Here is a 44,503-nt window from a genome sequence, read left to right as displayed (position 1 = left end):
TACGGTCAGTTATTAGGTGCTTACGGATTGGTAAATGAAAATAACCTAAGAGTGGGCACCTATCGGACTGATGGGTGCCTTATTTGTGCAGTGGCTGGACCACTAAATGGGTGGATACGATTGTGATTGAATTTCTGCAGAGCACTTGGTATGGTTAGACCACTAGAAGTTAACTGACAAAAGGGGACGGGGTAGCTCATGAAAGTTAGACGGATGGTCAATTGGTTGCGGGTACAGAGTGAGACGCAAATGGGGATGTATGGTGCCGAAGAGCTGACGCAGTGGAAGGCGATGGCACTGCTGTATTATATTCAAGGGACGTATTTGGCGCTCTATGGTGTGCCAGCGTTTAAAGATGACATTGTGATTGAGAAAAACGGCCCAGTCATTGCGGCTGTGCGTCATAAGTACGGGGACCGGATTCGGATTGTTGGCAAGCTGGGGAAGAAAACATGGGCAGATGATTATCACATTGAAGATCATCATCCTCAACTTTTAGATGTGTTGCATGCCGTCTGGATGGCTTATGGCGATATGTCGACTATTGAGCTCCGTCAGCAGATGCTACAGGAACGGCCCTGTCAGGAGACACAGGTTGGACAGGTGGTTGACTTAGACGCCCTGACAGCTTACTTTCAGACAGATATTGTGGCCCTTCCTGAGGAGATTCAGGATGATCCCGCGGTGGATGCGGTACATATGGAGACGGTGTAAAGATACTACCAGTAAATAACTTGATAGCGGGGCTTGATCGTAGGGTCAGGCTCTCTTTTTTTAGCTAGTCAATACGATTGCGTTTGAATGGACGGCTTGCTATAGTTAGAACACAGCAATTACAAGACGAAAAGAGGCGATAATTCATGGATGTTTTAAAGATTGTAAATTGGTTTCGAGTGGAGAGTCATGCGCAGATGCGTTTATACGATGCCGATGAACTGAGTTTGATGCGCGTGATGAAGCTACTCTATTACGTGCAGGGAACGAATTTAGCGGTGTATGGGGAATGCGCTTTTGATGACCAGATTTTAGCTTGGAAATCGGGACCGGCAGTTGCGTCAGTCGAAGACAAATATGCTGGGAAGATTAGTATTGTTGGTCAGATCTCTAAGCAAGCTGCAGCCGATTTTGAGGAAATTGAGATGAATCATCACAGCCTGGCTGATATTTTACACGCCGTCTGGGACGCATATGGGACGTTGTCTGCACTAGAGTTAGTTGCCCAAAGCAAGTCGGAAAATCCTTGGCGAGAAACTGCGATAGGTCAAACAATCTCAAATGAAAAGATGCGTGCCTTCTTTAAAGCAGAGGTTGTCAGCTAAGTGAGTAAGAAAATAACGATAAAAAATCCACCACGTAAAGAATCGCGAATAAGCGTAGTTAGAAGTCCGGATCGACGACTTGTTTTTAATTTTTCCTTTTTGACACATGATCGGAAATATGGGCTTGAGTCTCGACAATTTAGTAAAGATATCAAAAGCACTTTTTTGACGAATCTATCCCGGCTATCGCAAGCACCATTTGAACAAATCCTATTACTGGATAAGCGCCATGGGCTGGAACGATTACCGCAAGAGCAGGTTAACTTTTCAATGAATCAGGATTTTGTTAAGTCGGGAAGGTTTGAGGCCTGTTTGACGGGATTGTGGATTTTTCGACTAAATACAAAGGGACGGGTTATCGGTATGGTTCTGAATGAGACATTCTATATTTTGGCGTTTGATTTGAGTTTTAGTACGTATCGACATTGAACATAAATAGTTGCCCAGTCGTTTGTCCAGCCGTGAGATAGCTCATAGGGTGCGTACGATTTGGGTTGTGTCTGGCACCCGACCTTGTTATCATGAGGCTAAGGCAGAATTGAGTAGACGGAGTTGACAGGAAGGCTTTCCAAGGAGGGTCCGAAGTGAACAACGATATCGATCAAATGGTCAATTGGTTTCGGGTCAAGAGCAGCCAACAGATGCAGGAGCTGGATGCCGATGAGCTGAGTCGCGCGAAGGTTTCGCAGCTGTTGTATTACGTACAGGGCATCTGCGTGGTTGTCTATGGCATCAATGCGTTTACCGATGATCTGGTTGCGGGCGAACGTGGGGTCATGATCCCCGCGGTGGAACGTCAATATGCTGGTGAGACTGGCATTGTTGGCTACATTTCGGCTGAAGATCAGGCTGACTATGACTACTTAGCGTCCATTCAACAGTTTCAAGCCATCTTAGAGTGTGTCTGGCAGACCTTTGGACACCTGTCAGCTATCGACCTGATGGAAATGGTGCAATACGAACAACCGTGGGCTGAGACGCTTCCCGGAGAGCCCATTTCCACGGAGCTGATGGAAGATTACTTCAAAGATAAGGTTATTGCTAAAATTAAAACAGACAATTAAAGAGTCAGTCACAAAAAGCGCCATTCGTCAGCACCGAGGATTTCCCCAGGCTAACGAATGACGCTTTCCTACTATATTAATTTAGTCTTATAACAAGTGAATGTTGGCAGCTTCACACTGGTCGATCATGGCTTGTGGCCAGATGGACGTTTGAACTTCACCAACGTGCGCCTTACCCAGCAACAACATGCATAGCCGGGATTGACCGATCCCACCACCAATAGTGTAAGGGAGTTCTCCGTTCATAATCATTTTGTGATAAGGCAGGCTCAAACGGTCTTCTGCGTGGGCAATCTTTAATTGCTTTTGCATGGAGGCAGCGTCGACCCGGACACCCATACTGGAGATTTCAATAGCTTGTTGTAAGGGTTCATACCAGAACATGATGTCACCGTTTAGTTCCCAGTCGTCGTAGTCAGGGGCTCGGCCGTCGTGACGTTTGCCACTCTTTAAGGCGCCACCGATCTTCATTAAGAAGACACAGCCCAACTTCTTGCTGATGGCGTTCTCACGTTCCCGTGGCGTCATTTCAGGGTACATATCTTCCAATTCTTGTGTCGTAATGAAGTGGATTTCGTCTGGTAAGTGGTGAACGGCTTGGGGGAACTTGTACCAGACTTCGTGTTCCATGTGCTTGATTACTTTGAAGATGGTCCGAACTGTGGACTTCAAAGTGTCGATCGTCCGTTCATCCTTGGCGATAATCTTTTCCCAGTCCCATTGGTCAACGTAGGCGGAGTGGAAGTTGTCCAAGTCTTCGTCTTTCCGAATGGCGTTCATGTTGGTGTAGAGCCCTTCATGCATTTGGAAGCCGTTCTTCTTTAAAGCGACCCGCTTCCACTTGGCGAGAGAGTGGACGATTTCAATCTGAGAATCGCCCATGTCAGCCATCGTGAATGAAACGGGCTTTTCCACACCGTTTAAGTTATCGTTCAACCCAGTGGACTTCTCGACAAACATCGGTGCCGTCAATCGTGATAAGTTGAGTTGCTTCCCGAATTCATCTTGGAAGGTTTCACGGATGTAGCGAATAGCTTCTTGGGTTTCTTTGATAGACAATTTTGGATCGTATGATTTTGGAATGATTAAATGCATAAGCGATTCTCCTTTGGGTTTGTGGTGAGATAAAATAAAAAAAGTTTTTCCATCCCTTGTGTAATCAAGGGACGAAAAAACTTTTCGCGGTACCACCCAAGTTGCCCACTCTAGAAATGGGCCAGCTCAATTAGAGTACAAACATACTCTACCGATGGTAACGTACCGGTTTACGGCTAACCCTACTGTGACAGTGTCGTTCAGGCAGCAACTAAGAAAGTGTTATTCCGAGTAATCAGGTACTGATTGGGTTTTCACTAAGTCCCAACTCACTGACAGGCTGACTAAACGTACTCGTCTTTCCTCCGTCTTTTTATCTTATGGGATTAATCCTAGCACCTTTTTTTGATTTGTAAACAAGAAAATTAAAATCTGACGAGAACTTTTGCCAGAAAGAGGTCGATAAAACCGCGGTAGAATCGGTATTTCGAGCTATTGAAAAATTTTAAAAATTTGTGAGCTGGCTATATTTTACGCAAGGATAGGCTGCAAGGACGCTGGAAGTTGGTGACGTGGTCTTAAAATATAGCTGTAGAGGTAGTCATTCTACTCAAGTGGACATCGTTTCCTACATGAGTTGGTGGTATAAAGCATTGTACACTGACATCCAGCAATCAATCATTGCCAATCTGTGAGAAGGGGCGATTTTCTCTCTAGTGTCGCGCTCGACTTCTAATTAATAATCTCTGTTCAGCGAGAGCACGATAGTCTCAGATTCTTTGCCAATCTTAACTTCGTAAATAAACAGTTTCGGGCTAACCAGTCCCGAACGATGCTGTTCCAAGCAGGATGTTCTAAATCTCATGGTTACCCACAGTAGTTCACCATTATTCAGATGACCCATCTCGGAAGCAAACAAATCCCGTCAGTATGCGTTTTCACGGCAGTTTTATCTTGACATTTCACCCAATGAAAATTAAAATATAATAATTAGTCTTATCAAATTCTCATTATATGGGTGAAAGGAGGAGTCGCAATGGCAAAGCAGCCACTACAACTTTTTATCAAGAAACAGGTGCAGACTGATTTATACAAGAAAACGGGGTTGGAGAAGACCTTAACGGCATTCAGCCTAACGACGATGGGAATCGGTGCGATTGTAGGTTCCGGGATCTTCATCACGCCCGGCCTGATTGCGGCCAACTACACGGGACCGAGTGTCATGTTGTCGTACGTGATCGCCGTGGTCGTCTGTGCGATGGCTGCGCTGTGCTATTCCGAATTCTCTTCGACGATTCCCTTAGCAGGAAGTGCCTATACCTACGTTTACGCTGTGTTTGGTGAATTCGTGGCGTGGATTCTGGGCTGGGCGTTGATTTCTGAGTATCTCTTCGCCGTGTCGTCGGTGGCCGTTAGTTGGTCATCGTATTTCCAGAACTTGATGGGGGGATTCGGGATTAAACTCCCGGCGTTCCTCCAAGCCGCAGCGGGTACCGCTGGTGTCAAGGGTGGTGGCATCGATATTGTTGCCTTACTGATCACCATGTTAGTAGCAGCGTTACTCTCGAAGGGGATTCGGGAATCAGCGCGAATCAATAACATTATGGTGATCGTCAAGATTTTAGTCATTCTCTTATTTATTGCAATTGCTATTTTTTACGTCGAGCCTTCAAATTATCGCCCATTTTTACCATTCGGAACACACGGAGTCTTCAAAGGTGCCGCGGTGGCCTTCTATGCATACATCGGGTTCGATGCTGTATCAACCGCCAGTGAGGAAGTTAAGAATCCTAAACGCAACATGCCCATCGGGATCATCTCATCGTTGTTAGTAGCGGCGGTGCTCTACATTGGCCTGTCGGCTGTCTTAGTCGGGGTTGTGCACTATACGAAGCTTGGTGTGGCCGATCCGGTGGCCTTTGCCCTCAACCTGATTCATCAGGACTGGGCGGCTGGTGTGATTTCCTTTGGGGCTATCGTGGGGATGACGACCGTGTTAATCGTCATGTCTTACGGGGGCACGCGACTGTTGTTTGCCATCAGCCGTGACGGCCTATTGCCAGCATCGCTGAAGAAATTGCACCCTAGGACGCACGTTCCCGTGGCCAACACTTGGATTTTTGGGATCGTCGCTAGTATTTTTGCGGCGTTTATTCCCATTGATAAGATTGCTGAATTGGTTAACATTGGAACGCTGTCGGCGTTTGCGATGGTTTCACTTGGCATTGTCTTCTTGCGCCATGACGAACGATTTAAGGACATGGATACATCGTTTAAGGTGCCATGGTATCCTGTCCTGCCAATCGCGTCCTTCCTGGCCTGCGTCTATCTGATGACGCAGTTACAACCATTTACCTGGGAAGCCTTTGGTGTCTGGGTCGTTCTTGGACTCATTGTGTACGTGAGCTATGGTTACCACCACAGCCGCGTTCGACGTGAGACGGCTACGGACTGACGGTGAACGGGCAGTCAAACAGAACTGAGATAAACATCGAAGCTTTGCTGCAGAGACGGCAAGGCTTTGTTTTTTATTAAGAATGTTATGGACTTAGAAAGTGTTAAGGAAAGGCCCCTATAATGGACAAGTCAGTTAAGACGAGAGTAATTTAAACCATTCGGTAAGTTAACGGATGGGTGGAAGGGTGGTTAACACAACCATGGAACCGCGACGGAGACCAAGAAGAAAGCGTCATCCTATTCGAAATATCATTATTATCCTGATTCTAGCCTTATTTGCAGGTGGAACGGCTTACGGGATGCATAAGTACCAAAGTTTAAAGAACACTGTGAAGAGCTCCTACAAGGCGTCAGGGGTGAAGAAGCTACGGAATGTCGATGAGCAACTGTCCGCGAAGAAGCCAATTTCGATTCTGCTAATGGGAACCGATACTGGGGCGTTGGGGCGGACGTTTGCCGGGCGAACCGATAGTATGATGGTTGTGACCATTAATCCGAAGACGGATAAGACGACGATCACCAGTCTGCCGCGGGATACGGCCGTGAACATTCCGGGTTACGAGAATTATGGTGTGTCGAAAATTAATGCCGCGTACGCGTACGGCAAGTCCAAGACAGCCATCACGACCGTGCAGCAGATGTTAAACGTGCCGATTGACTTCTATGCCATTATCAACATGGGCGGTATGGAGAAGATTATTGATGAGGTTGGCGGGGTGACATTGACGCCAACGTTGAGCTTTAGTTACGGCGGCTACACCTTCAAGAAGGGCGTCAAGACGCATATGAACGGGAAGAAAGCCCTGGCTTACTCGCGGATGCGTGATGACGATCCGAAGGGAGACTATGGCCGGCAAACACGGCAGCGGAAGGTCATCATGGCCTTGCTGAAGAAGTCGGGCTCCGTTAGCACCTTGCTTAACGAAGCGTTTATTAGTTCACTGACAAAGCAAACCCAGACAGATCTGACGTTTAACGATCTGACGGCGCTGGCAAGAACCTACCTGTCGGCAACCCAACACATTAAGACAACCCACTTGCAGGGAACGAGTGAGACCATCAATAGCCAGAGTATGGAGGTGGCCTCAAAATCCGAACTTCAACGGGTGACGAATTACATTTGTAATGGCCTGAGCCTTGAATACAAAGCAACTGGGACTATTGCCAATATGGACACGGCGGCCACTGCAACGACCAGTACGGATACGACTGAGAGTAATGGGGATGCTGGTGGTTCTAACGGCGGCGGGTATTAGGATAAAACTATAGAAAATGGACATCAAGAAAATTTTCTTGGTGTCCATTTTTGCTAGTTAAATTGTTTTAGTACCCCAAACTCACATCCGTCAAATTAACCGACAAACTGCCATCAGCCAACCAACTCGTCAGGTTCTTCCCGAAAATATCCAGAATTGGCTTCGTATTTTCCTTAGCAAACCCAGTTTGGTGTGGGGTAACCAATACGTTCGGGTAATCCCACAGCCGGGAATCCTTAGCCAGTGGTTCCTCTTCGAACACGTCCAGTGCCGCATGCAACACGTTTTGGTAGAGGAGGGCGTTCATCAGCGCCTGCTGGTCGACTGATTTGCCACGGCCCACGTTGATGAAAATGTTGAGCTCGTCCAATTGCTTGAAGAAGCTCTCGTCGAAGTAGTGGACGGTCGTGCTGGTCGCAGGCATGGCGTTGATGACCACGTCCGCATCCTTCAGCAGGGTGCTATCGTTAGCCAAGCTAGCCGTTTCCACAAAGCCCTCTACCGGATGACCCGAGCGATTGACCCCCGATGGGCGATTGCCAAAGCCATTCAGTAACTTCGCAATCGCCTGGCCAATACTCCCGGTACCATAAATAACGACCTTCTGGCTCGCCAGCATGCTCAAATCATCCCGTGCAGGCACCTGCCAGAAGTGACCCGCCTGATTCTTCACGGCTTCGTTAAAGCCGCGCACAAAGTACAGCAGGTAGCCTAACGTCGATTCCGCAATTGCCGGTGAGTAGACGCCACTAGCGTTGGTCACCTGGACATTATGGGCCTTGATCCAGTCCAGCGGCAGGTAGTCGATCCCGGCGCTGACCGTTTGAATCCATTTGACCTGGTTGTTTGGCGCCATCAGCGCTGCTGGGCCAACCTTTTTATCCCAACCAAAGATGATGGTGATGGGGGCTGCTGCTTCCCAGTTTTCAGCGTCGACGACTTCGACACCGGTCTTTTCCAATTGCACCCGTTGTTCAGCTGTTAAGGGTTGTAAGGTAAGTACGCGTTCTGCCATGATGAAAAACCTCCTCATACCTATTACTTATCTATTATTTTAGCACGACTTTGTGTATTTTATCCGTTAAATTTGAAAGCGCATGCATAATTTCCTAGCAAAGATAACACACATTTTCAGAAGTGTTACGAAAGTCACCGAACAATTAACACACGAATTTCGAATATATACCATCATCTTTGGGGATATTAAGGCCCAACCATTGAAAATTCACTTATCACTAGATATAATGAACACAAGACAGCAATTATTTATTTACACTAATAACGTTTGGGGAGGTTAGAAAAATGCTAAATCTTGGTCTGGATATCCTAGGCCTAGCACGGTTCCAATTTGGAATGACCACTGTCTTTCACTTCTTCTTCGTTCCATTTTCAATCGGGTTAGCCTTCGTGGTGGCAGTCATGGAAACCATGTACGCCATCAAGGGTGATGAGGACTACAAGAAGATGGCGCAGTTCTGGGGTAAAATGTTCCTCTACAGCTTCGCCGTTGGTGTGGTTACCGGTATCATCCAAGAGTTCCAATTCGGGATGAACTGGTCCGAATACTCTCGGTTCATGGGGGACATCTTCGGTGCACCATTGGCCATTGAAGCCCTGGCTGCATTCTTCTTGGAATCCACGTTCATCGGGATGTGGATGTTTACTTGGGGTCGCTTCAATAAGTGGGTCCACACGCTCTTTATTTGGTTAGTTATGTTCGGGTCTTCACTATCCGCATTATGGATTTTGGCGGCCAACAGTTTCATGCAAAATCCTTTAGGCTACATCATCAACCAACAGACTGGTCACGTTCAAATGGTCAGCTTTGGTAAAGTGATTGGGAATCCGCAGTTATGGAATGAGTTCCCGCATGTTATTTTCGGGGCTTTTGTAACCGCTGCCTTCGTTATCGCTGGGTGCTGTGCTTGGCGCTTACTTAAGAAAGACCACGTGGACTTCTACCGGAAGTCATTGAACGTTGCCTTAGTTATCGGTTTGATTTTCTCTCTGGGGTCCATCGCTACTGGTGACCTGCAGAGTCGTTACCTGATCAACAACCAGCCCATGAAGTTTGCCGCTATGGAAGGGCTCTACAAGAACTCGACCAACAAGGGTGAATGGGCCGCTGTCTCTGGCTTCAATACGAAGCAACACAAGACGACCTGGTCCGTCGACGTGCCTTACGTCCTGAACCTATTAAGTTATCACAAGACGACTGGGACCGTTAAAGGCATGAATCAAATCAATAAAGATATGCACGCGAAGTACGATAAGAAGTTTGGGAGCGACATGAACTACTACGTCCCAACGAAGACACTGTTCTGGAGTTTCCGAATCATGTCAGGTGCTGGGGCCCTGTTCGCCTTACTCGCCATCGTGGGCTTGATCTTTAACCGTAAGAGATCACAATTGATTATGAAGCAGCGCTGGTTCCTCTACATTATGGGACTGTGCCTGTGGTTACCATTCGTTGTAAACACCGCTGGTTGGTTTATCACTGAATTCGGTCGTTACCCTTGGATCGTCTATGGCCTGTTGACCATTGCCGACGCGGTTTCGCCGAATGTATCTGTGGCCTCATTGCTGACAACGAACATCGTTTACTTTGCCATGTTTGCCATCATGGGGCTCATCATGATTATCCTCTGCCACCGGACGTTAAAGGCTGGTCCGGATGCCGAGAACACCGACGGCTATTCAGCTGGTGATACGAAAGAGTTAGATCCTTACTCGAAGGGGGCGTTCAACCATGACTAGCCTGCAGCTTGTATGGTTCATTCTCATTGGCGTGTTGTTTAGTGGTTTCTTCTTCCTTGAAGGGTTCGACTTCGGTGTCGGGATGTTGGTGAAGAGTTTCGCCAAGAACAGTGACGAACGGGACGTGGTCATCAAGACCATTGGCCCACACTGGGACGGTAACGAAGTTTGGCTGATCACTGCCGGTGGGGCGATGTTCGCGTCCTTCCCAATGTGGTATGCCACCTTATTCTCTGGTTTCTATCTGATTTTATTCCTGATTCTAGCAGCGTTGATTTTCCGGGGCGTTTCCTTCGAGTTCCGAGCAAATATGAAAACGGATACTTGGCGGAGCTTCTGGGAATGGGCTTCTACCATCGGGAGCTTCTGTGCAGCCTTCCTCTTTGGGATGCTGTTCACCGCGATGATTGCCGGGATGCCAATCGATAAGAACGGTGACATGACCGCTCACTTTGGCGATTACGTCAACCTGTTCTCCCTCGTTGGTGGGGTTGCTGTGACCGTCTTGAGTCTGGTCCACGGCTTGAACTTCATTCGTTTGAAGACTTCCGGCGGTTTGCGAGACCGGGCCTTAGCCTGGAACAAGATTCTTTACCCGGTACTCTTTGCCGGGGAAGTGCTCTTCGCCGTTCTGTTATTCTTCTCCACCGACTTCTTCGCCAAGAAGCCAATGACCACCACGGCTATCGTGGTCGCACTAGTCATCTTCACCGCCTTGGCTTACTGGGGTGTTCTGGGGAACCACGAGTGGCTGTCCTTTGTTGGCAGTGGGTTATCACTGATTAGTGTGGTTGTCTTGATCTTCGATGGGTTATTCCCACGGGTCATGATCGCCAACAATCCGGCCAACTCGCTGTTAATCAAGAACTCTTCAAACTCACCTTACACGCTTCATCTGATGACGATTCTCACGTTCAGTATTCTGCCGATCGTGCTGATCTACTTCATCTGGAGTTACTGGGTCTTCTACAAGCGTCTGGCTTCACCAAAGCAGAGCGCTTAGCTTGAAATAAATGCAATCGGGGATGTCGTCTTCGGGCGGCGTCCTTTTTGATTGGTTGCACCCGTGAAATGAAGAGTTTAAATTGAGCGTATATCAGCGATGTAAGCGCTCGAAATGTGGCGATGAAAGCTGTATCATAGCAGTAAGACTTACTTGTTTAGAGGGGGCGTTATTTTGATTGATCAGCGTGTTTTTAAATTTCCAGGCGTCAAGCCGGCTGCAGCGGTAATGGCCGTCCTAACGTTCATTCAGGCGTTCATGATTATCTTTCAGGCCCGCTACCTGTCAATTGCCATCGTGAACCTGTGGCACATGAAATCCGTGCGGACCATCGTGGCGCCACTGGCCCTGTTTGCCGTGGCCTTTCTAGCCCGCCATCTCCTTACGTTGGCACAGAATTGGCTCCTGTATCCGTTCGTGGAGAAAACGACGAAGACTTTACGGAAGCAGTTCATGGCCAAGCTATTCGACCTGGGGCCCAGTGTTGTTGCGCAGAAGGGGACCGGGAACGTGGTCACCATGGGCCTTGAGGGGATCGATAAGATTCAGACGTATTTGATGTTGATTATCGGCAAGGTGTTGGATCTATCCCTGACACCGTGGATCGTTTTGATTTACATAGCCTTGATCCAGTGGAAAGAAGCGTTATTCCTGCTCGCTATCTACCCGTTAATTATCTTCTTTATGATTATTCTGGGACTCGCGGCGCAGGCCAAAGCCGACCGGCAGTATGCGGGCTACCAGCGGTTATCCAATCACTTTGTCGATACCTTGCGGGGGTTACCAACGTTGAAGCAGTTGGGGTTGAACAAGACCTATGCCAACAACGTCTACCAGGTCAGTGAGGATTATCGAAAGAAGACCATGTCGACCCTGACGATTGCGATGACCTCAACGTTTGCGTTGGATTTCTTCACGACCTTGTCCATCGCCATCATCGCCGTCTTCTTGGGCTTTGGCCTGATGAACGGGACGATTCATTTGTTGCCGGCCTTAATTATTTTGACCCTAGCACCGGACTACTTTGCACCAATTCGTAACTTTGCTAATGACTATCATGCGACGTTGAATGGGAAGAATGCGCTGACAGCCGTTCTAGACGTTTTGCAACGCAAGACGCCAGCTGACCGGGACTTATTGCCAGTACGTGATCCTGTCTGGCAGGCAAATGACGCCATCAAGTTCGACCACGTCAACGTCAGCTATGAGGCCACGGATAAGCCGACACTGAAGAACATAAACTTTGACGTTCGTGGCTTTCAGAAGGTGGGCATCATCGGCGCTTCTGGTTCCGGGAAATCCACCTTAATCAACACGTTAGGGGGCTTTTTGAGTCCGGATGACGGTCAAATCAACGTGCGAGGCACGGCCGTTCCCCATCTTGACCAGCAAGCTTGGCAGCACAGCTTCGTTTACATTCCACAGGCACCGTATCTTTTCCACGCCAGTTTGCGCGATAACTTGGCCTTCTACGCGCCCAATGCGTCTGATGATGCGATTGCTGCAGCGGCAGCGAAGGCTGGACTGACCGACTGGATTGCCACGTTGCCGGCTGGCTTGGATACGCCAATCGGTGAAGGTGCGCGGGGCGTCAGTGGGGGACAGGCCCAACGAATTGCGTTGGCGCGAGCCTTCCTGGACGATTCACGGCGAATCTTACTGTTTGACGAACCCACAGCGCATCTGGATATTGAAACGGAAGTCGAGTTGAAGCAGACCATGTTGCCAGTCTTTGACAACCACTTGGTCTTCTTCGCGACTCATCGGTTACATTGGATGAATGAGATGGATTATATTTTAGTTATGGACCATGGTGAGATCGTCCAACAAGGGACACCTGCTGAACTTCAGCAACAGGGCGGTGCCTATGTACGGTTGCGGTCCGAAATGGAAGGGGCGACGGTCAAATGAAGGGATTCTTTGCGACATTTAAAAATGATCACTGGGTCATGCCATATCTCCGTCGCTATAAGAAGCTTCTGGCATTGGTCCTGTTCCTAGGGTTTATGACCTTCTTCTGCGGAGGCGCGCTGATGTTTAACTCCGGCTATCTGATTAGTCGGGCAGCCACGCATCCCTACAACATCTTGATGATCTACGTGCCCATCGTCTTGGCACGGGCCTTCGGGATTGGTCGGCCAGCCTTTCGCTATGCGGAACGCTTGACCAGCCACAACTGGGTGCTACGGATTGTCTCGGACTTTCGGAAGCGACTCTATGAGGCCGTGGAGAAACAGGCTGTGGCGATTCGCCAGACGCACCAGACCGGGGACGTCTTGAGTATCTTGGCTGAGGACATTGATCACATTGAGAATTTATACCTCCGGACAGTCTTTCCATTAGTGATTGGCTGGTTACTCTATGCCTTCGTCGTCATTGGTATCGGCTACTTTAACTGGGCCTTTGGGCTGTTGATGCTCGTTTTATTGGGCGCCATTGTCCTTGTGATGCCGCTTCTTTCGGTGGCTGTCAACGGTCGGCGAGAATTTCAGGCGCGCCAGGTGCAACGGACCTTCTACACGCAATTGACCGATGCGGTGTTGGGGTTGGGCGATTGGCTGATTTCTGGTCGGCGTCACGACTTTCTCGCGCAGCAGGATGCACCAATCGATGAGATTGCTAAGCTGCGGCGCGCCGATCACCATTTTCAGTGGTGGCGCAACTTTGCCATTCAATTTATCTTCGGTGCTGCGGTCATTCTGTTGGTATGGTGGGCCGGTGTCATGTTCACTCACAATCAGGCGGAAGCCAACTGGGTTGCTGCCTTTGGACTAGCACTATTTCCGACCGTAGAACCCTTTGCCGACATGAGTCAGGGGGTCAGCGAGTGGCCGGTCTATCAGGACTCCATCAAGCGGGTTAACGCATTGGATGAAAATGAACCGGAACAGGTTGCGCAGACGACGATTGGCAATTTGACCGAGTTGAAGTTAGATCACGTGAAATTTACCTATCCAGGCGCGGCTCGTGAAGTCATTGACGACCTGTCGTTGACGTTACACCCCGGAGAAAAGTTGGCGTTGCTGGGACCAAGTGGCACCGGGAAGAGTACGCTGTTGAAGCTGGTGCTGGGCGATGAGACGCCGACAAGTGGTCAAATCACGCTGAATGGCGAACCTATTTCTCGGTTGCAGGACCAGCGAGCCCAACTATTTGGGGTGCTGGACCAACAACCTTATCTGTTCAATACGACGGTCATGAACAACGTGCGGTTAGGGAATCTTAATGCTTCCGATGAAGAGGTCATGGCAGCAGTTAAGGCCGTTGAACTCGATGATCTGATCACGCGGTTACCAGCGGGATATCAGACGCAGGTTCAGGAGGCCGGTAGTCGGTTCTCTGGTGGGGAGCGGCAACGGTTGTCACTGGCACGGATTCTGTTACAGGATGCGCCGATTATTATCCTGGACGAACCCACAGTTAGCCTGGATCCCATCACCGAACAGCATTTGCTGGATACGGTGTTTGACGTGCTTCACGACAAGACAATCATCTGGGTGACCCACCATCTGGCGGGTATCAACCACGTTGATCAGGTTCGTTTCATTGAGGACGGGCACTTTGACATGCAAGGAACTCCGGCGGAACTGTACCGGGACAATCCGCGGTTCCAGTCGCTGTATAACTTGGATCGTGGCCGGTGAGTTATTAACTGTGTTTGATGAGGAATCGTTGTGAAGACGATTCCTTTTATTTTTCAAAAAAAATCCTCTGGTGGGTTGTCCAGAGGATTTAATGTTGCCTGTGAAACGTGGAGCGAGTCCAGCGCTTTGTATGGCCCCATAGGGATCGTTGTCTATGGGATGTGTTTGGGTGTGTGTGCTTGTATCTGACGGAGCAAAGGAAACGTTTTTCTATGCTAGAAAGTGAATTGCGCCACTGCTTGTTGGTTGTGTGGAAATTTGCGATAACTTGGTTGGCGAGTCTTGATATTGAAATACTGAGAGCGAACATTGTGTGGTACTTGCTGGGCTCAACTGTCATGATACGGAATGGTCAGTTTATTCGCAAGCGAACGGCTCAGTAATCGTAGCCACCCTTTAAGTAGTTAAAACATCTGATAATCCGGCTTGCGAACCGCGTAATCTCGGTAATGATCGTTCGACAGTATCATTGGGCGGACAAACTAAAAGATCACCAGCATAATATGCCAGTGATCCTGAAAGCCATTGTCTTATTTAACGGAGAAACAGTTAGCGTTGCGGGTAACTAAGGGGCTACGTACGATTGTCCTAGCTTCTCTAGCTGACTCCTGTATAGTGGGCTATACCAACTAGTGATCGCGGCGGAGGAGCATCCGCGTCAAGTGAGTCAGATCAGTCGTAGCCTGACTTGCGGGCAGCTGGTCGATTAGGGCCAAGGCTTGGTCAGTCAGGTCCGTGGCTAACTCGTGGGCAGCGCCAACGCCATTGTATTGCGTCACTAAATTCTGAACCTGTTCGATATCTGCGGTGGTCATGTCCTGTTTCTTTTTTAGCAGTCGGTGAAAATCGCGTGGTGCCTGGGGAATCGCCAAAATTAGTGGCAATGAGTAGACCCCTGAACGCAGGTCTTCCAACACGGGTTTGCGCGTCTTCTTGGGATCACCAGCATAGTCTAGAATATCGTCTAGAATCTGGTAGGCACTCCCAATCGTCAGCCCGATTTCACGGGCACTGTCACTGACGGCGGCTGGTGCCCCCGCCAATTTAGCTCCCTGATAGCAACTTAGGGCAAAGAGCTCAGCCGTCTTGCCAGCAATTTCTTTGAGGTAGGCGTCCACGTTCACGTTTTCACGGTAGTTCAGCGCCATTTGGCTGAGCTCACCCTGGAGAATCCGGTGCATGGCATTGATATGGTTCTGAATCAGGTCACGGTCATCCGTGGACTTTAACACTTGATTAAAGTAGGCGGTGAACATAAAGTCACCGGCGTAGATGGCGTTGCGTTGTCCATATTTCATCTGAATCGTGCGAACGCCACGACGAGTCGGGGATTCATCGATCACGTCATCGTGAATCAGTGTACCCACGTGGAGAATCTCTAAGGCTGCTGCACCGGCCTGAAGCTGTGTTTGGGATGCTTTGACGCCAAATGCGGCGAATAAGTAAAAGTAGCCGGGACGTAAGAGTTTACCGCCGGCGTTGAGTAGCGCTAATATTTTGCTGTGGATGGGTTGGTTATCTAACTGGATCGCGGCTAACAAGTAATCTTGTAGCGCGACGAGTTGCGGTTCCACCTGGGGAAATTGCCGCCAAAGTTGTCGATCCATACTGCACCTCACTATATGTACGTTAAAATTTATCTTACTGGCAAGTGGAAACGTTGTCAAATAAAGGTTATCATCTAATTAGAATTTATTTGCGGGGGGATTACGTTGACACTTAGTATTTTTTTCGAGTTAGTTGAAATTAAGGCAAAAATCGCATCAGTTTGGCCGTTTTTACTGGGACTAATCTTTGTTCAAGCCAACTTCCATCAGTTGAACTGGGGAATCACGGCACTGTTCTTTATCGCCATGCTACTGTTCAACATGGCCGTTGATATCAACGATAACTATCAAGACTACACGAAGGCCGGTAATCAGGCCGCTGAATGGAAAAAGAAGACCAACATTATTGGGGTTCAGCACCTTCGCATTCGCCGGGTGTTTACTCTGATGGCTAGTTTTGCCGTCATTGCCGGGATTATTGGTCTCTACCTAGTCTGGGTCACCGGGTGGCCGCTATTGGTCATGGGGGTGCTGTGTTTTCTGGTGGGGTACCTCTATGCCGGTGGTCCCCGGCCACTTTCGGGGACGCCAACGGGTGAATTCTTTGCCGGTTTTACCATGGGCTATCTGATTATGTTGATCACCGTTTATCTGAATCTTTACCAGACAACGGCATTTAATGGGGGGCTCATGGCCCGGGTCCTGTTGGCCTCAGGGGTAGCGGTTATGGCTATCGCGGCGTTGTTGTTGGCTAACAACATTTGTGACGCCAAGGAAGATCTCGACTTAGAACGCAAGACGATTGTGTATTACTTGGGCAAGCGGCGTTCCTTGTGGCTCTTTGCGGGGTTCTACATCGTCGGCTATCTATCATTGATTGCGAGTGTTCTGATTGGGGACTTGCCGGTCTGGTCCCTGTTGTCCTTAATCAGTATCCCACTAATTTACCGGAATGTGGTGGCTTTTTTCCAGATTCAAGTCAAAAAGCAGACATTTATTTTGGCGGTTCGTAACTTGGCGATTCTAGCGCTGACGACAGTCTTAGCGGAGTTGCTTGGCTTATGGATTAGTTAAGCCTTCGTAAATTTCAATCATAGCCGTTGTGATTTTACGGCGCAATCGGGTAAAATAGACTTAAACGTGATTCATTCGTGATTGTTTACACCTTAATCGACGCCGCGGATGGATCACCAAGAAGAGCTAAATGGAGGCCGCACTGTCATGAAACTTTTAGAAGATCGCATTCGTCAAGACGGAACCGTATTACCGGGAAACGTCCTCAAGGTCGATAATTTTTTGAATCATCAAGTTGATCCGCAATTAATGGATCAGTTGGGCGCCGAATTTGCTCGGCGATTTGCCGATGCCGGCATCACTAAGATCCTGACGGTGGAGTCTTCCGGTATTGCGCCCGCAGTTATGACTGGGCTGCACCTGAACGTCCCCGTTATTTTTGCCCGCAAGCACAAGAGTCTCACGTTGACGGACCACCTTTATACGGCGAAGGTATACTCCTATACCAAGCAAGTGAACAACGATATTTCGATTGATCGCCGCTTCCTCAGCCCTGAGGATCGGGTGCTCATCATTGACGATTTCTTAGCCAATGGACAAGCTGTTCAGGGACTACTCGATATTGCCAAGACGGCGCAGATCGAGGTTGCCGGCGTTGGTGTCGTGATCGAGAAACGGTTCCAGAAGGGACATAAGATGGTGACGGATGCGGGTATTCAACTAGAAGCCCTAGCAAGTATCGCTGCCTTCGAGGATAACACGGTTACTTTTGCGGAAGATTAACTAAACACCTTGCTTGTTTATTCACCACGCAAACTTTAAAATAAATATTGAAACCACCACATTGATTTTAGAAACTATCCAAATTCGAGTTAGAAAGTAGGGAGCAAATTGTCGAACACGGTCTTATATCCTGGAGATACTATTGGGGTGATCGGTAACAGTGCAAATGCTGCGATGTTAGTGACTACCGCCCGTAAGATGGGCCTACGTGTCGGTGCATATGGCGCTGATGAAACGAGTGAAGCATTACAATTGGCTGACTTTAAAGCAGTCGGCAGTAATAAAGATAGTGAGAAGCTGCAGCACTTTGCAGAGAGCTGTGCGGCAATCGTTTACGATTCTGATCGGGTCAGCACGAATGTTGTGAAGTTCTTGGCTCAGTATACGCGGATACCTCAGGGATCGGACATGCTCGAAATGATGCAGGATCGGCTGTTGGAACGGGCATTCTTTGAACAATTGAACGTCAATATTGCTCCGTATGCGACGATCATCAATTTGGATGACGTCTACCAATCCATCAATTCAATTGGCTATCCGTGTGTTCTGAAGCCTATTCAAAAAGAATGGTCGCGGGGCCGCGAATTGGTCATTAAGACCCAGACGGATATTGCTAAAGCGGCCGGTCTCCTTGACTGGGGGACGTATATTTTGGAGTCACAGATTGCTTATGACCGTGAGTATTCTATTATTGTGGCTCGTGACCAGGATGGCAATGGTCAAGCCTTTCCAATTACGGAAACGCAGTCCGTTGACGACCGCCCCGTGCGGACGTGGGTGCCAGCACAGGTCGATGATGCCGTTGCTAGTGAGATTCAACGGATTGCGACGGAAGTGACGAAGCACGTTAGCTATGTGGGTGTCTTTGAAGTTTCCTTCTACCTCACGAGTAGTGGCGCCATCTACGTTAAGAAGATTGTGCCAGCACCGAGTGAGACGGGATACGTCTTCGAAGCCGCTGCTAACCTGACAGAATTCGACCAGCATCTCCGAGCAATTGCCGGGTTACCGTTGGCGTCTGCCCATATTTTGACGCCAGCCGTGACCGCGGCCTTTACTACGGCACAGTTACCCGCAATGCGGACCCAGTGGCAATTGAAGGCCAACTGGCACTTTACGTTCTATCACTTGAAGCATCAGGAAGATGACGATGTCATGGGGCATATTGCCGTTCAAGGAGACAGTATCAAGCCAATCCTAGATCAATTGGATGATACCGGGATCTGGTCGGATGAGGCCACGGTTACACCTACAAGCGCGGCGCCAGACGAACAAGCTTAACTTGATTTGATAAATAAAATTTAACGCGAGACTGCATCGACCTGGACGTTAACGGCGCCGGGAAGATGCAGTTTTCTTGTCTTTAAGGGCCGTATAGGTGACCTAACTGGCTGGGTATTAGTTTAGTAATAAGAGATTTGAAAAGATGGCCGAGAGTAGTAGGCGTGGCCCGAGATATTTGCTACAATGATAGATAACGATAGGGGAACGTATGTGCGTAATGTGGTGTGACGCTTCCAACGAGAATTCAGAAATTTGAGAATTATTTAAAATAGTGAGATTGATGAGTTATGGGGTGTATTTGGCCGCGACGTTCAGTGATAACTACGAGTGTCGGGATCGAGTTATTTAGGGCCTGGCGGTGTCGAAAGCCCTAGAATTTTGCTATAATAGTCAGGACTAACTACAGAGAGGATTGTGTTCACGGTGGCAGGAGAAGAATTGTTAACTGGCATGAATGATAAGCAAACGGAGGCCGTCCTTCAGACTGAAGGGCCCCTCCTAGTACTGGCAGGTGCCGGAAGTGGTAAGACGCGGGTCTTAACCCACCGAGTAGCCTACTTGATCGAGCATAATAACGTCATGCCGTGGCGCATTCTAGCGATTACCTTTACGAACAAGGCCGCTAAGGAAATGCGGGAGCGAGTGGCCAAGCTGTTGGGTCCCGACGGTAACGACGTTTGGGTTTCCACGTTCCATGCTCTGTGTGTGCGAATCTTGCGGCGCGATGCCGATAAATTAGGGTATAATCGGGCTTTTACGATTGCCGATACCGGGGAACAACGGACGCTGATCAAGCGGGTTTTGCATGACCAGAACCTAGATGTTAAGAAGTTTGATCCCCGTTCGGTTCTGGGCGCCATTTCGAATGCTAAGAACGCTTTACAGACGCCAGCGATGATGCGTGAAGCTGCAGGTAATCCGTTTGAAACGACGGTTGCAGATGTTTACGAGAGCTATCAACGACAATTGAAGGCTAATCAGGCCATGGATTTTGACGACCTGATCATGCTGACGATTAAATTATTCAATGACGAAAAAGATGTCTTGGCACACTATCAAGATAAGTTCCAATACATTCACGTGGACGAATACCAGGATACCAATGATGCACAATACATGTTGGTCAATATGCTGGCTAAGAAGTATAACAACCTCTGCGTTGTTGGGGATGGCGACCAGAGTATCTACGGTTGGCGGGGTGCCAACATGGAAAACATTCTGAACTTTGAACACGATTATCCCGATGCCCACGTTACCCTGTTGGAACAGAACTATCGGTCAACCAAGACGATCTTGAAGGCGGCCAACGATGTTATCCAGCGTAACGTGAACCGGAAGAAGAAGGATCTCTGGACGGAGAATCCTGAAGGGGATGCGATTTCTTACTACCGCGGGCAAAATGAAAACGATGAAGCCCATTATGTGGTGGCAAAAATTCAAGAAGAACGCGAGCAGAATCATCACGATTACGGTGACTTTGCCATCCTGTACCGGACCAACGCACAATCGCGGGTGATCGAAGAAACGCTGGTTAAAGCCAACATTCCTTATACCATGGTCGGCGGTCACAAGTTCTATGACCGTAAGGAAATTCGGGATGTCTTGGCTTACTTAACGTTGATTGCTAATCCAGCCGATTCGATGAGTCTGGAACGGATTATCAACGAGCCTAAGCGGGGGATTGGCGCGACTAGTTTGACGAAGCTACGGGACTTTGCTGACTTTAATGGCTGGTCCGAGCTGGAGGCGACGCAAAACGTCAGTCTCGCAACGAATTTGGGGGCTCGGATTCGGAATGCTATGGAGAAGTTTGGGCTGACAATCAAGGCCGTACAGGACGTTGCTGCCACGGCGACCGTGTCCGATATTACCAGTCAATTGTTGGATCAGACCGGCTATATGGCCGCTCTGAAGGCCTCCAAGTCCTTGGAAGCTGAGACGCGAATCGAAAACATCGAAGAATTCTTATCCGTTACGCAAAAGTTTGATGATAGCTGGGACAACGAAGACCATGATGAGAATGATGATCGGCTGGTTGAATTCTTAGCCGATTTGGCTTTAGTATCCGCGCAAGACGATGTTGAGGAAGAACCGGCCGAGGTAACGTTGATGACGCTACATGCCGCTAAGGGACTGGAATTTCCAGTAATTTTCCTTATGGGGCTTGAAGAGGGGATTTTCCCACTATCACGGGCAATGCTCGAAGATGATCAGTTGGAAGAAGAACGGCGTCTGGCCTATGTTGGGATTACGCGGGCACAGCAAAAGCTGTATCTCACCAATGCGTACTCACGGATGCTCTATGGTCGGCGTCAAAACAACCCTGAATCACGATTTATTACCGAAATTGCGCCAGAATTACTGCACTTGGATTACAGTGAAAGCAAGTCTGGTTTGACGCCAAGTCGTAAGGACGTACCATTTGCGCGGCGAACAGCCAGTGCCGTTGCCGCGCCATATCATGGTAAGACTGGTCGGGTCAGTGAACCAACTGGCACGGGTGCTGGTAAGGTTGCCTGGAGTATTGGCGATAAAGCCAGTCATAAGAAGTGGGGTGTCGGTACCGTGGTTAAGGTTAGCGGTACCGGTGAAGACGCCGAACTAGATATTGCGTTTCCAGAACAGGGTGTTAAGCGGCTGTTAGCTGCCTTTGCACCAATCAAACGGGTTGATTAAAAAGGTTAACGTGGGAGGCTAACATGACTGATAAACCCATCAATACTTTAACTGAAGAGCAGGCTGCCACCGAAGCAGCTGAATTGCGTCCCCAACTTATAACGTGGGGCAAGCAATATTACGATGCGGATGCACCAGTGGTGGACGATGATGTCTATGACCGGGTCTACGCGCGATTAGTTGCGTTGGAAACGGCTTTTCCCAATATTGTGACCCCAGAATCACCTACACAGCGGGTCGGTGGGACAACGCGGGGGGACCTACCCAAGGTCACTCACGAGATTCCGATGCTTTCTTTGGGCGACGTTTTTTCGCTGGAAGAATTGAGCGAATTTGATGGTCGGCTCCGAGCGAACGTCGAAGAAGATTTTGACTATAACTGTGAATTAAAGATCGATGGTCTGGCCATTTCATTACGCTATGAAAATGGGGAGTTTGTTCAGGGCTCTACGCGCGGTAACGGTCAGATTGGGGAAGATATTACCGCCAACTTGAAGACGGTCAAGTCGATTCCGCAGACCCTGAGCCGGCCGTTGACCATCGATGTACGGGGCGAGTGTTACATGCCTAAGGCGGCCTTTCTGGCGCTAAATGAACGGCGAGAAGCGGCCGGCAAGGCTCCGTTTGCCAATCCGCGGAATGCGGCAGCTGGTTCGTTGCGGCAACTGGATGTTCAAGTTACGGCAGATCGCCAACTCGCAACGTTCATGTACAATATTGCAGATTACGAGCCGCTGAACACGCGGACACAGAGTGGCTTGCTGGATGAACTAGCTGAATTGGGCTTTACAACGAACCCTAGTTATCAGGTCGCACATAACATGACTGAAGTCGGCGCGTACATTGACCGTTACCAAGAGCAACGTAGTAATCTCCCATATGGGATTGATGGCATCGTCATCAAGGCTAATTCGTTGCCACTGCAACGGTCACTGGGTGCTACGGTCAAAGTGCCACGGTGGGCGATTGCTTATAAGTTTCCACCTGAAGAAGTTCAGACGAAGATTCTGGATATCGAATGGACTGTGGGACGGACGGGAATCGTCACACCAACTGCTGTAATGACACCAGTTGCGTTGGCCGGGAGCACGGTTGCTCGGGCCTCCCTGCACAATCCAGATTATCTGGAAGCTAAGGATATTCGGATTGGTGATACGGTATTATTGCACAAGGCAGGGGATATTATCCCTGAGATCTCGCAGTTCGTTGCGGCTAAGCGTCCAGCAGATGCTGAACCCTATCCGATTCCAACGCACTGTCCCTCCTGTGGAGCAGAGCTAGTTCATTTGGATGAGGAAGTTGCCTTGCGTTGCATCAATCCTAACTGTCCAGCCCAGCTAGCCGAGGGGATGAATCACTTTGCCTCCCGGAATGCGATGAACATTGCCGGCTTGGGTCCACAGATTGTGGCGCAGCTCTTTGATCGGAAACTGGTCAACAACGTGGCTAGTTTATATCGGCTGACGGCTGATCAATTATTAACTTTAGATAAATTTGGGGAGAAGTCGGCCCAAAACCTCTTGACAGCAATCGATAATAGTCGCAATAATTCATTAGAACGTTTGCTATTCGGTTTGGGTATTCGTCACGTTGGCGCCAAAGCTGCTCGTTCCATTGCGGCAGAATTTGGCGATCTCGACAGCTTGATGGCTGCCGATAGCGAGACGATTGCCGCCATCGATACCATTGGTGGTATCATTGCCGACAGTGTGGTGACATACTTTAGCAGTGATCAAGTTCAGAATCTGATTCATGAACTTGCGGACCTTGGCGTCAACCTGACATACACCAGTGGGGCGGCAACACCCGTTGATGCTGAGGGACAATTCGCTGGGCAACGGGTGGTTCTGACGGGGAAACTTCAAGAGTTGACCCGCCCGGAAGCTACCGCATGGCTAGAGCAGCACGGTGCCACAGTTACCGGGTCCGTCTCGAAGAAGACAGACTTGTTGATTGCTGGCGAAGCGGCTGGTAGCAAGCTCACTAAGGCTCAGAGCCTAAACGTTCCCGTTTGGAATGAAGCACAATTGCAGGCGGCAATGAATGAGAATAAATGATGACCTTTAGGAGGAAACAAGTCGTGAAACGGTTACGAACTTTTATCGCGTTAGCTGCAGTTCCGTTATTTTTGGCTGCGTGTGGTAATTTGGGTAGTTCCAGCATGTCTTCAAGTTCTGGTGGTAGTGGTAAATCTGGGAGCACCCAGTTGACCGGCCAGACTACGGACGGGGATTACGAAGGTGTCATCAAGAGTGGCCACTACCAGACGAGTAAGTCACGTGGAGTCACGAACAGCCAAGACTCTGGCAATACGTACAACTTGAAGAGCTTTGAAAACGGGATGCTGGGCGTCTCAAAGAAGGTCTTTTCAACCAAGAAATATGTCTTCCAGGAAGGCCAGTACTTGAGTGCTTCAACCGTACAGAATTGGCTGGATCGAAAGTCCAAGTCTAATCCAGATGGCTTGAATCCTGCTAGCAACGGGTCAACTTCACCAAACAAGCGGAACCCCATCTACATCCAAGCCCTGGAAGAACAGGACTACATGACGCAAAAGGACAATAAGCTTTCGCTGAGTGGGGTGACGGTTGGGATCGCCGTGAACTCGGTCGATTATTACAAGAAGACGCAGTATGGCGCAACCTTTGAGACGAAGATCAGCAAGGCGGCTGGTGAGGCGTATGCCAAGAAAGCAGCCAACACGGTGCTTCAACGTCTTCGGAAGAAGTCAGCGTTGAAGAATGTGCCGATCGTGATTGCCGTTTACCGGCAGGCGTCTAACGATAGTCTGGTCGGTGGGACCTTCATGGCATACTCGAATAACAAGGCTGGTGCAACTAGTGTGAAGAGCTGGACACCGCTTGGTGAAAAGAACTATGTCTTCCCAGTTGAGAGTGGTTCAAGCAGTCCTAACAGTAACGACGAGAGCTCCTTTACGAACTTCAAGACACAGGTTGAGAACTTCTTCCCGAACCTGAGTGGGGTGACTGCACAAGCCCGTTATGACGGTAAGAACCTGCAGGGGATGCACGTCAACATCACTGTACAGTTCTACAGTCAAACGGAAATTATTAGCTTTACGCAGTATCTCCAAACGGCAGCACAGAAGTATCTGCCGTCCGGAGTGCCAATTGATATTACCGTCTCATCGACCGATGGAACGCAGAGCTTCCTAGCACGGGCGAGTGGCGCGAAGAAATTTACCAGTCACATCTTCAATAGTTATTAAAATAAATGAGATTTATGCAAAGTTGCGGAGTCCTTTCGTCGTTTTGACGAGGGGGGGTCCGCAACTTTTGCCATATTCACCCCAGATTGTTTTAAGTAATGATAATTTAACGGTCGGATAATGGGTTGACCTATTTGTCCAAGGAAATGATAAGTTAGGCGCAAATGAGTTGTTATCGTGCAAACTAACTGTTATCATGGGCATTCGGCGGTAGTCACGTCCCAGAAAGATGCCCAGTTCGGATTTTTTTCGAGTTGAGAGCCCCGCATTCTCGGCCCGGTCACTTTGGAATCTAAACGAGGTCCCAGAAAAACGACCATTTTCTTGTCAGAATCTTTGGTGTACTGCTGATATATGGTAGAATATTAATGTATGTTTATCTTCAGGTAAGTTGGGGATAAACGGTGAATGCGGATAAATTAGAAAGAGGGATATTGATGGCTAATCGAATTAATCGAGACCAAGTTCAACACGTTGCCGGTTTGGCAAAGCTTGAATTTACGGATGCCCAGTTGGATGCTTTCACGCCCCAACTTGATGACATTATTGGCCTTTTTGAAACGCTCAGCGAAGTTGATACTGACGGCGTTGAAGCAACGAGTAATGTATCTGATCAATTAAACGTTATGCGTGAAGATGTCGCCGATAACTGGGGACAGAGCCAAGCACTGCTTAAGAATGCACCGGATGCCGCTCGCGGCTTCATCAAGGTACCGGCCATCATTGACGAAAGCGAGGATAACTAACAGATGAATTACTTTAAACAAGATCTCGCCAGTCTCCACGCCGACTTGGTCGCTAAGAAGCTTAGTGCTAAGGAACTGACTCAGGCCACCTTCGACAACATCAAGGCCACCGATCCTAAGATCGACGCCTTCTTGGCTTTAAACGAAGATGCTGCATTGGATCAGGCTGCTAAGGTTGATGCAGCTGGGATTAAGGAAGACCAACCCCTAGCTGGGATTCCCGTTGCAATTAAGGACAACATCGTCACCAAGGACTTAACGACGACGGCTGCTTCCAAGATTTTAACCAACTTCAATCCTATCTACGACGCAACGGTAACGACTAAGTTAGCCGATGCGCAAATGATCACGGTTGGGAAGACCAACATGGATGAATTTGCCATGGGTGGGTCGACCGAAACGTCTGCCTTCAAGCAAACGAAGAACGCTTGGGATCAAACCAAGGTTCCCGGTGGGTCCTCTGGTGGTTCCGCAGCTGCTGTGGCCTCTGGTCAAATCGTGGCTGCCTTGGGGACTGATACCGGTGGTTCCATTCGTCAACCAGCCGCATTTAACGGTGTTGTTGGGATGAAGCCAACGTACGGTCGTGTTTCTCGTTGGGGATTGATTGCCTTTGGTTCTAGTCTGGATCAGATTGGACCACTGACGCGTGGAGTTAAGGATAACGCCACGATTTTGAGCACGATTGCTGGGCATGATGAACATGACTTGACCAGCTCAACGCAAGCCGTTCCTGACTTTGCCAAGGACTTAAATGACGCCACTAGCGTTAAGGGTCTGCGTATTGGTTTGCCTAAGGAATTCTTAGCCGATGGGGTCGACGAAGACGTGAAGAACGCCATTCTGGCTGCTGCTGACACCTACCGCAAGTTGGGTGCCACGGTCGACGAAGTTTCCTTACCACACAACAAGTACGGGGTCGCTGCTTACTACATCATCGCTTCATCTGAAGCCTCATCTAACCTGCAACGGTTCGATGGGATTCGTTACGGTTACCGGGCACAGGACGTTAAGAACTTGGAAGACGTCTACGTGAAGTCCCGTTCCGAAGGCTTTGGTGACGAAGTTAAGCGCCGGATCATGTTAGGGACCTTCTCCCTGTCCGCTGGATTCTATGACGCCTACTTCTTAAAGGCTGCCAAGGTTCGGACGGTCATCATTAATGACTTTAAAGCGGTCTTGAAAGACCACGACTTCATCATGGGACCCGTTGCCCCAACGCCTGCATTTGATTTGGGCGCTGAGATCAAGGATCCAATCACGATGTACATGAACGATATTCTGACGATCCCGGTCAACTTGGCTGGGTTACCAGGACTCTCATTGCCTGCTGGCTTTAGCAACAACTTGCCAGTCGGGATGCAATTGATTGGTCGGCCATTCGACGAAAGCACGCTGTACAAAGCAGGGTACGCCTTCGAACAAAGCACGGACTTTCATTTGCAAGTACCAACGTTAGGAGGTCAAAACTAATGAACTTTGAAACTACGATTGGACTAGAAGTCCACATTGAGTTAAAGACAAATTCAAAGATCTTTAGCCCATCCCCCGTTGCTTACGGAGCTGACCCTAACGCCAACACCAACGTCATTGACTTTGGGTATCCTGGGGTTCTGCCAACGACCAACAAGGGCGTTGTCGCCGATGGGATCATCGCGGCTTTGGCCTTACATGCGACGGTTGAACAACACACGCACTTTGACCGGAAGAATTACTTCTATCCTGATAACCCTAAGGCCTACCAGATTACGCAATCTGACAAGCCAATCGGGCATGACGGTTGGGTCGAGGTTGACGTTGATGGTGTGAAGAAGAAAATCGGTATTTCTGAAATGCACATTGAAGAAGATGCCGGTAAGAACACCCATGAACGCGACTATTCTTACGTCGATTTGAACCGGCAGGGGACACCGTTGATTGAAATTGTTTCTAAGCCAGATATCGCTTCACCTGCTGAAGCCTATGCTTACTTGGAAGCTCTTCGTCAGCGAATTCAATTTACTGGGATCTCCGACGTGAAGATGGAAGAAGGTTCAATGCGGGTCGATGTTAACATCTCCGTTCGGCCTGTTGGTCAAGCAAAGTTCGGGACTAAGACTGAACTGAAGAACTTGAACTCCTTTAACTACGTCCAACGTGGGTTGGAGTACGAAGAAAAGCGGCAACAACAAGTCTTGATGTCTGGCGGCGCGGTTCAACAAGAAACGCGGCGGTTTGACGAAAAGACCGGTGAAACCATTTTGATGCGGGTCAAGGCCGGCGCCGATGATTACCGGTACTTCCCTGAACCTGACTTACCAGCACTGAACATCAGTGATGACTGGATCAAGGAACTCGGCGATGCTATGCCAGAAATGCCAACTAAGCGGCGTGAACGTTACGTTAATGAGCTTGGCTTGACGGATTATGACGCCATGGTTATTACCCAGACCAAGGAAATGTCTGACTTCTTCGATGCTACGGTAGCGTTGAAGGCCGACCCTAAGATGGCCGCTAACTACTTGCAAGGGGACGTTAACGCCTACCTGAACGACAACCACGTTGATTTGCAAGCCACTAAGCTGACACCAGCTAACCTGGCCGGTATGATCAACTTGATTTCCGATGGGACGATTTCTAGCAAGATGGCCAAGAAGGTCTTCAAGGCGATTACCAATGGTGAGGAACCTAAGGCGTTCGTTGAGAAGAACGGCTTGGTACAATTATCAGATCCAGCTAAGCTACAACCGATCATCGACGATGTTTTACAGTCAAATCCACAATCCATCGAAGACTTCAACAACGGTAAGAAACGGGCCGTTGGGTTCTTAGTGGGTCAAATCATGAAGCAAACGCACGGGCAAGCTAACCCGCAAGTCGTTAACAAGCTGTTAATGACAGCATTACAGCAATAGAGCAATGGAGGCACATCATGCGTAAACGGGCACGGGTCATTTATAATCCAACTTCAGGGCGTGAGGCACTGAAAAAAGACCTGATTGATATTCTAGCGGTGTTTGAACAGGCGGGGTACGAGACGAGTGCCTTTGCCACCACAGCCGAACCTAACTCGGCACAAAACGAAGCGACCAGAGTGGCGAAAGCCGGCTTTGAGTTGATCGTGGCTGCCGGGGGAGATGGGACGATCAATCAAGTGGTCAACGGGATTGCTGGATTGTCGCATCGTCCTAAAATGGCCATTATTCCTGCCGGTACCACGAATGATTATGCCCGGGCGCTTCACATCCCGCGCGAGGATCCGTTGGCGGCAGCGAAGGTTGTCCTGAAGGACCAGACCATCAAGATGGATATCGGCCAGGCGGGTGAGACTTACTTTATCAACATTGCCGGTGGGGGACTACTGACGGAGTTGACTTACGATGTCCCATCTAACTTGAAGTCGATCTTCGGCTATCTAGCATACCTGCTGAAGGGTGCTGAGCTCTTGCCACGGATCAAGCCCATTGATATGGACTTGACCTATGACGGTGGTCATTTCCGCGGCAAAGCGTCCATGTTTCTCTTGGCACTGACCAATTCCATCGGTGGCTTCGAGCAGATTGTGCCCGACGCTGCATTGGATGACGGGAAGTTCACCATGATTATCGTCAAGACAGCCAGCATGCCGGAAATCCTCCGGTTGATGGGCTTAGTCTTGAACGGGGGGAAGCACATCAACGATCCCCACATCATTTACAAGAAGACTAGCAAGGTGATTGCCAAGCCAGTTGAGGAGCGAATGATGATCAACCTGGATGGCGAGTACGGTGGCGACGCCCCAATGAAGTTCCGGAACCTCGGACAACACATTGAAATGTATGCCAACCTAGACGCTATTCCGGATTCGGCGGTCACTAGTGAATCGCCGGAAGTTCTGGAAGCAGAACAGCGTTTCGTCAAGCAGGTCGAAAGCCTGCCGGAAGGCGAACATCAAACGGAAGATTAAGATACTGAAGGGATTTTGCTCGAACGTTTAGTGGCAAAGTCCCTTTCTCATTAAGGAGTACACATGAAAACTAAAGCACCAGTAGCAAAGAACGAACGTCTCGACGTCACCATCGCCGACCTGACTTATCAGGGGATGGGTGTGGCTAAGGTGGACGATTTCCCACTGTTCATCGAAAACGCCTTACCCGGCGAAGAACTGACGATTCAAGTCACTAAGGTTCAGAGCCATTACGGTTTTGCCCGGGCAATTGCCTGGAAATCCGAATCACCTGATCGGGTTAAGGATGTTGACAAGACGTACCGCCAAACGGGGATTGCGCCGTTACAACATCTGGCCTATCCAGCCCAACTGAAATTCAAGCAACACCAGATTGCTGAACTCTTCAGTAAGGATCACCAAGACGTTGATGTTGCCCCAACTTTGGGGATGGAAAATCCTACCCAATACCGGAACAAGGCCCAAGTCCCTGTTCGGATGATCAAGGGTCAACTGGAGACCGGTTTCTACCGGCAACACAGTCACGACTTGATCCCATTGACGGACTTCTACATCCAAGATCCTGCCATTGACGCGGCTATTGTTAAGGTTCGCGACTTTCTTCGTCAATTTGAGATTCCAGCCTACAATGAAATCAGTGACAAGGGTGTTATCCGTAACATCATGGTTCGGCGTGGTTACTACAGTCATGAGATGATGATTGTGCTGATCAGTCGGACGCAAAAACTCCCAAGTCAGGCCCAACTGGTCGACCAGATTCACCAGGCCTTACCAGAGGTCACCAGTATCGTCCTGAACGTTAACGCCAAGAAGACGAATGTCATTATGGGTAACGTGACGCGGACGCTGTACGGCAAGCCGACTATCGAGGATAGCCTGTTAGGGTTGACCTTCGCCATTTCGGCCCGGTCATTCTACCAAGTAAACCCACAACAGACCGAAAAGCTGTACCAAATGGCCATCGATAAGGCCGGTCTGACCGGTGAAGAGACTGTGATCGATGCCTACTGTGGGATCGGGACGATTTCACTGGCCTTGGCCAAGCACGCTAAGCACGTTTACGGGGTCGATGTGGTTTCCGAAGCCATTGAAGATGCCAAGGTCAACGCTCAGAAGAACCATTTGAGCAACGTGTCCTTCGAAACCAACAAGGCCGAGTTCCAAATGGCCAAGTGGCAAGAAGACGGTATCAAGCCGGACGTCGTTGTGGTCGATCCACCACGTAAGGGCCTGGCAGAAAGCCTGATTGATTCCACTGCTAAGATGGGACCTAAGAAGGTCGTTTATGTTAGCTGTAACCCAGCAACGTTGGTGCGTGACGTGGCCCGGTTCCAAGAGCTCGGCTATGACATTGACGGGCCAATCCAACCTGTTGATCAATTCCCACAGACACCACACGTGGAAAGTGTTACGGTTTTAGTGAAGAAGTAGATTTAACTTGATGAGGACCTCAGCGAGCAATTGCTGAGGCCTTTTTTTGCGAAAATTAGTTCGAGAAATACTTCTAACTTCTCAAAACAAATCAAAAAAAATATACTTTTTTGAATATGCCCCAGCCTGCTAAAAGTACACAGTCAACACTTAATTGGTATTTTCTTGCACACGTGACACCATAATGAAAGCTTGCTTCCAACACGTAAAGCGGTTTACCAGAAAACATTTTCAATCTGTACACCACGACACAATTAACGGGGTTGCTGAACAGAATTTCAAGGTTTTACTTTACAAACGTGCAGGAATCCGTTATGCTAATTGTGATAAATGAAAGGGGTTTCATATTATGACATTAACGACTGCACAATTAGCAAAATACATGGATCACACTAACTTAAAGGCCGATGCCACCGAGGCTAGCATCAAGCAAACCTGTGACGAAGCCAAGAAATTTGACACGGCTTCCGTCTGTGTTAACTCCTACTGGATTCCGTTCGTTGCTGAGCAATTGAAGGACAGCGACGTTAACCCTATCGCCGTTGTTGGCTTCCCACTAGGTGCCATGGCAACCGATAGCGAAGTCTTTGAAGCAAACAAGGCTATCGATGACGGCGCCGAAGAAATCGACATGGTCATCAACGTTGGTGAATTGAAGTCTGGTAACAATGATAAGGTTGGTAAGGACATTCTCGCCGTAGCCGAAGCTGTTCACGCCAAGGGTAAGTTGCTCAAGGTTATCTTGGAAACTTGCCTGTTGAACAACGAAGAAATCATCCGTGCTTGCAAGTTGAGTGAACAAGCTGGTGCCGACTTCGTGAAGACCTCTACTGGGTTCTCAACTGCAGGTGCCAAGATCGAAGACGTTAAATTAATGCGTGAGACCGTTGGCGACCGTTTAGGTGTTAAGGCTTCCGGTGGAATTCACAGCAAGGACGAAGCTTTAGCCATGATTGATGCTGGTGCTAGTCGTTTAGGTGTCAGTGCAACGGTTGCTATTTTGACCGGTGAAGCTACTGGGACGAAGTCAGGTTACTAAAATAAGTTTGTGAAAGTGGGGATACGGATATGAAGTTTAAACGCATTTTCGGTTTAGTTATGGATTCTGTTGGAACGGGGGCCGCACCGGACTCTGCGAAGTACGGTGACGCCGGGGCCGATACCCTGGGGCACGTGGGTCATTACTACGCGGGCAAGCTAGCCTTACCGAACCTGGCTAAATTGGGGATATCCAATCTCCGGGATACGCCAATTGAGGGCGTTCCCGCAGTCGATGCGCCACACGCTTATTACGGTAAAATGCAAGAAATCTCTGCCGGCAAGGATTCCATGGATGGTCACTGGGAAATGATGGGCCTGCCTGTTCGTAAGGCACTCGATACGTTCCCTAACGGCTTTCCCGCTGACATCATCAAGAAATTGGAAACGTTTTCTGGTCGCAAAGTCATCGGTAACCGTCCCGAATCTGGTACTAAAATCATTGCCGAATTAGGGGAACAACAGATGGCTAAGGGCGACTTGATCGTCTACACGTCTGGTGATTCCGTCTTGCAGATTGCGGCGCATGAAGAAGTCATTCCATTGGATGAACTCTACAAGATCTGTGAATACGCTCGTTCATTGGTCAACGGCCCAGAATATCTGATTGGCCGGATCATTGCACGGCCTTACGTTGGACCCGATGCCGATCACTTTACGCGGACGGCTAACCGGCGTGACTTCACGCTGGAACCAACCGGTGAGACCGACATGGATCGTCTGCAAGCCGCTGGCGTTCACGTGGTCGGTGTTGGGAAGATCAACGATATCTTCTCCGGTCACGGAATCGACGAAGGCTACCATAACGAAAGTAACATGGACGGGATGGACCACGTGGACCACGTCATGCAAGAAGACTTTACCGGTTTCTGCTTCACGAACCTGGTGGACTTCGATGCGATGTATGGTCACCGCCGGAACCCTAAGGGCTTTGGTCAAGCCTTGATGGACTTTGATCAACGACTCGGCACGGTTATGGCAAACATGCATGACGATGACCTGTTGATGATCACCGCTGACCACGGGAACGATCCAACCTACACGGGGACGGACCACACGCGTGAATTTGTGCCATTACTGGCTTACTCCCCAAGCTTTAAGCAGGGTGGGAGCTTAGGCATCCGGTCACCATTCTCAGACTTTGGTGCAACTGTGTTGGATAACTTTGGCGTGGCTGGTAACAATGAAGGCCACAGTTTCTTAGCTGACTTGAAGTAGCGCAACCGAGGAGGAAAACCATCATGAGTAACCATTTGGAAGCAAAAATGGGCGATATCGCCGATACTGTCTTAATGCCTGGGGATCCATTACGGGCAAAGTACATTGCCGAAACGTTCTTAGAAAATCCAGTCTGCTATAACAAGGTTCGGAATGCTTTTGGGTACACCGGAACTTACAAGGGCCACCGGATTTCCGTTCAAGGAACTGGGATGGGGATTCCGTCCATTTCCATTTACGCTCACGAACTGATCAACGATTACGGTGCCAAGAAGCTCTTCCGGGTCGGTACGGCCGGCGGGATGAGCCCAGACGTTCACGTTCGCGACGTGGTTCTGGCACAGGGGTCAACGACGGATTCCGCGATTATTCACAACGTCTTTGGCGGTGGCATTTACTACGCAACGTTGAGTGACTTCGGGTTACTGGACGCAGCGTACCATGCAGCTAAGGATATGCAGATTCCGGTTAAGGTTGGGAACATTCTGGCCGAAGACCGCTTCTACAACGATGAAATGGACCGGCAAAAGTTAGTCGACTACGGGGTAATCGCCACGGAAATGGAATCAGCAGCGCTGTTCCTGATCGCAGCGAAGTACCACGTCAAGGCCTTATCCGTTTTGACCATCAGTAATCACTTGGTTACCGGTGAATCTACGAGTCCCGAAGAGCGTGAAACGTCCTTCAACGATATGATCAAGGTTGCTTTGGAAGCTGCCATTGCAGAGTAACCCTGAAGTTGGTGGCCGTAGCGCTTTAAGAGTAGCTAGCGGTCACCAATTTTAAGTTTGGTAACACGTTTAAAAATCACAAGGAGGGCAATCACATGGCGGAGACGACGGCACAACGACTGGCACAGAGCTTAGCCGTGGCTAAGATGTACTATCAATCGGACCAGAGTCAAAGCCAGATTGCCCACCAGCTTGGTATTTCCCGGCCAACGGTGTCGCGCTTGCTACAGTTTGCCAGAGAGCAGGGCTTGGTACGGATTCAGATTGTGGATCCGGTTCAGGACGTTCAAACGCTGGAGCGGGCACTGACCCAGGCCTACCACGTGGAAGTTCACGTGGTGCCGACCCAGTTAACGGTAGCCAGTGAGCTACTCAACACGGTCGGTCAGTACGCGGCCCACTATCTCGAGGAAATCGTGGCTGAACACGATATTATCGGGATCGGCTGGGGGAAGACCATTTATGCAATTGGCTCGAATCTTCAACCCGATACCTTAACGGGTGTCGAGGTGATTCAACTCAAGGGAAGCGTGAGTTATGCCACGGAGCACACCTACGCGTACGAAAGCATTGACGCCTTTGCCAATGCCTTTCACGCCGTGCCCCAATACTTACCGCTGCCGGTCATCTTTGACCACCAACAAACTAAGGAATTGGTGGAAGCTGAGCGACACATTCAGTACCTTCTTGAGTTGGGAAGAAAGGCCAACATTGCGATTTATTCCGTGGGGACCGTCCGTAACTCAGCGCTGGTCTTTCAACTGGAGTACCTGCAGGAACGGGAGAAGAGTTTCTTGCAGGCCCATGCGGTGGGGGACATTTTCTCCCGCTACATCGACGAAAATGGTGAAGTCGTTGATCCACAGTTGAATCAGCGCACAATCGGTATCGACCTCGACAACCTCCGTCAGAAGGAACATTCGATTCTGGTGGCGGCCGGCGATGCCAAGGTACCAGCGGTCCAGGCGGCCCTCAGGGGTGGTTATCCGAATTGCTTGATTATTGATCAACACGCAGCAGCACAACTACTTAAGGTTACCCCGACGGCCTAGCCGCGGTGACCGCATCCAATTAGAAATGGAGTGGCTGAAATATGAGAATGGTTGACATTATTGATAAGAAACGTAACGGTGGCGAATTGACCAAGGAAGAGATTCAAACTTTCGTGGACGGGGTTGTTTCCGGTGAAATTCCTGATTACCAAACCAGTGCCTTTTTGATGGCGACTTACTTCAAGGATATGACCGATGCAGAACGTTCTGAGCTGACGATGGCCATGATGAAGTCCGGGGACCATTTGGACTTATCCAGCATCGATGGCGTCAAGGTCGACAAGCATTCAACTGGTGGGGTCGGTGATAAGACCAGTATCCCATTGGCACCAATCGTTGCTGCTCTGGGTATTCCCGTACCTATGATTTCTGGTCGGGGCCTTGGGCACACGGGTGGCACGTTGGATAAACTGGAAGCGATTCCAGGATACCAAGTGGAAATCAGCGAAGCGGACTTTATCAAACAAGTTCAAAACGAAGGTTTAGCCATTGTTGGGGCAACCGGAAACATTGCGCCTGCTGATAAGAAGATCTATGCTTTGCGGGACGTGACCGACACGGTGGACTCCATTCCATTGATCGCCAGTTCCATTATGAGTAAGAAGATTGCTTCTGGTACGGATGCCCTGGTCATCGATGTGAAGACTGGTTCTGGAGCCTTCATGAAGACGCTGGATGACTCTCGGGAGCTCGCCAAAGCCTTGGTTGGTATTGGTAAAGGGGTCGGCATGAATTGCATGGCCATTATTTCCGATATGAATCAACCTTTGGGGAACGCCATTGGGAATGCCTTGGAAATCAAGGAATCCATCGACCTCTTGAAGGGTGAAGCGCCTGCTGACATTACCGACTTGGTACTGACCCTCGGTTCATACATGGTTGTCATGTCCGGCAAGACCGACAGCATGGCTGAAGCCCGTAAGATGTGTGAAGGCACAATCACGGATGGTTCTGCACTGAAGAAGTTCGGTGACATGGTTGCCGCACAGGGCGGGGACCGGAGTGTTGTTGACCATCCAGAAATCATGCCACAAGCTAAGTACAAGATTCCGCTGCCAGCTAAGACGTCCGGTGTGGTTAGCCGGGTCGAAGCTGACGAAATGGGTGTTGCCAGCATGTTACTTGGCGGTGGCCGGCAAAAGGCTGACGACAAGCTGGACTATGCCGTTGGGATCATGATGAGCAAGAAGGTCGGCGATAAGGTAGCCGCTGGTGACTCATTATTGACTATCTACAGTGACCGTGAAAATGTCGATGACATCAAGGAGTTACTGTATGCCAATATTGAAATCAGCGATTCGGCTGAACCACTGACATTGATTCATGAGACTGTGAGATAAGAGTACGGAAGCAGGCGGGAATTGACTGCCTGCTGGGGCACGTTTCGGCAACGTAGCATGTAAGGCTGAAACTTGCGTGAATTCCGAGAAGCAACACCAAGGGCTGAGCGCCGTTCCCGGGTTAACGCGAGTGCTGGTTTTACGCCATTGGTTCGAACGGCCACAATCTCTAAGTTTCTGATTTTCCAGTCATGCATAAACTTAACAACCACACACGTAATTGAGAAGCCAACTCCTGCGAGCTGGCTTCTTTTTTTACCCGTTACTTAGTACTAATGTATTTTTTCGAGAATCCGTCTCACAAATTAGCAAAATAACTGAAAGAATCGTTTTGATCCATGAGTAATTAATAGGAAGAAAGGCTAATGCAGCGAATACTTTTTCGTCGAGATAGGTGCAGGTCCACTTTAATATTGGATGTAGAGATCGAATTAGACTAAAAGTTGGCAAATCTTAGCCGTCTCAGTCGGGATAATTTAACGAAAATTTGGGAAAGTGGATAGTCAATAAAACCAACAAATTTTAATTTGCTGAAAACGGACAATATCAGTGACAGTGCGGCCTTTTTTGGGTAAACTTTAGGTATCAGTAAAACCATTTGAACGTCAGGGGATGTTACCGCCATGCTGGACAATTTATTAGCGGTTATTCATGAAGAACACTTATCAGAACAGCTTTATCACAGCCTTGTGGGATTAGAGGTCGAGGAACAGCGAATTGACCAGCATGGCCGGTTGAGTCGTCGTCCGCATCCCAGCAAATTTGGTTCGCGGACCTTTCACCCGTACTTCCAAACGGACTTTACCGAAAGCCAGTTAGAGGTCATCACGGACCCCAACCCGAATATTGGGGGAACGCTGGATCAGCTAGATACCCTGCAAACGGTGGCTTACCGGACCCTTGAGGGGAATGATCGCATCTGGCCGCTGAGTATGCCACCCGTCATGGATGAGAGTGACCTGCAGTTCATTGCCGATCACTTTGATCGGCCGGCGATGAAGCCGTACCGGGAATACTTGGTCAAGAAGTATGGCCTCCAACATGGCTGTGTGACCGGGGTTCATGTGAACTACAGTATCCCCGATCCCGTGATCCATCGACTCTTCAGTCACTACACCGCTGAGTTCGAGTCGCTAGTGGCCTTTAAGAATGCCTTGTATTTTCGGATTGCGCAGAACTTTGTGCGGTATCAGTGGCTGTTGACCTACCTCTTTGGGGCCAGTCCAATTGCTGAACGGGGGTTCTTTGAAACGACACCGCCGGAGTTGGCTGATCCCGTTCGGAGCATTCGCAATAGTCGGTATGGCTTCGTCAATCGGCCGGAGGAACAGGTGACCTATGCATCGTTGCCGGATCACTTGGCACAGCTCCAGCGGATGATCGATGCCGGGACGTACTTCTCGGCCCACGAGTTCTACGGGCCAGTCCGTCTGAAGGGGCAGGCCAATGCGCAGGACTTCCTAACCGGGGGGATTCAGTATCTGGAGCTCCGGGATTTTGATAATACGCCACTCACGCCCAACGGTGTCAGTCGTCATGCCTTGTACTTCCTGAAGATGTTCATGATCTACTTGATGACCCAGCCGTTACCTGCAGCGAAGGTCCAGGAGTTGTTGGCAACGGGCCGGCAACGCAACCAAGCCGTCGCGTTGGAGCATCCCCTCGAAACTACGCAATTCCAGGCCAACGGTCAGCGGATCTTCCGTGAGATGCGCGCGATGGCTGACCAGCTGCAGGCCCACAACGAGCAGTGGGGCGCCATCGACGATTTGGAAGAGGTCCTGATGCATCCCGAGCTGACGCCGGCCGCCAAACTGTTGACGCACGTGAAGCAGGGGAGTCTGATGACGTACGGTCAGCGGGTTGCCAGGGAGTGGTATCACAAGCGAATTACCGCTGATAAACTGTTGCCGCAGATGCCGCGCTTGGGTGAAGACACCCAGCGCTTGATTATGGTCGCCCTCCAATTGGGAGTGAGGTTCTATCAGGTCCGTGACGAGGACGGCGAAGACATGTTTATGTTTACCTTCGATGGAATCACCCAAGTCCTGCAAGAACGGGATACGGTAGGGAAGGAGCCGGAGAAGTTACTACGGCGTCTGTTCCCAGATTTACCGGAACGACCTGCACCATTAAATTATGGCCAATCAAAATAAATTTAAAAAAGTTTTGGAAATAAAATAGCAGATATTTTGAGATTTATGAAAAATGTTTTCATTTTGAGATGCCAGTTATTGCGGTATTAGTTGCACCTAAATGAGTCAACCACGGGCGATCGGGTTGGCTTTTTTTGACCGCTTTCTGAAAATGAATTGCTTCACAAGTTGGAGAATGGGTCTTGAAAGCCTTTTAACTTTATGATAATGTAAACGATGTCGCTAAACGTAAAACGGTTTACATACGATTTTTAGTCAATTAATTCGTCAAATCCAGCCGGGCAACCGGTTGATTCGGGAATCAATTGGAAAAGGGTTGCACGTGTACCAGTGATCAATTTAGTTAAAAAGGAGAAATATCTGATGAAAAAGACGACCGTTATTAATTCCGAATTATCTACGGTAATTGCCGGCATGGGCCACATGGACTGGTTGAGTATCGGTGATGCAGGGATGCCTGTTCCGATGGGGACTAAGAAGATTGACTTGGCTTTAACCAAGCAACTCCCAAGCTTCCAAGACGTATTGAAGAACATCCTGGCTGAACTTGAAGTTCAAAAGATTTACTTAGCCGATGAAATCAAGACGGAAAACCCAGAACAATTGGCTGCCATCAAGGAATTGTTGCCTAACGTTGAGATTGAATACATGCCTCACAGTCAGTTGAAGAAGGACTTAGCGCAAACGCACGCCTTCGTTCGGACCGGTGAAATGACGCCATTCTCTAACATCATTCTTGAATCTGGCGTAACTTTCTAAGTTGTCTTTTAGGCTTAATAAAACGTTTTACTTAACTTTAAATTCATTATAAAGGAGTCTTTACCATGCAAGCAAACGCAGTTGAATCAAAGCACGGTTGGACCCAGTTAGCTGATGGCTATCTGAGCAAAACCCCGCTGTTCCAATTTATCTTAGTGTCGCTGATCTTCCCATTGTGGGGGACTGCTGCTAGTTTGAACGATATCTTAATCACTCAGTTCAAGACGGTCTTCATGTTGAACGATGCTGCTACGGCCTTTGTTCAAAGTGCCTTCTACGGTGGTTACTTCTTAATTGCTATTCCAGCCTCATTAATCATTAAAAAGAACAGTTATAAATTTGCTATTATGACCGGGCTGATCTTCTACATCGTGGGTTGTGGGTTGTTCTTCCCAGCTTCTCACCTGGCAACTTACAGTATGTTCTTAGTCGCTATCTTCGCGATTGCTATCGGGTTGAGCTTCTTGGAAACATCCTGTGATACTTACAGCTCAATGCTTGGACCTAAAGCCAACGCAACGATGCGGTTGAACTTCTCTCAAACCTTAGTGCCACTTGGTGACATTATGGGGATCGTCTTAGGGAAGTACCTGATCTTCGGTTCCGTTGATAACTTGGCGAACAAGATGAGCACGATGCACGGTGCCGCACGGTTAGCTTACGGTGAAAAGATGTTGCAATTGACGTTGCGTCCTTACAAGTACATCCTGATTGTGCTGGTTGTGATGTTCATCATCTTTGCCTTATCACCAATGCCTCGCGCTAAGGCTACTAAGACGGTTGAGGGTTCTGATGAAGCCGTTGAAGACCGTCCTAGCTTGGGCGAAACGATCAAGTACCTGTCCCACAACAAGCGTTACATGAAGGGTGTTTTAACGCAATTCTTCTACGCTGGTTTACAGACGACGGTTTGGTCTTTCACCATTCGTTTGGCCTTGAACTTGGATCACCACATTACGGATAGTGCCGCTTCAACCTTCATGATCTACAGCTACATTGCTTGGTTCGTGGGTAAGTTGGTTGCTAACGTCTTCATGAGCAAGTTCTCCATCACTGGTGTCTTGACTTGGTTCTCTCTGTTAGGGACGTTGTCATTGGTCGTTACCTTTACAATTCCTAGCATGGTTGCCGTTTACACGGCTATCTTGACCAGTTTCTTCTTTGGTCCAGAATGGCCAACGATTTACACCCACACGTTGGATGCTATCGATGAAAAGCGTTACACGGAAACTGGTGGGGCCATCATCGTTATGGCCTTGATCGGTGGGGCCATTATCCCAGCCATCCAAGGCTTGGTTTCTGACTTCTCCGGGTCAATGCAGTTCTCATTCGTTGTTCCAACGCTTTGCTACGCATTGATCACGACGTACTTCTTCCTGGAACACCGTTTCGAAAAGAAGCACCCAGAAGAAATGCAAGAACACTAATTTTAAATTTATCAGTTAACGTTAGCCAGTCGGGCCCTCTACCGACTGGCTTTTCTTATGCGCCAACAGGTCTTTGTCTAACGCCTTACCGGGTGGTGAAAATCGACCGGTTCGCGGTGGGCGGACGTCCAGAGCCAAAGGACGGTCTCTGAACTTGGCTTTGAACCTCAAAGAGCGAGTTTCAAAGTCACCAATTCATCAAGCGACAAGCCGCTTGATGAATTCCCAGGGCTGAGTCGATTTTCACCACCCTCACGGCTTGGATAGCGTTGCAGCATAGACTTGCCACGTTGTTCTTCTAGCACAAACGAAATATACATCAGCCATCCTCATGTTTCGTCAGAGCTATGGTGTAAGCCTTTCAGAGCAATCAAAAACCGCTAGTCGTCTCAAATAAGGATGACTAGCGGTTTGAATTGCCTTAGCGTTATTCAGCGTGGTTCTGACGCCGACGCTGATGGATAAAGTAAACCGGTAAACCTATCAAGGTTAGGGCCAGTCCGGTGACGGCTAAGCCGATTTCCGTGACGAGGGTGGTGACGATAATGAAGATACCACCAACCAGCGCTATCAGCGGAACAATGGGGAATCCAGGGACCTTGTACGGTCGCACAAGCTCTGGTTCCCGTTTACGCAAGATGAAGATTGCCACGAAGATCAGGCAGTTAAATAACCACATTACGAAGACTAACATGTCGGTCAGAATGTCAAAACTGCCCATTAACATCATCAGTAGGGCGATTCCGAATTGAACGATGCCAGCAAAGTAAGGAACGTACGTCCGTCGAGACAGGCGACCGAAGTATTTCGACAGTGGTAGGCTATCCTCGGTCGCTAACGCATAGGGGACCCGCATCCCGGTCATAGTATAGCCGTTGATGGCGCCGTAGACTGAGATCAGAATGCCAATAGTGACAAGCTTACCGCCGAATTGACCGAAGAGCTTCATGGCTGCGTCGGCCGCGGCATTCTGATTGCCGGCAATCATGTCGACCGGAAGTGTTCGTAGGAAAACCAGGTTAATCAGCGTGTAGACCACGGTGATCAGGGCTAGACCTAGCACGATTGCTCGAGGTAAGTCACGTTCGGGATGTTTCATTTCACCGGCGATATTACCGATATTGATCCATCCGTCGTAGGCAAACATGGTGGCGAGCAGACTAGACGCAAAGGCACCGCCGAAGCCAATGTGGTCACCGGTCGAAATTGGCCAGAATTGAATAGCAGTGTGTGCCGGGGCAAAGAGCCCAAAAATAACAATGACCACGATGGGGATTAATTTAAAAATTAATGAAATCGATTGAACACGGCCACCAACTCTGGCACCAAGAAAGTTAAGCCCGGTGATACTCAGACCACAGATAATCGCGATGGGAAGCTTCCAGGCGTTGTCTAGGTGGAAGAGGTTCACGAACTGAACGCCGAAGATAATCGACAGTGCGGCAATATTAGCTGGATAGTAGACCAGCATCTGAGCCCAACCCATCAGAAAGCCCACCGGTTTGCCGTAGGTGTACTCTAGATAGCGCATGGCGCCACCAGTCCGGGGAATGGCGGCCGCTAGCTCTGCACTGGTTAGACCGGCGCAGATGGTCAGTAGGCCGCCTAGGATCCAGGCGACCAGGGTCATGTTAGCGGAATGGTTGGCGGCCACCACGCTAGCGGTCTTGAAGAAGACCCCACCACCGATGACGGTTCCCATGACGGTGGCGAGGGCGGTAAACGTGCCGATTTCGCGGCGTAACTCCTTTGCCAAAATAAAGACTCCTTTTCCTCTCAAATGCTTAGATTTAACCATTATAGCACGGAACCCTGGAATTCGTGTGGGATTGCGAGAGTTTTTTCAGGAGAAATAACCAGGTGCCACCACCGCTCGTGGATGCTAGTAAGGCTGGTTTATGGGTGCAAGTGGCGGCTAGAACGTGGCCAATCAGGATTAGAGCACGCTAGAATTAAGGCTTGCAAGTAGCAGGGCTTTCAGTCGACAATTTTTAGGATTTTTACCAGTATGGTATAGCGTCAGGCCGGAAGCAATATCAGTTAGGGTATTAACATTATTATAAGGGTAGTCTGGACGCTGGCTTGGGGAAAACGGAGTGTCAATATTTATTTAATTGTTGGGGATAGGCGCATCGGGTAAAAGAAAATGGTTGGCAATCCAATAGTTTGGACTGCCAACCATTTGCGGAAATAGATGTTACCCGGTAATAATAATTTTCAACGTGTAGGGGATCAGTGGAAGGCCATGTTTAACACCAGAACAATTAGAATACCGACAACGGAAATTACGGTTTCCAAGACGGTCCAGATACTCAGCGTCTGCTTCACGGTCAAATCAAAGTATTCTCTGAACATCCAGAACCCAGCATCGTTCACGTGAGAGGCGGCCAGTGATCCGGCACCAATGGCCAGCACCATCAGCGCGGGATCAACGCCGGCCTGAGCCATCAGTGGCGCAACAATCCCGGCGGCAGTCAGTGCAGCCACGGTTGCGGAACCTAAGGCCACCCGGAGAACAACGGCGACCAGCCAGCCCAGAATTAGTGGGGACATGTTGGAGTCGATGAAAATCTTAGCGACTTCCTTACCAACACCACCGTCAATCAGGACTTGCTTGAAGGCGCCACCACCCCCGATAACCAGGAGCAGCATAGCAATCGACTTCACAGCGTTTTCAATGGATTCCATGATTTCTGAGGTCTTGCGTTTCCGTCCCCAGCCCATAGTAAACATTGCCACCATCAGTGAAATCAGCATGGCAATCGCAGGATCTCCAATCAGCGCGACGATTTGGTCGAGCAGAGACGCGTTCTTGGTAGGGGTTGCCCCACCGTCGACCGTCATCTTGTAGATGGTCGTGATGGCCATCAGAATAACGGGGAACAGAGACGTCAGAACGGAGAGGCCGAAGCTAGGAGATTCAGATGGCTTGAACGTCTTGATTTCACCCAGTGACGACAGGTTTCCTTTGCGTTCGAAGGCAGCGGGCGCGTAACGCTGGGCCAGTTTGGTAAATAGTGGCCCGGCAACGATGGCACACGGAATAGCAACAACTAACCCGAACAGCAGGACCTTCCCATCGTTGGCGTTCAAGATCGCCGCGATGGCCACAGGTGCTGGGTGAGGGGGCAGAAATCCGTGTGTCACGGACAGTGCGGCCGCCATGGAGATCCCTAAGTAGAGGATTGGCACATCGGCTTCAATGGCGATAGCAAAGACGATTGGGATCAACAGAACCATCCCAACTTCGAAGAAGAGCGCGATACCCAGAATAAATGAAGCGAGCATGATGGCCATTTGCAGGCGTTTCTTCCCGAATTTATCAATTAACGTCGTGGCAATAACGTAGGCCCCACCGGCATCGGCGACTAACCGACCCAGCATGGCACCAAATCCGAAGACTAAGGAAAGTTCGCCCAGTTGGCTCCCAATCCCAGCCTCCACGGTCGTGGCAATTTTGGTTAAGTCCATCCCCAGCAGAATCGCTGTCAGGACGGAGGTCAAAATCAGGGAGACGAAAGTATTGATTTTAAACTTGATGATTAAAACCAATAAAAAAATGACCCCGATGACTAAAGCTATAAGTTCCGGTTCTATGTCAACTGTTGTTGG

The 44,503-nt window shown here is 49.2% G+C and carries 34 protein-coding genes and 1 other annotated feature; of the genes, 28 read left to right on the top strand and 6 right to left on the bottom strand.

Annotation, left to right across the window (positions count from 1 at the left end):
- The first annotated feature begins 198 nt into the window (after positions 1–198).
- The 3 genes from FD07_RS06780 (at position 199) to FD07_RS06770 (ending at position 2,383) form a co-directional block, all read left to right on the top strand.
- Positions 199–714, top strand: a complete 516-nt coding sequence (locus FD07_RS06780) for a Panacea domain-containing protein (RefSeq protein WP_020089525.1) — start codon at positions 199–201, stop codon at positions 712–714.
- Between the two features lie 146 nt (positions 715–860).
- Positions 861–1,319 (top strand): Panacea domain-containing protein, encoded by a 459-nt coding sequence (locus FD07_RS06775; RefSeq protein ID WP_020089526.1) that lies wholly within the window; start codon positions 861–863, stop codon positions 1,317–1,319.
- Between the two features lie 584 nt (positions 1,320–1,903).
- Positions 1,904–2,383 (top strand): type II toxin-antitoxin system antitoxin SocA domain-containing protein, encoded by a 480-nt coding sequence (locus FD07_RS06770; RefSeq protein WP_020089527.1) that lies wholly within the window; start codon positions 1,904–1,906, stop codon positions 2,381–2,383.
- 87 nt (positions 2,384–2,470) lie between these two features.
- On the opposite strand, the gene asnA is transcribed toward FD07_RS06770, so the two are convergent.
- Entirely contained in the window at positions 2,471–3,478 is a 1,008-nt protein-coding gene (asnA, locus tag FD07_RS06765; RefSeq protein WP_020089528.1) for an aspartate--ammonia ligase, read from the bottom strand.
- 64 nt (positions 3,479–3,542) lie between these two features.
- Positions 3,543–3,793: a binding site (T-box leader), on the bottom strand.
- Between the two features lie 661 nt (positions 3,794–4,454).
- Here asnA and FD07_RS06760 point away from each other — a divergent pair.
- The gene (locus FD07_RS06760; RefSeq protein WP_020089529.1) at positions 4,455–5,873 is read left to right on the top strand and encodes an amino acid permease; all 1,419 of its coding nucleotides are present in this window, start codon (positions 4,455–4,457) and stop codon (positions 5,871–5,873) included.
- A gap of 202 nt (positions 5,874–6,075) precedes the next feature.
- On the top strand, positions 6,076–7,131 hold the full coding sequence (locus FD07_RS06755) for an LCP family protein (RefSeq protein WP_033388834.1): 1,056 nt from the start codon (positions 6,076–6,078) through the stop codon (positions 7,129–7,131).
- A 67-nt stretch (positions 7,132–7,198) separates the two neighbouring features.
- On the opposite strand, the gene FD07_RS06750 is transcribed toward FD07_RS06755, so the two are convergent.
- On the bottom strand, positions 7,199–8,146 hold the full coding sequence (locus tag FD07_RS06750) for an NAD(P)-dependent oxidoreductase (protein ID WP_020089531.1): 948 nt from the start codon (positions 8,144–8,146) through the stop codon (positions 7,199–7,201).
- Between the two features lie 287 nt (positions 8,147–8,433).
- Here FD07_RS06750 and FD07_RS06745 point away from each other — a divergent pair, with 287 nt between their 5' ends.
- From FD07_RS06745 to cydC, 4 genes are all read left to right on the top strand, one after another.
- A complete protein-coding gene (locus FD07_RS06745) occupies positions 8,434–9,888 on the top strand; it encodes a cytochrome ubiquinol oxidase subunit I (protein WP_020089532.1) in 1,455 nt (484 codons plus the stop codon).
- Entirely contained in the window at positions 9,881–10,891 is a 1,011-nt protein-coding gene (gene cydB, locus FD07_RS06740; RefSeq protein ID WP_020089533.1) for a cytochrome d ubiquinol oxidase subunit II, read from the top strand. The genes FD07_RS06745 and cydB overlap by 8 nt, the downstream gene beginning before the upstream one ends.
- Positions 10,892–11,065: 174 nt before the next feature.
- Positions 11,066–12,802, top strand: a complete 1,737-nt coding sequence (gene cydD, locus FD07_RS06735; RefSeq protein ID WP_020089534.1) for a thiol reductant ABC exporter subunit CydD — start codon at positions 11,066–11,068, stop codon at positions 12,800–12,802.
- Entirely contained in the window at positions 12,799–14,535 is a 1,737-nt protein-coding gene (gene cydC / locus FD07_RS06730) for a thiol reductant ABC exporter subunit CydC (RefSeq protein WP_020089535.1), read from the top strand. Before cydD ends, cydC begins: the two co-directional genes overlap by 4 nt.
- Positions 14,536–15,164: 629 nt before the next feature.
- Here cydC and FD07_RS06725 read toward each other — a convergent pair.
- Positions 15,165–16,142, bottom strand: coding sequence for a polyprenyl synthetase family protein (locus tag FD07_RS06725; RefSeq protein WP_020089537.1), 978 nt, complete (start codon positions 16,140–16,142; stop codon positions 15,165–15,167).
- 105 nt (positions 16,143–16,247) lie between these two features.
- Here FD07_RS06725 and FD07_RS06720 point away from each other — a divergent pair, with 105 nt between their 5' ends.
- The 19 genes from FD07_RS06720 to fucP all read left to right on the top strand — a co-directional run bounded on the left by FD07_RS06720 (position 16,248) and on the right by fucP (position 40,891).
- Positions 16,248–17,156 (top strand): 1,4-dihydroxy-2-naphthoate polyprenyltransferase, encoded by a 909-nt coding sequence (locus FD07_RS06720; protein ID WP_020089538.1) that lies wholly within the window; start codon positions 16,248–16,250, stop codon positions 17,154–17,156.
- Between the two features lie 147 nt (positions 17,157–17,303).
- On the top strand, positions 17,304–17,879 hold the full coding sequence (locus tag FD07_RS06715) for a xanthine phosphoribosyltransferase (protein WP_020089539.1): 576 nt from the start codon (positions 17,304–17,306) through the stop codon (positions 17,877–17,879).
- 108 nt (positions 17,880–17,987) lie between these two features.
- Entirely contained in the window at positions 17,988–19,160 is a 1,173-nt protein-coding gene (locus FD07_RS06710; RefSeq protein WP_027825971.1) for an ATP-grasp domain-containing protein, read from the top strand.
- 426 nt (positions 19,161–19,586) lie between these two features.
- Complete coding sequence (gene pcrA / locus FD07_RS06705; protein ID WP_027825972.1) at positions 19,587–21,839, top strand: DNA helicase PcrA; 2,253 nt, start codon at positions 19,587–19,589, stop codon at positions 21,837–21,839.
- A gap of 23 nt (positions 21,840–21,862) precedes the next feature.
- Positions 21,863–23,896: an NAD-dependent DNA ligase LigA gene (ligA, locus tag FD07_RS06700; protein WP_020089542.1), complete on the top strand. Its 2,034-nt coding sequence runs from the start codon at positions 21,863–21,865 to the stop codon at positions 23,894–23,896.
- On the top strand, positions 23,896–25,068 hold the full coding sequence (locus FD07_RS06695) for a CamS family sex pheromone protein (RefSeq protein WP_033388836.1): 1,173 nt from the start codon (positions 23,896–23,898) through the stop codon (positions 25,066–25,068). Before ligA ends, FD07_RS06695 begins: the two co-directional genes overlap by 1 nt.
- Positions 25,069–25,505: 437 nt before the next feature.
- A complete protein-coding gene (gene gatC / locus FD07_RS06690; RefSeq protein ID WP_020089544.1) occupies positions 25,506–25,814 on the top strand; it encodes an Asp-tRNA(Asn)/Glu-tRNA(Gln) amidotransferase subunit GatC in 309 nt (102 codons plus the stop codon).
- A gap of 3 nt (positions 25,815–25,817) precedes the next feature.
- Positions 25,818–27,287, top strand: a complete 1,470-nt coding sequence (gene gatA, locus FD07_RS06685) for an Asp-tRNA(Asn)/Glu-tRNA(Gln) amidotransferase subunit GatA (RefSeq protein ID WP_020089545.1) — start codon at positions 25,818–25,820, stop codon at positions 27,285–27,287.
- Positions 27,287–28,708: an Asp-tRNA(Asn)/Glu-tRNA(Gln) amidotransferase subunit GatB gene (gene gatB, locus FD07_RS06680; protein WP_020089546.1), complete on the top strand. Its 1,422-nt coding sequence runs from the start codon at positions 27,287–27,289 to the stop codon at positions 28,706–28,708. Before gatA ends, gatB begins: the two co-directional genes overlap by 1 nt.
- A gap of 17 nt (positions 28,709–28,725) precedes the next feature.
- Complete coding sequence (locus tag FD07_RS06675; protein WP_020089547.1) at positions 28,726–29,739, top strand: diacylglycerol kinase; 1,014 nt, start codon at positions 28,726–28,728, stop codon at positions 29,737–29,739.
- Between the two features lie 63 nt (positions 29,740–29,802).
- Complete coding sequence (gene rlmD / locus FD07_RS06670; protein WP_020089548.1) at positions 29,803–31,170, top strand: 23S rRNA (uracil(1939)-C(5))-methyltransferase RlmD; 1,368 nt, start codon at positions 29,803–29,805, stop codon at positions 31,168–31,170.
- Between the two features lie 349 nt (positions 31,171–31,519).
- The gene (gene deoC, locus FD07_RS06665; protein WP_020089549.1) at positions 31,520–32,209 is read left to right on the top strand and encodes a deoxyribose-phosphate aldolase; all 690 of its coding nucleotides are present in this window, start codon (positions 31,520–31,522) and stop codon (positions 32,207–32,209) included.
- A 29-nt stretch (positions 32,210–32,238) separates the two neighbouring features.
- Entirely contained in the window at positions 32,239–33,426 is a 1,188-nt protein-coding gene (locus tag FD07_RS06660) for a phosphopentomutase (protein ID WP_020089550.1), read from the top strand.
- Positions 33,427–33,449: 23 nt separating this feature from the next.
- On the top strand, positions 33,450–34,157 hold the full coding sequence (deoD, locus tag FD07_RS06655) for a purine-nucleoside phosphorylase (protein ID WP_020089551.1): 708 nt from the start codon (positions 33,450–33,452) through the stop codon (positions 34,155–34,157).
- Between the two features lie 95 nt (positions 34,158–34,252).
- On the top strand, positions 34,253–35,209 hold the full coding sequence (locus FD07_RS06650; RefSeq protein WP_020089552.1) for a sugar-binding transcriptional regulator: 957 nt from the start codon (positions 34,253–34,255) through the stop codon (positions 35,207–35,209).
- Positions 35,210–35,250: 41 nt separating this feature from the next.
- Complete coding sequence (locus FD07_RS06645) at positions 35,251–36,549, top strand: pyrimidine-nucleoside phosphorylase (protein WP_020089553.1); 1,299 nt, start codon at positions 35,251–35,253, stop codon at positions 36,547–36,549.
- A 623-nt stretch (positions 36,550–37,172) separates the two neighbouring features.
- Positions 37,173–38,705, top strand: coding sequence for a gamma-glutamylcysteine synthetase (locus tag FD07_RS06640; protein ID WP_020089554.1), 1,533 nt, complete (start codon positions 37,173–37,175; stop codon positions 38,703–38,705).
- 363 nt (positions 38,706–39,068) lie between these two features.
- Positions 39,069–39,464, top strand: a complete 396-nt coding sequence (gene rbsD / locus FD07_RS06635) for a D-ribose pyranase (RefSeq protein ID WP_020089555.1) — start codon at positions 39,069–39,071, stop codon at positions 39,462–39,464.
- Positions 39,465–39,529: 65 nt separating this feature from the next.
- Positions 39,530–40,891 carry an L-fucose:H+ symporter permease gene (gene fucP / locus FD07_RS06630; RefSeq protein WP_020089556.1) on the top strand — a complete coding sequence of 454 codons (1,362 nt, stop codon included), beginning with the start codon at positions 39,530–39,532 and terminating at the stop codon, positions 40,889–40,891.
- Positions 40,892–41,058: 167 nt separating this feature from the next.
- Here fucP and FD07_RS12335 read toward each other — a convergent pair whose 3' ends face one another.
- The 3 genes from FD07_RS12335 to FD07_RS06620 all read right to left on the bottom strand — a co-directional run bounded on the left by FD07_RS12335 (position 41,059) and on the right by FD07_RS06620 (position 44,488).
- On the bottom strand, positions 41,059–41,211 hold the full coding sequence (locus FD07_RS12335) for a hypothetical protein (RefSeq protein ID WP_155823063.1): 153 nt from the start codon (positions 41,209–41,211) through the stop codon (positions 41,059–41,061).
- A 107-nt stretch (positions 41,212–41,318) separates the two neighbouring features.
- Complete coding sequence (locus FD07_RS06625) at positions 41,319–42,689, bottom strand: APC family permease (RefSeq protein ID WP_051089603.1); 1,371 nt, start codon at positions 42,687–42,689, stop codon at positions 41,319–41,321.
- A 434-nt stretch (positions 42,690–43,123) separates the two neighbouring features.
- Positions 43,124–44,488 carry a gluconate:H+ symporter gene (locus FD07_RS06620; protein ID WP_057161934.1) on the bottom strand — a complete coding sequence of 455 codons (1,365 nt, stop codon included), beginning with the start codon at positions 44,486–44,488 and terminating at the stop codon, positions 43,124–43,126.
- Between the last annotated feature and the right edge of the window lie 15 nt (positions 44,489–44,503).

Source organism: Levilactobacillus parabrevis ATCC 53295 (assembly GCF_001434055.1).
In the GTDB taxonomy this organism is placed as follows: domain Bacteria; phylum Bacillota; class Bacilli; order Lactobacillales; family Lactobacillaceae; genus Levilactobacillus; species Levilactobacillus parabrevis.
Note: the sequence above shows the minus strand (reverse complement) of the source record. Positions and strands in the feature narration are given on the sequence as shown.

Excerpts from the sequence above, each read along its gene's own strand:
- FD07_RS06780 (WP_020089525.1), top strand. The coding sequence starts at position 199 with ATGAAAGTTAGACGGATGGTCAATTGGTTGCGGGTACAGAGTGAGACG.
- FD07_RS06775 (WP_020089526.1), top strand. The coding sequence starts at position 861 with ATGGATGTTTTAAAGATTGTAAATTGGTTTCGAGTGGAGAGTCATGCG.
- asnA (WP_020089528.1), bottom strand. The coding sequence starts at position 3,478 with ATGCATTTAATCATTCCAAAATCATACGATCCAAAATTGTCTATCAAA.
- FD07_RS06760 (WP_020089529.1), top strand. The coding sequence starts at position 4,455 with ATGGCAAAGCAGCCACTACAACTTTTTATCAAGAAACAGGTGCAGACT.
- FD07_RS06755 (WP_033388834.1), top strand. The coding sequence starts at position 6,076 with ATGGAACCGCGACGGAGACCAAGAAGAAAGCGTCATCCTATTCGAAAT.
- FD07_RS06750 (WP_020089531.1), bottom strand. The coding sequence starts at position 8,146 with ATGGCAGAACGCGTACTTACCTTACAACCCTTAACAGCTGAACAACGG.
- FD07_RS06745 (WP_020089532.1), top strand. The coding sequence starts at position 8,434 with ATGCTAAATCTTGGTCTGGATATCCTAGGCCTAGCACGGTTCCAATTT.
- cydB (WP_020089533.1), top strand. The coding sequence starts at position 9,881 with ATGACTAGCCTGCAGCTTGTATGGTTCATTCTCATTGGCGTGTTGTTT.
- cydC (WP_020089535.1), top strand. The coding sequence starts at position 12,799 with ATGAAGGGATTCTTTGCGACATTTAAAAATGATCACTGGGTCATGCCA.
- FD07_RS06725 (WP_020089537.1), bottom strand. The coding sequence starts at position 16,142 with ATGGATCGACAACTTTGGCGGCAATTTCCCCAGGTGGAACCGCAACTC.
- FD07_RS06715 (WP_020089539.1), top strand. The coding sequence starts at position 17,304 with ATGAAACTTTTAGAAGATCGCATTCGTCAAGACGGAACCGTATTACCG.
- ligA (WP_020089542.1), top strand. The coding sequence starts at position 21,863 with ATGACTGATAAACCCATCAATACTTTAACTGAAGAGCAGGCTGCCACC.
- FD07_RS06695 (WP_033388836.1), top strand. The coding sequence starts at position 23,896 with ATGACCTTTAGGAGGAAACAAGTCGTGAAACGGTTACGAACTTTTATC.
- gatC (WP_020089544.1), top strand. The coding sequence starts at position 25,506 with ATGGCTAATCGAATTAATCGAGACCAAGTTCAACACGTTGCCGGTTTG.
- gatA (WP_020089545.1), top strand. The coding sequence starts at position 25,818 with ATGAATTACTTTAAACAAGATCTCGCCAGTCTCCACGCCGACTTGGTC.
- gatB (WP_020089546.1), top strand. The coding sequence starts at position 27,287 with ATGAACTTTGAAACTACGATTGGACTAGAAGTCCACATTGAGTTAAAG.
- FD07_RS06675 (WP_020089547.1), top strand. The coding sequence starts at position 28,726 with ATGCGTAAACGGGCACGGGTCATTTATAATCCAACTTCAGGGCGTGAG.
- rlmD (WP_020089548.1), top strand. The coding sequence starts at position 29,803 with ATGAAAACTAAAGCACCAGTAGCAAAGAACGAACGTCTCGACGTCACC.
- deoC (WP_020089549.1), top strand. The coding sequence starts at position 31,520 with ATGACATTAACGACTGCACAATTAGCAAAATACATGGATCACACTAAC.
- FD07_RS06660 (WP_020089550.1), top strand. The coding sequence starts at position 32,239 with ATGAAGTTTAAACGCATTTTCGGTTTAGTTATGGATTCTGTTGGAACG.
- deoD (WP_020089551.1), top strand. The coding sequence starts at position 33,450 with ATGAGTAACCATTTGGAAGCAAAAATGGGCGATATCGCCGATACTGTC.
- FD07_RS06650 (WP_020089552.1), top strand. The coding sequence starts at position 34,253 with ATGGCGGAGACGACGGCACAACGACTGGCACAGAGCTTAGCCGTGGCT.
- FD07_RS06645 (WP_020089553.1), top strand. The coding sequence starts at position 35,251 with ATGAGAATGGTTGACATTATTGATAAGAAACGTAACGGTGGCGAATTG.
- FD07_RS06640 (WP_020089554.1), top strand. The coding sequence starts at position 37,173 with ATGCTGGACAATTTATTAGCGGTTATTCATGAAGAACACTTATCAGAA.
- rbsD (WP_020089555.1), top strand. The coding sequence starts at position 39,069 with ATGAAAAAGACGACCGTTATTAATTCCGAATTATCTACGGTAATTGCC.
- fucP (WP_020089556.1), top strand. The coding sequence starts at position 39,530 with ATGCAAGCAAACGCAGTTGAATCAAAGCACGGTTGGACCCAGTTAGCT.
- FD07_RS12335 (WP_155823063.1), bottom strand. The coding sequence starts at position 41,211 with ATGTATATTTCGTTTGTGCTAGAAGAACAACGTGGCAAGTCTATGCTG.
- FD07_RS06625 (WP_051089603.1), bottom strand. The coding sequence starts at position 42,689 with ATGGTTAAATCTAAGCATTTGAGAGGAAAAGGAGTCTTTATTTTGGCA.